Raw genomic sequence first — 40,605 nt, forward strand, 5'->3', positions numbered from 1 at the left:
TTGAATTCGACAGCATTGATTTCACTTACCCTGACGGTCAGCAAAAGGTGCTGAAAGACTTGTCACTCTCACTACCGTTGGGCACTAAAACTGCAATTGTAGGTCAAACAGGTTCAGGTAAATCAACACTGATTCAGCTTCTTTGCCGCTACTGGGATGTTAACCAAGGTGAAGTTCGAATCGGTGGTACAAAACTGCAAGATTGGAGCGAGTCGGACCTGCGAGCAGCAATGACTGTGGTCAGTCAACGCGTAGATGTACTAAACGGGACACTACGTGACAACTTACTCATGGCCGCTCCGGATGCAAGTGATGAGCAACTGTCTACTATTTTACAAAAAGTCGAGCTTGGCGGACTTCTTGAAGAGCCGGGGTTAGACGCTTGGTTAGGCGACGGCGGTCGTCAGTTATCTGGTGGTGAGAAACGCCGAATCGGTATTGCTCGAGCATTGCTACGTGATGCCCCAATCCTACTCTTAGATGAGCCGACTGAAGGCCTCGATAAGCGTACGGAACAAAAAGTGATGGCGCTTTTCAATGAACACTTTGCTAATAAGACAGTAGTATTCATTACACACCGACTGATAGAGTTAGAAAGTATGGATAGCATCTGTTTGATGGAACAAGGTGAGATCATCGAACAAGGCGACCATCCAACGCTACTCGCTCAAAAAGGTCGTTACTACCAGCTATTACAATCTCTATAATTCGATTTTCAGTGACGAGAAGGGCTCATCAAACGATGAGCCCTTTTGTTATTCCTGTATTATTAGTTACCTAATTAAGCACGTATACAGTGCTGATTTACCGACCAGATTTTTTGAGATAAGCCGCCATTTCATCTTTCGGAACCATGCCCCCACCAGTTGCCCAAACAAGATGTGTTGCGTTTTTGAGTTTTTCTTCGTCAAATTTCATTTGAGACTGATAAGCATGGTTATTCGAGACGTGCACTGCCCCAATCATACCGGCTAATGCAGAAGGCTCTAGATTAATACCTTCCAGTTCACTTAACTCACCCAAGTGGTGATACATACGAGCGTCATCAATGGTGTAAAAACCATCAAGTAGCCTTTCCATCGCTCTTCCGACAAATCCCGAGGCACGCCCGACTGCCAAGCCATCAGCGGCGGTGATGTTATCGATACCCAAATCTTGTACCGAAATATCGTCATGCAAGCCTGTATGTACGCCCAACAGCATGCACGGGGAGTGCGTTGGCTCCGCGAAAATACAATGGACATGCTCGCCAAACGCTACCTTCAAGCCAAATGCCACCCCACCAGGCCCGCCGCCAACACCACAAGGAAGATAAACAAACAATGGATGATGCTCATCAACCACGATTCCCAAGTCATCAAACTGCTGCTTAAGACGCTCACCCGCAACAGAGTAACCTAGAAACAGCGTCCGTGAGTTTTCATCATCGATAAAGAAACAGTTGGGATCTTTTTCTGCCTCTTTACGACCTTGCTCGACAGCAATACCATAATCTTCTTGGTGCTCTACGACATTAACACCATGTGACCGGAGCTTATTTTTCTTCCATTCCCGCGCATCCGCAGACATGTGGACTGAAACTGAAAAACCCAGCTTCGCACTCATGATACCAATGGACATACCAAGATTGCCGGTTGAGCCAACTGCAATACTGTACTGCTTAAAAAACTGCCGAAACTCATTGCTGAACAATTTGCTGTAATCATCGCTTTCACAGAGCAAGCCGGCTTCAAACGCCAACTTTTCTGCATGAGTGAGCACTTCATAAATACCACCTCTCGCTTTGATCGAACCAGAAATTGGCAAATGACTGTCTTTTTTGAGCATTAAATGGCCCAATATTGGTGTGTCGTATTGCTGCTCCAAACGCACTTTCATATTGGGAATATCCACCACTGCGGACTCAATAACGCCACGCGACGTTTCCGTTTCGGGAAACGCTTTCATCAAATAAGGCGCAAATCGTGCTAGCCGTTCACTCGCCGCTTGAATATCTTTTTCATCTAACCCGACATGAGGTAAGCCTTCCTCCAAGGAAGTGATATGGGGGTTAAACCAACAAACCTCTTCAAGATCAATAAGTGCTGCCAAGAGTGGGAACTGCTTAGTCAGCGCTTCAATATTTGCCTTGGTCATTTTACCTTCCTGGAATGATGTGAGTTGAGATAAACAAAAGCGCCGCAATAGCGACGCTTTGGAGAACAAATATCAGTTATCAGTTTGAGCTTACGCGTAGTTTTTCTCAAACTCTTGCATGAAGTCTACTAACGCTTGAACGCCTTCAAGCGGCATTGCGTTATAAATGGATGCTCGCATACCACCAACTGCTCGGTGACCTTTTAGCGCTTTCAGCCCTTTAGAGTCTGCTAACTCAAGGAAGGTTGCATCCAGTTCAGGCTTAGCAAGTTGAAATGGAACGTTCATCAAAGAACGGTTCGCTGAGTGCACGCCATTACGGTAGAAATCAGACTGATCGATGTAATCATACAGTAGCGCGGCTTTAGCGCGGTTCACTTGCTCAATCGCTTTTACTCCGCCCTGTGCCTTCAGCCATTTGAAAACAAGACCAGACAGGTACCATGCAAAGGTTGGTGGCGTGTTGAACATTGATTCTTTTTCTGCCAAAACAGTGTAATCCAAGATACTTGGTAGAACCTGCTTCGCCATACCTAATAAATCATCGCGCACGATAGCAATAGCAATGCCGGAAGGACCAATATTTTTCTGAGCGCCCGCGTAAATCACACCGTATTTAGACACATCGATTTCACGAGAAAGAATTGTCGAAGACATGTCAGCAACAATCGGTTTGTCGGTGATAGGAAGATCGTTAATCTCAATACCATCAATGGTCTCATTTGGACAGAAGTGAACGTAAGCCGCTTCTGGAGCAATTTTCCATTCACTTACAGGTAGAACCGCGACTTTCCCGTTGATTTCTGTTTTTGCATCAAACACGTCTGGTTCGCAGTATTTTTTCGCTTCAGCTACCGCGCTTTCAGCCCAATAACCACCATTGATGTAAGTTGCCGTATCGGCATCACCAAGTAAGTTTAGAGGAACAGCAGCAAACTGAGCACGAGCACCACCTTGGCAGAACAGCACTTTATAGTTGTCCGGAATATTCAGAAGGTCACGTAAATCCTGCTCGGCTTCTTCTGCAACTTTGATGAACTCTTTGCTTCGGTGACTGATTTCCATGACCGAAGTGCCAAGACCTTGCCAATCGATTAGTTCCTGTTGTGCTTGCTGCATAACTGCTTTAGGCAGACCTGCTGGCCCTGCACTGAAGTTAAATACGTTGTCCGTATTTTGTTCCATGATGCTCATTGCTCCTGCTATGTAAATATTACGAAATTAATATCACGTTTTCGCAGTGATAAAAACAAGAAAAGAGGTCTTACGACCTCTTTTTAAAGACTAAGCGTTGAATTGGAACAAATTCGCAACAACACGAATTACTGTTGTTGCATCAAAGCAGGCATAAGTAGAGCCACCAATGGGAACTCATGCCCATTTTCGAACTTCAATTTGCCTTCACCAATTTCTGCTTTTAATTGATAACCGCCCTCTACTTTTTCGATCAACTCCATAATAAGGAGCTCATCAATCCCTTCTTGAATAAATGGGTAATGCGTTACTAATTCATCAGAGAAGTAAGTGCTAAGTTCACCAGTAGTGGCCGTCACCAACTTCATTGGATCTTGAGTAATATGCTCAGTACCTTCAGGGATGGATAGTTGCCACTCGTTGTGGAACTTGCCGTCACCGAACGCGAGTGAAAGCTCGTTCACGGATAAATCAAAACCTTTGCTAAACAGCGTATCGACATGTGGCAATAAATTCGCAATTTCCTGCTCATCTAGCATAGGAGAGCCTTGATAGATAGACATAATTTGATCAAAAGACTGGCTATCCACATCTGCAATTGAGAAATCCAACTTAAAGTTATCGACATCCGTCCCATCAGTTAAACGTAGTTTCTTAGCATCTAGGTTTAATTGACTGTTCAGCTTATCACCAGACTCACTCATCGTAGTGTTACCACGGTAGCTCGCATTTTCAATCAAAAAGACAGGCGTCAAGTTCGCATCAACCACATCCAGCTTCTCTAGAGAGAAAGATTGCTCGCCTAACCAGTAGCCTTTTGCTTGCTTTCCTTTACCTTGCCCTGTCAATGCATTCAGATGAAGCTCTTCACCGTTTTCAAAATCCACTTGAACAGAAGGAACGGAAACTTGGTAATTGAGATCACCCAATACCGTCACATCACCTGTTACTTTTGCAGGGCTTGTAGAAACAGAAACACCTTGCGCTTCGTTACGATAATGCCAACTGTCTAGGTCGAGGATAAATGCTGTATTGCCATTTAGTTGAGTCTGGCTATGCATCGTGAGAGGCAAAAAGTCATTGTCCACCAATTTTGAATCAGCTGTTAGGCTTGTTAGACCGTGGCTAACATCACTGGTTACGTCAAACGTCGTTGGCATACCATCACGCTCTAACTGCGTTTTAAGCTCAGGATCAACAACTGAATAACGAGTCAGCACGACTGAAGACAAATAGCCACGCTGATACTCGACCACTTCGCCTTTAATCATTTCATCATTCATATTGGTAATACCATCTTCAATGATGGACTGACCAATTTGTCCGACAGCCAATGGCCAACACAGTGCTAATGAGATAGCACCACCAATGGCGCCGATTTTTTTAAGATTTTGCATAACGTCACTTATTAGATATTTTCGGTCAGTCTACCCCAAACCATCTGCGGAGAAAACATTGAGACAAATCAGACTATTGATGCTTATTCTAGTCCATTAATCAGGAATCATACTTGGCTCCCACTCATCATGTCCTTTTATTGTTAAAGTTTGCGTGGCGAAGTTTTAACCGGAGCTAAAACATCTGTGAATCGTTATGCTGTGTTGTGTCTCGACAACAACCCAATCAGTGCTGAACAGTTTCGATTGGAGCTGTCTGCCTTCTCAAGTAAGTTTGATATTTTTTCTGTCGAATCGATAGAAGAGGCTCAAAGCGCTTTAGAGTATCTAGAAGAAAGAGAACAGACTGTTGCTTTAGTTATAGCGAGCCATCACGCTCATTTTAACGGCGTGGATTTTCTTATTGGTTTAGACCGGATGCCACATACCGAGCAAGCAAGAAAAATTCTTATTAGCTGCTCGTCTGATATAGAGGCAATTCTCACTGCCGTTAATGAGGGCAGGCTCGACCACTGCCTCACTAAACCTTTGCCAGATCACGTCTTATTTAACACAGTGCAAAAAGAGCTGACCCAATTTATCTTGCGAAATGGCAAAGAAGACCTGCTAAGTTACAGTCAGATATTGGATCATCACAGCTTGTTGCGAGCGCACATCAATAACCAGATGAGCCATTATCAAGCCGGATTCTTACACGACTACCACTCGATGTCTGATGCCGAGTTAGCCGAGCAAGTGGTCTCCGCTCTCCAGCAATTTTTCAAAGATAATGACGAAACAAGAGCTTGCCGTACATACTCACCTGAACACTTATTAACCGTGGAAGGCGAGCCAAATTGCTTTTTGTGGTTTATCACCGAAGGTGAAGTGGCTCTGTACAAGCGCGATGAGCAAGGCATGCAGCGAGAGGTTGTACGCCATAACAAAGGGAATATTGTCGGAGGCATGTCGTTTGTTACTGGGGAATGTTCTTTCTCGACAGCTCTAACACTAACCAAAACAGAAGTTATCAAACTCGATCGCAACGTATTCAATAAAGTGATGCAAAGCGACTCAAACTTACTGCCTCTTTTTACAAACTTGCTCTTACGCCACTTCAACCGCCGATTGCAAAGAAGCATCAACACCAAACTGCAACTTCAAAAAACGCTCGAATCTTTAGAATCAGCCCACCAGCAGCTCATTGAAAGAGAAAAAATGGCGATGCTTGGTCAATTGGTTGCGGGAGTGGCCCACGAACTAAACAATCCAGTAGCCGCGATATTAAGAGGCGTAGAGAATTTAACGCATACACTAGAACGATTACTTAACGATGCGCCCAGTTCCGATATACAAACCAAAGGCATTGAATTACTGAACAAAGCGCAAACCTCAAAACCCGCTTCAACCGCCGAGCTCAGATCACGCGTAAAAGCGCTTAGCCATACTCTTCCAGACCGAGCGTTGGCAAAGAAAGTGGTGAGCCTTGGTTTAGAATCCGATCACGAGCTACTTACCCAACTAACGAGAAAGCAGCAAGCGTCTTATCATGCTCTCAATACACTAGAGCAATACCACAAAGCAGGTTCTACACTTCGCTCAATTAATGTCTGTGCAGCACGAATTGCTGATATGGTAAAAAGCCTGAAAGGATATGCTCGGTCAGATGATGAGACCCTGCACTATGCCGATATTCATGAGGGCATTGAAGACACCTTGGTGATTTTCGAGAACAAATTAAAAATGCACCAAGTTTCAACCGACTATGCAAACTTGCCTTCCATCCTTTGTCAACCGATCGCACTCCAACAGGTGTGGACGAACTTGGTCTCTAACGCCATTGACGCATTTCCAGAGAAAGGTGTGTTAAACATACAAACACGCCTTGTAGAAAAAGAGCACACACATTATGCCGTTATCTCATTTGAAGATAATGGATGTGGCATTCCTGAATCGCAAAGAGACGCCATTTTCGAGCTGAACTTCACCACAAAAAAAGAAGGTAATTTTGGCTTAGGCATCGGGCTGTCCATCTGCCAGCAAATCGTAACAGCACACAGAGGGTGGATTGACGTCGAATCAGAGATCGGCCAGTTCACACGAATGACCGTCTGGTTACCAGTCATCGAAGAAGGAGATGAAACATGACCAAGTATCTAATTTTATGTGTCGATGACGAACGAGAAGTCTTGGATAGCGTGCTCCAAGATCTTGCTCCCTTCGAGGAGAACTTTGTCGTCGAAGGAGCGGAATCGGTGACTGAAGCTCGGCAAGTGATTGAGGAGATGGCGGAAGAAGAAGTTCAGCTTGCGCTCATTTTATGTGACCACATTATGCCGGAACAAACTGGGATCAGCTTCTTAATCGAACTCAGTCAAAATGGTGACACAAAAGCAGCGCGCAAAGTTTTACTCACAGGACAAGCTGGTTTGGAAGACACCGTAGAAGCCGTAAATAACGCGAGTCTCGATTATTACATTGCCAAACCTTGGAAAGGTGAAGCATTGAGAAAAGCAATCGTGTCTCAGCTTACCGCGTTTGTGATTGAGAATGATGATAACCTGCTATCCTGGACTCAAATCCTTGATTCTGAGGCAATCCTCAACGCCATGGCAGAAAGAAGAGCAAGCTTTGGCGAGTAATAAAGTGTTTGGTTCTAACTTGAACTCAACGATGCTCATTGCACCACCTAACCTCGCATAGTCGAATGAGGTTAGAAAAACATCGTTACTTGTCCGAGTGAAATTCTCGGACACTACGTATATGGCGTAGTTTTTGCTTAAACCAAGGAACTATTAAGTTAATTGACAAAACATCGACACATTTTTGTTGGTCGTGGACCTTCCTTTTTATTATGATGTCGGACAAATCAGATTACGGTTCAAGTGGTTGCTTGAATCCATGGAAATAATGAACAAGGTTTATCGTTAGTTATGCGTAAAACACTATTAGCCGCTGCCTTACTAGTGGCATCAAGCCATGCCCTAGCTGCAAACGATCGCAATGCGCCAGCAACTATGAGCAACTTTAGCTACGACTATTTCGAAGCACGTATTGGCGCAAGTCCTGTGACATTTGGTGCTGGATTCAGCAAATCAATTCACCCGAACGCGCATGTTATTGCTCGTATTGACTCTGAGTTTGAAAGTGATTTTGACTCAGCTGCAGGCTTTGGCTTCCATTCTCCGCTAAACAACTGGGCAGATCTTACTGGTGAAATGCTAATGCGCGTTGTGCAACCTTCGAATGAGAGCAGCACAGATGTTGGTATGGAGCTTAACTTAGGTGTTCGTCAATGGTTGGGCCCTCAATTAGAAGTAGGCGGCAAAGTCGGCTACGTTTCTATCGATAACGATGACGATTGGACTGGCTCTGCCTACGCTCGATTCCACTCAACAGAGCTTTTCTCTTTGGGTGCTGAAGCACGTATCAACGATTTTTACGGTGATCAGGTAATGTTCACTACGCGTTTTAAGTTTTAAGATTTGTGCTGTAAGAAAAGAGCAAATTAAAAAAACAAAAACCGAGGTCTCTGCCTCGGTTTTTTTGTCTAATTTAATGACTAACTCAATGAAGTGGTAAAAACTTCAACGTCCTTTTTCCGCTTTTCACACTTGCCTTTACGACCCGCTAACTCCATCGAAACGAGTCAATCATTGTGCGATCAGCTTCGCTTAGTCACACAGTGCCAATAACTGTTTTTTACGCGGCTCTTGGATCAGTTTCCAATGTACGCCATCAGTTGCACCAGCAAATTTCCACAGTAGCTTTACATCAACATCATTACCGTAAGCCGTTTTAACTTTGTTGAAGACTTTTACAGGTCCAAGTTCTAAAAAGGTTTCTACGTCATCAACACCGGCTTTCTTGACCATACGTTCAAGGGTTAGTTGCATGTTGGGTAAGTCTCTTAAGCGTCTACTGGCAGAGGACTTTTGATATTTCCGTTCCTTAATTGAGTATTCAATTGATTTCTGTACCAGTTCATCAAGCCCTACATATCCGGATTCGAATAAATCGGTTACATCATAATAATTTACGGTTGCCGTCGTCTGTTTTTTGACGTGCTTATACTTCTCACAGCTCAGTTGAGTAAACACTTCATCTAGCCCATTACCACCACGTAAGTAGCAGCAATCATTGCTGACAAGCGCAAACATAGCATCATCGGTGAATAAACCAATACCACCGAACATAGAACGTTTTTGGTACTCACTGAAGGTGCGTACATATTTAAAAAAAGCTTGGTCTGTCATGTCCATTGACCTCTTTAATCTGAATAAATTACCCCGATTAGCGATGTCACCAGATAAACAGCAGCTTATAGCGAATTATAAATGTCGATTTGTTGGCGATATTTTTGTGAGTTGTGCTCACCAACTTGCTTAATCATACTTAACGTTGAAAAATAAGTTAGGACATAGGTCACATATAAAAAAGTATAAATTCTGCATACGTGATTAGTTTCACACTTATTGTTCGTGTGGTGATATTTTTTTGACGCATAGCATGCCTAAAACGCGCCATCATTATGATCTCGCTGGCAATTACGGGCACATAATACGCATTTAATTGATAAAGAATACGCTGTAAGGGTACACTGTACGAAAGATCTCAAGTACAGCGTCACAATGGAACATTTATCATTTTTTTGGCTGCCAAATAATAAAGATAAGCTTATAAACGCACTGGAATCCGAGTTTGCTCAGCTGGTAGAACAGTCCATCTCCACGGGTAAGATTTCGTTACCTCCTATTCCTGATGTCGTGCTTAAAATTCAGCAGTTATGTGTCGAAGAACACACCACGATTGCCGATGTTGCTAACTGTTTATTGGAAGATCCCGGATTAGCAGCGGTCGTTTTACGAGTCGCTAACTCTGTGATTTTCAATCGCAGAAATATCACCTGCAACGACTTAACTACAGCGGTATCTCGTCTCGGAATACTTCGTGTACGTGATATTGTTACCGCACAAGCGATCGAGCAACTTAAACACTCAGTTAATCTCACTAAAGAATGCAATGCCATCTTGGTGAAGAGTGCGGCGATATCTCGTGAGCTCGGTGCCGTCATGGTGATGTTGGTTCAATCGTTTCGTAGCCACGAGCCAGGCACTTATGGTCATCTAGAGCAAGAAAAGGCGTTATTGGTCGGTCTATTAGCCGATATAGGATTATTTTGTCTAATTAATGAGTACCACTTGTACTTAGATAGGGGCAATTACTTAGACCCAGATATTGCATTGCAGATCTTCCAAACACGTTGTTCTGCCACAAGTAAACTGGTGCTTGAGCGTTGGGGGTTTGACAACGACTTCAGAGAAGTATCCTCAAACGAAAAATACGAATTAACGCGACCAGAAGTGAGTTATCTCGACATCGCTAGAATTGCGCATCATTTATTGATGTTCCGCAATCACGATGAACGCATTGACGAACACGAAGTTGAATTCAACTTAACTGGTGCAGAAGTCTTGTATGAACTTAGTAACATGAGTGATACTGACTTCAATGATCAAATCCGTGCTGTACTCAATGCTAGCGGTTTGTAATTTATCGCTTTCTGATAATACCTTATCCGTGATAAAACGATTCGCTCAAGGCTGAGCTGTGTGTGGTGAAATGTCTTTAATTTCAACCGATAGATAATTTGATTTATGCGTGTTGATGTTATCTCAAAAAGGAATCATTGAGCTTTATGTTTTCAGGGATGCTATTTATTTTCGCTCCGCTTGTGGTGGGGTATCTAATTCCTATATCTCGATCTTCGTTATTGGAGAAGATCAATCAGTCAACGTCCTACCTTATTTACGTCATTTTGTCGTTGATGGGTCTTAGTTTGGCGGCGCTCGATAATTTAAGCAGCAACTTACAAAGTATTCTCCTCTATGCGAGTACGTTTTTTTTGTGTCTAAGTGCCTGCAACCTGTTGGCTCTGCCTATTATTGATAAAATTATTCCACTCCAGACCAATCAGAATCAAAAGAAGCTACCGTTATCTTCGATGGCTTTAGAGTCTGTTAAGCTTATCGTGGTCGTTGGCGGAGGGTTAGTGGTTGGCCTGCTGTTACCCATTGATTTGAGTTGGGTAGATACAGCAAGCGAATGGATACTCTTTCTACTTCTATTTTTTATTGGTATTCAGCTGCGCAATAGTGGGCTTACTCTGCGTCAAATCCTATTAAATAAACAAGGAATGGCCATTGCAGCCGTGGTCATCGCAACGTGTATGCTTGGTGGCGTTCTTGCAGCGGTGTTTTTGGATCTTCCTCTTTATCAAGCACTCGCAATGGCTTCAGGTTTTGGCTGGTATTCACTCGCAGGTATTTTAATGGGTGACGCTTTTGGTCCGGTATTTGGTGGCGCGTCGTTCTTGATTGAATTGATGAGAGAGTTAGTCGCACTGGTTGCCATTCCTCTCTTTATTCGTAGCTATCCGTGCACCGCAATTGGTTATGCCGGTGCAACAGCAATGGACTTCACCCTACCCGTTATTCAAACTACCGGTGGTGTGCGTTGTGTTCCTGTTGCTATCGTTAGCGGCTTTATTTTGAGTTTATTGGTACCAGTTATGATGCTTTTCTTTGTATCACTTGCTAGCTAGATCTCAGGTTTTCGCTTTAACATCCATTACAATACGGCAAAAATTTAAATACCCAGTTAACGTCAAAGTGGTCAATATTTTTTGGCAAGACCCCTCTTTCTTTTCGTCATTCAGCCCAACGATTTGTCACGACCAAATAGAAAGAAGGGAGAAACATCAACTGATGTGCATTGCGTTAATAAAGGGATAACAACCAGAAGGAAGAAGAATGAAACGCTTTGTCGTTGCAGCGCTCCTCGCTACAAGCTCAACTTTTACGCTTGCCGCAGATCAACAATGTCTTGCTAGCAAATACGATGGCTACGTCGATGCCTCACTACAGTGGTATCAAGATCTTGTTGATTTGACGGTTACCCAATATCCAGATCTGAAAGAAGTTAGTCAATGGTTCTTGGATGGACGTAAACATCACTTTGAATTAAACCGCGAAGCGGTTCACTACTTTCTAGAGAACGACCCTAGCCGCGTTGCGACGGAACAGCCAATCGAAGCATGGTTAAAACTAGAGCAACATGACGTTAAGCAGTTAGCGACCCGAAGCGATAAGTTAGGTGAAGTTGCAAAACAGACATTTAGCGACCGTCAATCAACTAACCACCCAAAAAACTACGAGCTTCGTTCAGCATTCGCTGATCTGCTTAGTCATCCCCAACAAATTGATACCGCACTTAATAAGTACAATCAGTCAATAGAAAAGATTGAAAAGCAGAAATGTGACTAAGATTGCTCGCATTAGTCGTTGATTAGCATTCGAAAACACTAGAATGTTTTAACGTACTCAATCTAGAATTTTTTAATGTGAATATCGTAACCTTCACCTAAAATTTTCATTTCTACAACTTGGGTTTCAACAATTAAAACGGGACTTTGCGCCCGTTTTAGTTTAGATTGTGCCGCTCGCATTACCAAAATAACTACAAAGATTCTTTGCTATGGTTAAGGAACAAAAAACCGCTGATGTTAGCTTTGAGAGCTTGCTAAAGATCTTCACTGTCCCAGAAGGTCCGGACTCAACGTTAACTAAAATTGACGAGAGCCTCTCGCGAAATCTAAATCAATTTCTTCGTGAACACATCGTGGCAGAAGAAAAGCCTTTACGCGAAATCGAAAAAGACTTTTCTTCTGCTCAGATTCCTGAGCAGCCAGAGTTCGTGTCAGATCATACAGAGCACTTACTCGACACTTTGGTGTCGCACTCAGTTCACACATCTTCACCAAGCTTCATTGGTCATATGACATCGGCACTGCCTTATTTCTTGATGCCACTGTCAAAGATCATGATCGCCTTAAACCAAAACCTGGTAAAAATAGAGACTTCCAAAGCCTTTACGCCACTTGAGCGTCAAGTTTTGGGTATGCTGCATCGCTTGATATATGGTCAGAATGATACTTTTTACAATCAGTGGATGCACAGTGCAAACCACTCATTAGGCGCATTTTGTTCCGGCGGCACCATTGCCAATATCACTGCGCTTTGGGTAGCACGTAACAAAGCGTTAAGAGCCAATGGCTCATTTAAAGGCGTTGAGAAGGAAGGCCTTTTTAAAGCCATGAAGCACTATGGCTATGATGGCTTAGCGGTGCTAGTGTCTGAGCGTGGTCACTACTCCCTTAAGAAAGCAGCCGATGTATTAGGGCTAGGCCAAGAGGGCTTGGTTACGGTTAAAACCGATGCCAACAACCGTATTATTGTCAACGACCTGAAAGCGAAAATTGTTGAGCTCGAAAAACAAAATATCAAGCCTATTGCTGTTATTGGTGTGGCAGGCACAACAGAGACAGGTAATGTTGATCCATTGCCTGAAATCGCTGAAGTCTGCCAAGCTCATGGCTGTCACTTCCATGTAGATGCCGCATGGGGTGGCGCAACACTTATGTCTAACCATCACCGTCACCTTCTTAAAGGTGTGGAAATGGCAGACTCAGTAACTATTGATGCGCACAAGCAGCTCTACATCCCGATGGGCGCTGGTATGGTTCTGTTCAAAGACCCTGACGCAATGAAATCCATAGAACATCACGCTCAATATATATTGCGCAAAGGTTCAAAAGACCTAGGCAGCCATACATTAGAAGGTTCACGTTCGGGTATGGCGATGTTGGTCTACGCCGCAATGCACATCATAAGTCGCCCAGGTTATGAGCTTCTTATTGACCAAAGCATTGAAAAAGCTCGCTACTTTGCGGATTTAATCAAACAGCAAGATGATTTCGAATTAGTTTCTGAACCAGAGCTTTGTCTGCTCACATACCGTTATTTGCCGCCATTCATCCGTGAAGCATTAGCACAAGCAGAAGGCTCACAAAAAGAACAACTGAATGAGCTGATCAATGAGTTAACACAGTTTATTCAAAAGCGTCAGCGCGAAACGGGCAAATCGTTCGTTTCACGTACAAGACTGAACCCAGACCAATGGCAACGGATGAATACGATAGTGTTTAGAGTGGTTTTGGCAAATCCACTGACCACAAAAGAAATTTTGAGCTCAGTGCTTGATGAACAACGCGAAATCGCCAAGCAAGCACCAAATTTGATGAAAAGAATTCAGCAGCTGGTTGTTGATATTCAATCGTCTTAACGGCCAGATCAAGTTACATCAATTTGAAATTTTTTTTCGTTTTGATGTAACTCAAACATCATTATCGTGCGACTAGCGCAACAAAACTTCGTTTACACATCCAATTCTGTAGTTTTTACAACATTTTGTTTGAGGCCTGTCAAATTCTCACTAAATAGTACCCGTTATTGGTTTAGACTGATTGAAGATCAGGTTTATACTGATTCTATGGCGCTGGTTGTTTTCGTTAACGCCCCACTCTACTCCGGAATCTTCGTGTTTCCTTTCGTTAGCAGAGCCAGCGAGTTGTTCTCTATACCCTCGTGAACACTATGAATACATTAGAAAAAATTCAAAAAAACCTGGAGAATTTCAGTAAGTCAGAGCGCAAAGTTGCGGAAGTAATTATGGCGTCTCCACAAACTGCAATTCATTCAAGCATTGCAACGCTGGCTAAAATGGCTGACGTTAGTGAGCCCACTGTAAACCGCTTCTGTCGTCGTCTGGACACCAAGGGCTTTCCAGATTTTAAGCTTCACTTGGCACAGAGCCTAGCAAACGGCACCCCTTACGTTAACCGTAATGTGGAAGAAGACGATGGCCCAGACGCGTACACCCATAAGATTTTCGAATCGACGATGGCCTGTTTAGATGTCGCGAAAAATAGCCTAGATCCAATGCAAGTGAACCGTGCGGTCGATTTGCTAACGCAAGCGAAGCGCATTTCATTCTTTGGCCTTGGTGCATCATCTTCTGTTGCCCGAGACGCACAAAACAAGTTTATTCGCTTTAATATTCCAATTACTTGTTTTGAAGATATTGTTATGCAGCGCATGAGTTGTATCAACTGCAGTGATAATGATGTTGTGGTTCTTATTTCTCATACCGGTCGAACAAAGAGTCAGGTAGAAATAGCGAACCTTGCTCGTGAAAATGGCGCAACGGTTATTGCGATTACAGCGAAGGATTCTCCTCTAGAAAAGGCAAGCTCGCTGGCCATCACGCTCGATATTCCAGAAGATACCGACGTTTACATGCCAATGGCAAGCCGGGTTGTACAAATGACAGTGATTGATGTGCTAGCAACTGGCTTCACTCTTCGCCGTGGTACAGGTTTCCGTGAGAACCTAAAACGCGTAAAAGATGCGTTGAAAGACAGTCGCTATGACAAACTAAGCCAGTACTAAGCACTAAAGCTTAGTCAATACTTTATCTAGGGGAGCTCAAGGCTCCCCTTTTGTTTTAATGCTGCTAAGGGAGCAATCACCCTAAGTCGTTGACACTCGATAAGTCCGTTCTTGATTCCAGTACTTCAACAGAACTGACATGTTGTGCACTCTCTGCTACACACTCTCCACTACAATCACAGACTTGCTGCAATATGTGTATCAAACGTTCCTGATTAAGAGGTAAAGGATTCCCTTTGATTGCCATTGATTTAAGCGCATCATTCGCCACTTGCTCAAAAGAGGTTTGGCATACTCCAAATTGAGCCAGTAGCGGTAACGCTAACTTATCTAGCACCATATTTACCCAAAGAATTCCATCGTGTTCGTTAGCATTTACTCGCTCAGTGACTAATTGGGCCAGCTTACGATAACGACTTATCACATCATTCCTACCCGCGAGTTTAGCAGCGTTAATGTTCTCCTGCATCACGTGCGGAGCTAGGCGAGCCGTAATAACGCTATGGGGGGCGTCTAACTTGCCTCCTAACGCCGATGCTAACCCATGAGCAGCACCTAATTTGGCATTAGTAATCGCCATACCACCAAGCAATGCAGCGAACGATAAATCAGAGCGCGCCTTATGATTATCTTGCTTACAAGCGGCAATCACTGAACGGCTTAAACGGCGTAGCCCCTCTTCGCAGACCATATCAGTAAGAGGGTTTGGCTCACCACACACATACGCTTCCATTAAATGAGTGAACGCATCCATTGCGCCACGTCCAGATGTGTATTGGTCGGTCCCGTAAGTAAGTGTCGGGTCTACAATGGCAACGTCTGCGAGCATATCAGGGCTTCGAAGACTCACTTTCACTTTATCTTGTCCAGATTTCAGCACAGCATTTCTGGTCACTTCTGAACCGGTGCTTGCTGTCGTAGGAATTGCAATAAAATGAAGAGGCTTTGCTTTTAAAGGGACGCTTCTTCCTACCACTTCTACGTAATCGTAAACATTGCCTTGATTGGGAATAATGGCAGCTAAGGCTTTGCCCATATCGATGACGCTGCCACCACCTATCGCAACCACCATATCAGGTTGGAATTTTCTACCGAGCACTGCGGTCTCTTCTACCATCGTGATGTATGGTTCACCAACGATAGCTACGTGCTGGTAACGCATATTTTGAGCTTTAAGATATTGGATAATGGGGGCGGCTCGTTGGGTATCCTGCCCAGTAACCAGCAAAACACTGTAGCCAAATTGGTTAATAACGGACAATGAAGATTGAAGTGCACCTTCACCAAATATAATCCTTGTTGCAGTCATAAACTGAAACATACACACCCTCCCAAAAGAATATACCCAAATAACCTCTCGCCCTCTGATTTAACACTTATGTAAGAGTTGAAGTTATTTGCGTATAGCCAAAATAGATTGCTATTTTTTTAAACAAAAAAAATTGACCAATTCCACCTTGCCATCATTAACCCTTTAGAATGTATGTTTTTTATGCGTCACTTCACATACTTCAGAGCCGTAAAATAAGCACGCGCGTTTAGTTTTTATTCGATAGATTTCACCTATAGAACCAAGAGGTAATTGCCGCTTTATTTCCGTATCTGGATCGGGCATAGTTACTCCAACAAAAGAAAGCGCACTCAGCCGCTATGTTTTGTACGCTTTCAAAAAAGAATAGATTTAGGAGAAATAAGATTATGTTCGTTGTTATCTTTGGTCGCCCTGCATGTCCTTTCTGTGTTCGTGCAAAAGAGCACGCAGAAACGCTAAAAGCAAAACGTGATGACTTCAACTACCGTTACGTTGATATTCACGCTGAGGGTATTTCTAAAGCAGATCTTGAGAAAACAGTTGGTAAACCAGTTGAAACCGTTCCCCAGATCTTTATCGACCAAGAGCACATCGGTGGCTGCGACGAATTCGAAGCATACGCGAAAGAGCACCTAGGTCTATTTGACGAATAATAAAGACTGTTTTCAAAAAAGCCGCTTCATGCGGCTTTTTTATTATTTTTCAGCTGGTTATTACGTTAAGTCAACTAATGGTAAAACCTAAAAAAATTCACTTATCTTTTTGCTATATTTAGTTACAATTCACAGTTCTTAATCTTTTTTGGCACACACTCTACCGAGCCACACAGTGAACATAGACGTCGTATACCTTCTTGAGCAAAACCCTATCCTTCTAATCTTCGTCGTATTAGCCATTGGCCTTGCCATCGGAAAAATTCGATTTGGCAAATTACAATTAGGCAACTCTATTGGCGTTCTTATTACCTCTTTGGTAATGGGCCACCTTGGTTTCTCATTTAATGCAGAAGCTTTAACCATTGGCTTTATGCTGTTTATCTACTGCGTTGGCATTGAAGCTGGACCAAACTTTTTTGGTATATTCTTCAGAGATGGTAAGCATTATTTTATTTTAAGCATGACTGTTCTCGTGTCTGCGGTCAGCTTAACGTATGGTTTGAGTCACTATTTCGGCCTCGATTTTGGCTTATCCGCCGGTATGATGGCAGGCGCATTGACCGCAACGCCAGTACTGGTTGGTGCACAAGATGCTCTTAACTCTGGCCTTGCGACTATACCGCGGAATATGGAATTTTCTCTGGTATTAGAAAATCTATCCGTAGGCTACGCGATGGCTTATCTGGTCGGCTTAATTAGCATGATCATGTTTGCTAAATTGTTGCCAAAACTGCAAAAACAAAACCTTTCTGATTCCGCGCAGCAAATCGCACAAGAGCGTGGCCTTGGAAATTCAAGCCAGAGAAAAGTGTATTTACCCATTATTCGAGCTTACCGAGTGGGCCCAGAGCTAATTGACTGGACTGATGGTAAAAACTTGCGAGAACTGGGTATTTATCGTCAAACTGGCTGTTACATTGAACGAATCCGTCGCAATGGTATTCTCGCCCACCCAGATGGTGATGCTATCTTGCAAGAGGGAGATGAAATTGCACTGGTTGGCTTCCCTGACAGCCATGCTCGCTTAGACCCTAGCTTCCGTAATGGTAAAGAAGTATTCGACCGTAACTTGCTTGATTTGCGCATCGTTGAAGAAGAAATCGTCGTAAAAAGTGACGCTATCGCTGGTAAGCGTTTATCGGATTTGAATTTGTCTGAGTTTGGCTGTTTCTTAAACCGCGTAGTTCGCGCTCAGATTGAAATGCCTATGGACTTAGACATTGTGCTCGCTAAAGGGGACGTCCTTCAAGTGAGCGGCGAGAAAAGCCGAGTACATGGACTGGCGGAAAAAATCGGTTTCATCTCGATCCACAGTCAAATGGCCGATTTGCTCGCTTTTTGTAGCTTCTTTATTTTGGGTATTCTGTTTGGCCTCATCACAATGACGTTCGGTCAGGTGTCTTTCAGTTTGGGTAATGCGGTGGGTCTTCTGTTGTCCGGTATTACGCTTGGTTTCTTACGAGCAAATCACCCTACTTTCGGTTATGTCCCACAAGGGGCGCTGAATATGGTCAAAGATCTAGGGTTAATGTTCTTTATGGTGGGAATTGGTCTAAGTGCAGGTGGAAAGATGTTCGAGCACCTAACGCAAGTAGGACCAAAAGTCATTGGTTTGGCATTTATTGTCAGTGTTGTGCCTGTAGTTCTGGCTTACTTAGTTGGCGCACACGTACTCAAGATGAACCGTGCTCTGCTCTTCGGTGCCATTATTGGCGCCCGTACTTGCGCTCCAGCTATGGATGTCGTTAACGACTACGCTAAGTCCACCATCCCTGCCCTTGGTTATGCGGGTACCTATGCGATTGCGAATATTTTAATGACGCTAGCTGGTACGATTCTGATAATACTAAGTTAATACTCACTTTGACTATGAAATACAAAAAGGCGCTCAATGAGCGCCTTTTGTTTATTGGTTATCTAGTCTGTGATTCGATTAGATTTGAATGAAGTCTGCTTCAACTGCTGGATTCACATCCGCTTCGTAATCTACGCCTTCAACGCCGAAACCAAATAGTTTCAAGAACTCTTCTTTGTACTCAACGTAGTCAGTCAGCTCTTTTAGGTTCTCAGTCGTAATTTGAGGCCATAGCTCACGACAGTGCTGCTGAATGTCGTCACGAAGTTCCCAGTCATCCAGACGTAGGCGGTTCATCTCATCAACTTCTGCCGCGCTACCGTCTTCTTTGTATAGACGTTGGCTGAACATACGGTAGATTTGTTCCATACAGCCTTCGTGTACACCTTCTTCGCGCATTTTCTTGAATACCATTGCGATGTACAGTGGCATAACAGGAATTGCAGAACTCGCCTGAGTTACAACAGATTTAAGTACCGCAACATTGGCACTACCACCTGTTGCTGCTAACTTGTCGTTTAGCGCTTTCGCTGCACGGTCTAGGTCCATTTTTGCTTTACCTAGTGCACCATCCCAATAAATTGGCCAAGTTAGCTCAGTACCAATGTAGCTGTACGCGACGGTCTTACAACCTTCAGCAACAACACCAGCATCAGACAACGCATTGATCCAAAGTTCCCAATCTTCACCGCCCATTACAGTGACAGTGTCTTTGATTTCTTCTTCTGTTGCAGGCTCAACGCTAGCTTCGATGATCACATCTTTGTTGGTATCAACAGCCGTTGATGTGTAAGTTTCACCGATAGGTTTAAGAGATGAACGAACTAATTCACCAGTTTCTGGCATTTTACGTACTGGAGATGCCAGTGAGTAAACCACCATATCGATTTGACCTAAGTCTTCTTTGATCAGCTCGATAGTTTTCTGTTTCGCTTCATTTGAGAAAGCGTCGCCGTTTAAGCTTTTTGCGTACAGACCTTCTTCACGCGCTAGCTTTTCAAAAGCAGCGGCATTGTAAAAACCTGCTGTACCTGGCTTCTTCTCAGTACCTTCTTTTTCGAAGAAAACACCGATAGTTGATGCACCGCCACCAAATGCCGCAGCGATACGAGAAGATAGACCGTAGCCACTTGATGCACCAACAACAAGAACACGCTTAGGTGCGTTTTTGATTGGACCTTGCGCTTTGGTGTACGCAATTTGTTCTTTTACGTTAGCTTCACAACCAACAGGGTGCGTTGTAGTACAGATAAATCCACGAATTCTAGGTTTGATGATCATATTCAACTTCCTTTAAAAAACCTTGTTAGGATAAAAGTTTCGTTGGGATTTCGCATCTAATTTCTGTAAAAATGCTCTTAAAAGGCAAGTGGTTGGAGCACTATCCCACCATCCACTCCCCAAGAATACAAAAAAGCACCTCATTGAGGTGCTTTTCTTAACATTAGTTGTCTATTATGCCGCCGGATTCAACTGCGACTTTTTTGGGCTATGAGTTCGCACTTCAGAAAAGTCATGACTAAAGTGGTCAACTTGAATCGCCTTGTAGCGCAATTTATCTGCAGCCATGATTTGATCAATTTCTTGTTCAGTTAACACGCCTGCTTCAAATGCTTGCTGCAAACGATCATGTAGCAGACCTTTACGAGCCACTTTACCATCCTTCGCAGCCTTCATAAGTTTACGCTCCAAAGGTTTAATGTCGTACATTGCAAGGAATGCATTCTCCATTAAGCCTACGCTGTCATCCTCTGATTTTCCGATGTAGCACAGATGCGTGAGGCGATCACGTTGCGCGCCTGGCGTCATCATCGCTTCAGCCAAATTCACACACAGCTCATCACTTGGCTTATTGAAATGATTACCAAGCGGGAACAATAGCCCCTTAAGCACACCGCCAACGTATTTCACAGGGAAGTTGGTGTAAGCCTCATTTAATGACTTAGAAGCGTTATACAAACAGTGTTGAACAGCGTAATGAACGAAGTCTAGATCGCCTTGTTGACGGCCTTCATCTTCATACTTTTTCAAGGCAGCAGATGCCATGTATAGATAGCTTAATCCATCACCCAAACGTGCGGAGATCATTTCTTTACGCTTCAAGTCTCCACCTAAGGTTAACATCGCAAAGTCTGCACTTACTGCAAGTGCACGACTGAGACGAGTAATGTCTTTGTAGTATTGCTGCGTTGGGCCACTCATGTGCGCGTTAACAAATCGAGAACCAGTTAGTGCTGCACCAAATGCACCGAATGTATTACCGAGCGCGTGCTTGATGTGTTTAAAGATCAAGTTGTCAAATTCTTTCGCACCTTGTTCAGAATCTGGATTCGCCGCTGCTTCCATTTCTTTTAGAACATATGGGTGACATCGAGTCGCACCTTGACCAAAAATCATCAGGTTACGAGTCAGAATATTCGCGCCTTCAACGGTGATAGCAACCGGGATACCAAGGTAATGTTTAGCAAGATAGTTCATTGGGCCATCTTGAATCGCACGACCCGCATGGATATCAAACGAATCATTTAGAATGGTACGCGCGATTTCCGTCATGTGGTACTTGGCAATCGCGGTTACAATCCCAGGTTTTTCTTTCATATCGAGAGAAGTCGTCGTTAGCGTACGCGTCGCTTCTAGTAGGTAAGTAAGACCACCAATGCGCCCCATTGCTTCTGCAACACCTTCAAACTTACCGATGGACATTCCAAACTGTTTACGCACGTAAGCATAAGCACCTGTTGTACGTGTAGTAAGGTGACCAATCGCTGTGCCAAGCGCTGGAAGAGAGATACCACGACCAGCAGAAAGACACTCAACCAGCATACGCCAACCTTTACCTGCGTAATCAGCGCCACCGATCAACCAGTCCATAGGGATGAAGACATCTTCACCACGAGTTGGGCCATTCATGAACGCAGACCCCAGAGGATCATGGCGCTCGCCTATCTCGACACCTTCATGGTCAGCGGGAATCAACGCACATGTAATGCCAACCTCTTTCTTGTCTCCAAGTAGCCCTTCAGGATCCTGCAGTTTAAATGCTAACCCGAGCACTGTCGCAACTGGCGCAAGCGTGATGTAGCGTTTATTCCAACTAACTCGCACGCCAAGCACTTCTTTGCCTTCATGGGTGCCGTAACAAACCACGCCTTGATCAGGTATGCCACCTGCATCAGAACCCGCTTCAGGGCCAGTTAGGGCGAAACAAGGGATGTCTGTACCATCAGCTAAACGAGGCAACCAGTAATCTTTTTGCTCTTGCGTACCATAGTGCGATAGCAGCTCACCAGGGCCAAGAGAGTTCGGTACCATTACCGATACCGCGGTACTGATACTTCGAGTCGCAATACGAGAAACAATGGTTGAGTTCGCCAAAGCGGAAAATTCACGACCACCATATGCTTTCGAGATGATCAAAGAGAAAAATCGCTCTTTACGTAGGTACTCCCATACTTCAGGCGGTAAATCCCTGTCTTCTTTGACAATCTTCTGGTCATCAAGCATTTCTAGCAGGGTTTCAAGCTCATTATCCATAAATGACTGCTCTTCTGCCGTCAGTGTAGGCGTTGGATAATGATGCAATGTTGTGAAGTTTGGCTTGCCTGAGAATAGTTCGGCATCCCACCATACACTACCCGCTTCCATCGCCTCTTTCTCGGTGCTAGACAGAGGTGGCAATACTTTTTTGAACACTTTAAAAGCCGGGTCACTAATCCATTTTCTTCGTAGAGAGCTCATAGTTCAGATCCTTTTGTTCACGTAACCGCTCGGGGTATAATCTTATTATTGGTTTAACTTTCTTATTTGTCTTATGCCAACTGCTTTGCTGACATTCCTGCTGACAAATATGGAATCAGTAAATCGACGACAGATTTCACATCGACTTCCTTTTCAAACTTACTTTCTGCCAGCTCCGAAAGAGCTTGGCTTGAAGCCATCGTAAATACACAGGTCCCTAACGTGAAGTGCAGTCGCCAAAACAACTGTTCTTCACATAGTTCCGGGTTCGCCTTCATTATCGAGAAAGTGAAAAGGTTTAGTACCTCTTCGTATCTGGTGGTAATGAACCAGCGTAGATGACCTTGAACGTCTGTATAACCGCGGCCAATTAACAACATAAATAGCGCAGTACCATTTGGGCGTACATCATTTAATGTACGTAAAGGTAATCGCAATGACTCAAAGACATCGTCCATGTTGTAGCTATCGCGCGTGTTTAGCTCAATTAATGAAGTCTTAATGCTCGGCATTAGTGCTTCTAAATACCTATCTAAAACCGCTCTAACCAGCGTTTTTTTATCGCCAAAGTGATAGTTTACCGATGCTAAGTTAACGTTAGCTTTACCTGTTATCGTTCTTAGCGAAGTATCATTAAAGCCATGTTCAGCAAAGAGTCCTTCTGCGACATCGAGTATTTTTTCTTTTGTTGATGTTCTCGGGGCCATTTTAATCACTCGTATTAAACAACTGTTTGAAAATATACTCCCGAAACTTAAGATTAACAAATGATTAACATCACACTTTAACCAATTGGTCTGACCAGACAGTAAAAGGTGTGATCTAATCTTTTGAAATTCAATCGAATACTCCAGTGAAGCTTGTCAGAAGAAAACGATCAAATTTCTCAGTCCAGCGCAATTGAAACGCTAACAATAGCCTTGGCGGCTCGGAGTGAGCGACGAGAGTATGAAATACATCTTCGGTTCTAGGGGAGATAAAATGAGAAACACAGAAGTTAGTAACTTCGCCAAGTTGGTAATCCATCTCGATTTTTCTATTACTTTCGGATGTGTAAGAAGCTAGAAAGCATTAAGTAGAAATTTTTTGAAAAAAAATGGAACTGTTTGGAAAAGGCTCGGTCTGAATATACGTAACAGTTAGGGCATTTGAAGTTTCACTGGCCGTCAAACTTGTTTCCATCTAATTGTTACGTTGCTGCTTTTTTCTTATTAACTCCTATGTTTGTATCCGCCCAGTCAAATTTTCGGCTGGGCTTTTTTTCGCCTATAGATTTACCAAGCGCCTCTTTCGATGATTTGCCCTAACTCCATCAGCTAGACCTTAGTTGGTCACAAAAGTAACCACCCTGAAGTGGTTGATGTGCCGATCTGCAAGACATAAAAAAGCCTCCCGAATGGGAGGCTTTACTAAACAGTGTGTATCTTACGCTTGCGCTTTCTTAGGCAAAGAAAAGTGCAGTAACGCGTAGCCAAGTAACGCGGCTGTCGTCGAGCCCATTAAGATACCTAGTCGAGCATAGGTATCAAACTCAGGGCTTACATTTCCAAACGCTAAAGAGGAAATGAATATAGACATTGTAAAACCGATACCACACAACACAGAGACCGCAAAGATATGCTTGAAGTTAATGCCTTCCGGTAACTTAGCTACACCCATTTTCACAGCTGCCCAACTAAAGGTGAAGATACCTAGAGGCTTACCAACCAGTAGTCCCAAAGCAATACCTAATGGCAGCATTGAAGTTAGGCCTGACATCGATACGCCTTCTAGCGAAATCCCCGCATTTGCAAATGCGAATAGAGGTAATATACCAAATGCCACGTATGGATGAAGTGCGTGCTCCATGTGCTTAAGTGGGGAATGTTCGCCCTGTTTACCCTTAAGAGGAATAGCAAAGCCGATCACTACGCCTGCAAGTGTTGCGTGAACACCAGATTTAAGTACCGCAAACCATAAGATCGCGCCGACTATCATGTATGGTGTCAGTTTCGTTACTTCCTTCGCATTCAACATGAACAGGACACCAGTCATGATGAAGCCAACAAGCAGCGCCATGCTAGAAAGATCACCTGTGTAAAACAGTGCAATAATAACAACCACGCCTAAATCGTCGATAATAGCGAGAGCTAACAAGAACACTTTAAGGCTTACTGGTACGCGCTTACCTAGTAGCGCCATGATACCTAGAGCAAATGCAATATCCGTCGCAGCTGGAATTGCCCAGCCAGAAACCGCCTCTGGGTCGTTAGCATTAAACGCAACGTAAATAAGAGCAGGCGCTAACATACCACCAACCGCTGCAATCGCAGGGAAAATTGCGGTTTCTTTTGATTTTAGCGCTCCTTCAAGTAGCTCTCGCTTCACTTCAAGGCCAATAAGTAAGAAGAAAACAGCCATTAGGCCGTCATTAATCCAGTGAGAAACTGACATACCGAATACATAAGTATGCAGTACAGATTGATAAGTTTCGCCCAGCGGTGAGTTAGCAATGGTCATCGCAATTGCCGCTGCAATTACGAGAAGAATACCACCTGCTGATTCCATTTTGAAAAAGTCACGAATGACATCGTTCATGGTTTCGTCCTTATATTTATTATCTTAATAAACGATTAACAAAGAGTGATAAGAGTGTATAGCTGTCGAAAACTTTAGAATAATCGCTTCTTCAGAGTATAAACTTCGGTTTTTTCGATGTTAAGTTTACTATACATCGTATTTTCCAACATAACACTCAATTTTGATCGGAGATCGTATTTGTTTTTGTCGCACCAAATATTTATCAAGATGATGAGAAAATCAGCATAACACGGCTTGTACCATCATGATAACCCCGTACTTTTGAGAAAAAGCCAGGAAGCTTCGCGCACTAAAAAACCACCCGTAGGGGGTGGTTTTCTTCACAACTCAATAGCCTGTCAGCTGCATAAAGCCCCAAGCTTCATTGGAGCCGGAAGCTAAAGTAGGCCCTTCCCAGTAAGGTATTACAAAGGGTAGCCACATATCTGACTTGATAATGCGGGTAGTCAAGTTAATTTGATGCTTCGGAATATTGATAATCCACTGCAAAGGTAACCTTCTTCCATTGGATAAACTGGTCACTTGCATTGGTTTAATACTGATATCATCGTCTGAGAGGTTGATGACTTTACCTGAGCGTGTCGACAACGTGCCAAATACGTGCGGTGTTTGCCCATGGTGACGATAACGGCTAACAGTTAATGCTCGACCATCATCTAAATTGAAAACAAACCAATCCCAGCCTTGTTGCCCCTCACCAATTAAGCCGCTGCCCCACTCTTTTTGCGCCCAAGCAGAACCCGTCACTGAGAATCGCTTACCATTTAAGCTTAAGCTGCCTTTTACTTTTAAAAATGGAGCACTGAAGCTGAAAGAAGCAACAGATTGCAACGCATGTTTAACTTGGAAGCCTTTGTCTCCATTCACCACAAAGGGGCCGTTTGTCATGGTATTGAGCTCAAGTCCAAACGTATCAGTATTCACATTCAAGTTGCCCGGGAAAGGCGTCGCACCGAGTGATCGCCAAGTCCAATTATCAATCCATAACCTGAAAGGACGATTGATCATACCAGCTTGGCCTATCCCACCTCTAGCTACCCGTTGCTCTTTCCATACATGCGAGCCATGACTGACGACAACATGTGAAATGTACAATTGAGGGTTCTGCCAACCGCTGGTTTCTCGCTCGTCCGTCGCAACCCTGAAATAGCTCCATTGAACATTGTAGATCTTGCCTTGCTCATCTTTTAGTTTCGCAAAGTAGTGCCACCATTCATGCTGATACTCGGGATGAAAGCGAAAATCTGAGGGTAAAGAGACATGCTCATTAGGTAGTACAGGCTCGAAAATCGTTTGATTTTCACGCGTTAAGATAGAATCAAGTTCGCTTTCTCGTGTTGTTGTCGCCTCTAACCAAAAAGTTGAGTAAAAAGCAGCCCCAGTCAGAAAAGCGAACGTAACAACAATGAGCGTTGAAACCAACAAGCGTTTTTTAGAGCCCATTTTTTTCATTACAACGCGTCCCTTAATGACTTCATCGGTGTACTTTTGATCATTCTAATAACTGGCAATGCGCCAGCAACCATGATGGCAAGCATCGCCCAAGCAATGGTTTGAGCATACTCCCATGGAATCGTTTGAAGCTCTAGAGACCAGCCAAATGATTGCTTAATGATAATATCAACGATCAAATGTGCGAGCGCCAAGCCGAGCGGCACTGCAATAATCGCAGAAATGGCTCCGAAGACGAATAGCTGCAAACCACCTAATACGACAAGTTCTTTTCCGGACACACCCATGCACCTTAATAAGGAAAAATGCCGCTGCCGTGAAAGTTCTCCTGCCAACGTCGCAAAGAATAAACCAAACACGGCAATAATCAGCGTGATATTGCCCAAGGTTCCTGCTATCGCAAAGGTATGATCAAACACTCTCATTGCTTGGCTATAAATATTACCGTTATCAAACACACGATCTTGCGGGAGACGGAATACATTCTCTAAGCGATTTTTCAGCCCTTCTCCATTGACGTTATCTTTTAATACTACGCCAAGACCAACATTACCCCTACCTGCAAATGCATACAGCCAATTCCGGTGCGACATCATCACCTGGTTATATGGGTTTCCATAATCGTAGTAAACGCCTACGACTTGCCAATCACCACCAAGCGGTTCTTGTAAGTTAATGAAATCGCCAGGGCGGATATCCAGCTTCAAGGCCATCGACTCACTGACCATTAAGCTCTTGGTAGCGTGCAGTTGATACCAGTAATTTGGGACACCTAACTTGACGGTAAGTGAGTCTAACTCACCTTCAGAAGAGCCCGTACTTACAACTTGTAGAGCACCGTGCTCGGTCGGCATATCTTTTTCCCAGCGCCACCAAACCGAGTTCACCTCTGGCTGATTCTGGAGCCATGCGCTCATCCTAGCGGCTGAATTGTTGGTCGGATAGATGTACACATCAGCGGCTAATCGCTGATTTAGCCACTTATCGGTTGTATCTCGAAAGCTTCCGACCATTGTTTCTACACCAATGTTTGCCGCCAGCGCTAACATAAACGCCATCGTAGCCACACCGCGATAGCTCATGCTGGCTGCTGCATCAGCAAAAAACCAACGGACACGAACCCATCGCATGGTATAAGAAAAACTTTGGAACATATGCCACATAATAAATGGCATAAACAACGCCACACTAACCAACATCAGCGCAATAATTGCAAAGCCGGTTTCTTGTGTTTTCGGCGCCTGATATACCGCTATTGCAGCGACACAAAACACACATGCCGCAAGCGCCTGCCAAGAGAACTCTCTTCCAGCAAATCGCATTAGCGACAGTCGAGAAGAAAGGCGGATTGGTTGTGACTTCAGCAAACGGATTAATGGCCACAGACACGATATCAACGCACCCATCGCTGCCATGATTAGGCTATATAAGCTAGATTGCCATGACCATCCTATGGTTAAACCTACGTTGGCATCATACAAATCACTCAGGCTCGAAGACACTGCTGGGATAAGTTCATTCGCTAAGATCAAGCCAAAAAAGTTACCACACGCCCACGCAATAAAGACGAGCAAAGACAACTCTAGCAATAAGGCTTGCGCTAACTGTGTTCCGTTAACACCAGTCTGTCTCAAAATACCTACCAAACGTTGTCGCTGGATGAAAGACAGAGACATCGCTTGATAAAAAATAAACAACCCGACCAAAAACGACAGCATTCCCATCGCGGTGAGATTCATATGGAATGCGTTAGTTAGCGACTCAAGCTCAGTACGCGTATTCCTAACGAGCGTCATTCCGTTTGGCAACATGTTTTTCAGTGCTATCAGCTTTTCCTCTGGCATTTCGCCACAAGAAATCGCAGACAAACCTGAGCTCCGCTTGAGCATACGCAACAACGATATATCAGTAACCAGCCGAGTACCCGAAAGCATCTTGTCCTTATCTACTTGAATAGGCCCAAGACGGCTTCCGTCATTCATCTCAATGAAGTCCCCATCCTGCCAACTCATGTAAGCGGCCAAATCTTGACTAACGAGAATAGGATAAGGAGGCTTCATTAGTGATAAAACAGGCATCTCACCTAGCGATTTTCCTTGTTGTAGTGGGATCATCGCGACAGGATCTATCCCCACCAACATCAGGCTCATATCGGTCTTGGCATCTAGATGCAGCACGTCAAACGGTGCACATTGGTTGAACCCAGCTCGACGTAACTGAATATAGAAACCTTGAGGAATTTTATTGGCAGAGTGCTTCGTTCGGATTCGGTATGGCAAAGGATTGGAGAAAAGCTTTTCCCCAGTAGCATAACTTTGTTTTGCATGCTGGTTGATAGAAGTAACACCAACAAGGAGGGACACGCCTAAAGTTAATCCCAGCCAGACAAGAATAATTTGTAGAGGGTAACGACGGTAATGACCGAGTAGTGCCTTAACTACGGGCCATAACATGTAGCTGCCCTCCTTGAAGTCGAATCTTTCCTTCCATATGGGCGGCCACTTTTTCACTGTGCGTCACTAACAGCAAAGTACACTCCAGTTGGCGAGCGAGACTCGTTAATAAGCGCATTACTGCTTCTGCGTTTCGCTCATCTAGACTACCAGTTGGCTCATCAGCAAGCAGGATTTTGGGTTCCATATAGAGTGCACGAGCAATCGCCGCACGTTGTTGCTGACCACCAGACGCCTCTTCCGGATAACGTCCTAGCAATGGCATTAAGTCCAAAGCAGAAAGAATTTGACGCCACAACTCTTTATCTTCCGGCAGACCTTTTAACTGACGACAAAAACGAATATTGTCGGCAATATTAAGTGTAGGAAGCAGGTTGAATTGTTGGAAGATATTCCCAATATTGTTGCGGCGATAAAGGGTTCTTAAATGCTCCGGTGCTTCATGCATAGCAAAATTTGGAAACTGCACTTCACCAGAGTCAGCAGTATCCAATCCGGCGATTAAATTCAGTAGAGTACTTTTACCCGAACCACTTTCTCCCATCAGAGCAACTTGGTCGCCTTGCTGCAATGTTAATTCTGCCCCTTGTAATACAGGGTGAAACTCTCCCCCGTCTACATAGCCTTTACATAGGTCTGACAGTTTTAACATTGATTATGCCGCTCGGATGGTGTTTAAAAATTGGGATCAGAATCTACACTAAAATCCTGTTAGTAGAAAGTATTTTGAATGCTTGATCACACTATGGAAGTACAAATGCAACTCGATTCACTTTCTGTTGCTAATTTTGTTGACGTTTTGAGCAGATTTTTGCAGCCAAAATAAACTCTGTTCCTCCTTACTGGCCAATCAGGTTTTTCATCCATTTTCGGCTAACCATTCTTGGCAAGCAAATCGCCCACTTCACAACTTCTTCCGTCAAAAAGAGTAAGTAAACCCATTGTGGGTCCCAATTGAGATAAATCGCTGCAAATGCTGCGAGTGGAATCCCGATCACCCACTGCGCCAAGATGTCTTGATACAAACAAAACTTAACATCACCGCCCGCACGTAATACACCAACAATAGCCATCATCGGCACCGAGCGTAGCACGACACCCAACGCAAGAATCACCATAAACTGTTCAGCTAGCTCGCGAGTGTCCGTTGTCAGTGCACTAAACGCATTAAGGATCCATTGATTTGACACTATCAACAAGACGGCGACCACAAATGCGATAAGCACATTCAAAATGACCGTAGCCCATGCTTGATAATAAACGGGTTCAAAATTACGAGCGCCGAGCTGGTTCCCTACTAGAACTGCGGCCGCATTCGATAAACCAATCATCATCGCCAATGCGATCGACTCAACAGGTGTCATTACGGAAAGCGCCGCCAAACCTTGCACGCCTGCTTGCCCCATGATGGCGTGATAAGCAAACAACCCACCAGCCCACGCCAAGAAGTTAAATGTGGTTGGCAAAGAGAGGCTCAAGAAACGCGTAATTTTATCTAAGACCAATCCTGCGCGTATATCATCCCAGCCAAATGCGATTATGTGTTTTTTCAACCATAGATAACCAAACAAGCAACCTACTTCGATCGCGCCACTGATTACCGTTGCGATCGCTGCTCCCGTAATACCCAAAGCAGGAAAGCCTAATTGACCAAAAATTAAAACCCAGTTAAGAAAAACATTAGATAAAATGCCTATACCACTAAAAAAAGTGCTTAAGCCTGGTTGGTGCATCGCCCTTAGGCCCACCGACATACTGGCCACACATGCAACAGCAAACATGCTAACCGACGAAATAATGAGATAGCTGGCCCCTAGCTCAATCACTTCTTGTGAATCGGTAGTCAAACTCATGATGGGCTGTGGAAAAACAACAAACAAAGCAACAGCAATCGCAGCAAACATCATTGCGATCATCCATGTTAAAGCGGTACTGCGACGCACCCCAACTTTATCGCCAGCCCCCCAATATTGAGCGGTTAACAACGCACCGCCCGTTGTCACCCCAACTAACATGATGGTGGTGACGAAAGTCGCGCGCGCAGCAACTCCAACAGCGGCAATTTCAGCTTCACCAAGTTGACCAAGCATAAGAACATCGACGAGGCTTCTGCTAGAAAACATCATGCTTTGCAGTGTAATTGGTAACGCGATTGCAAATAAACGACGTAAGAATGCTTTATCTGCGTGTATTGAGAGTTGAGAAAGAAAAGTCACAAGCGCTCCAACGACAACTTATTGATAGAATGGGGAAAGTGTCTCATGATTATACTCTGTGGTGTTTATTCCACCAACGATAAAAGGACAGATAATGAAAAAGGTGTTGGTGCTAGGCGCCTCGGGTTACATTGGCTCTCAACTTCTTCCGTTACTTTTAGATAAAGGTTACGCCGTCACAGCAGCGGCGCGACATATTGATTATTTAGAGTCAAGAACTCAGCCTCACCCTAATTTAACGTTAAGGTATCTCGACTTGGCTGACGCAGAGACCACGAAGGCTGTAGTGAACGATTTTGATTTAGTATTTTTTCTCGTGCACGGGATGGCTCAAGGTGATGACTTTGTTGAGTACGAACTAAACCTTGCTTTGAACTTCAAATATGCGTTGGAACAAAGCTCCGTCGAGCATGTTATCTATTTGAGTGCCATTCAACCTCAAACCGGAAACTCTCGCCATTTAGCCGCTCGTAAAGCCACGGGAAAAATAATTCGACAGTCTGGTGTTCCAGTAACTGAATTGCGTGCTGGCGTTATCATCGGCCCCGGCTCTGCCGCTTTCGAAATCATGCGTGACTTTGTCTACAACTTACCTATTTTGATCGCGCCTAAATGGGTCGACTCAAAAGCGAACCCTATTGCCTTGCCCAATCTCAACCACTATTTATTGAAGTTAGCAGAAGCCCCCTCTCCAGAAGAAAGTCACATTTATGAAGTTGGTGGGCCAGATACACTTAGCTACCGCGAACAGTTCAAAGTCATTTGCCGAATCACGAACAAGCCGTATCGGCTGTGGTCGACCCCGCTACTTACTCCGAAAATGGCATCGTACTGGCTAGGTTTAGTTACCTCAGTGCCAACTAGTATCGGTAAAGCATTACTTGCGGGCTTAGAGCACGACTACATTGCAGACTCCAAAGCGATTGAAGAACGATTTCCTCAAACGCTGATCAGCTACGAGCAAGCGGTAACTGATACCATTCAAGATGAAGGCACATTTGTACGCAGTAATGTCTGGGGGTTTGAACCCGCAGCGCTTCGTCGATGGCAACCAGGATATGGCTATTACCCAAAACAAGCTGGAGCGAGCATTAAAACTCATGCCTCCGCTGCGGCATTATGGAAAGTGGCGCAAAAGATCGGGAGTCGCGAAAAAGGCTATTACTTTGCCAACATCTTGTGGCGTACACGTGAATGGCTCGATATCTTTTTTGGTGGCGGAAAACCGATTCGCGTTTCTCCTCCTGGACCAGAGCTTAAAGTCGGTGATTTTATTGACTCTTGGAAAGTGATTCGCTGCGATAATAATCAGTTTCTTTCACTGTTTTTTGGTATGAAAGGCCCAGGCCTTGGGCGTTTAGAAATTACCATCAAAGATCTCGGTGACGAACGAGAGCTGGATATTACCGCCTGGTGGCACCCGCAAGGGTTTCTTGGGCTGCTTTATTGGTTTGCAATGATGCCAGCCCATCTCTTCATATTTAAAGGCATGGTCAAAGCCATCGCGAAAGAAGCAAACCGTTTAGTAAACAAAAAGCCCCAATAACAGGGGCTTCTAAACACTCAAAATGTCACTTTAGTCAGCTTTGAACGAGAGTGGAATTTCGGCTAACTGGTTGCCTTCGTTTGCTGGAAAAATAAGGTACTCGCCATGGTATTTCACCATCGATTTGTAGTCTGTTACCTTATGAACCATAAAGCCCGCTTGCGCTGCTTTCTCAACAAACTCAGCATGATTGCCACGCACAAACCAACTCATTGGCTTTACGAGCAACTCGCCATCAAAACAGCTTTCGCATTGGTCTGCACATAACGCTAAAGAGTTTTGACCTTCAGTGAAGATTTGTACTTTGCCGCACCCAATCAGTTGCTCAGACGTCGAGACTTCCCAGCCTGCTTGCTCCATCAAATCAAGAAAAGACTCAATATCTGAATCTTTGAACACTTTGGAGTCTTCACCTTCAGGGAAGAATTGCGCATAAAAAGCAGAAATACGTTTAAAGATAAACAACAAACCAGCATCGTTCCCCTTTGAGCGACCTGCTTTTTGCCAACGCGTTAAGTCATCGCCTACCGTACGTCCGAAACGTTGTGATTTTAGCGCCTTTGTTACCCAACGCACTAAATAATGGTTATTCGCAACAGGGGCATTGGCTAACTTACCTGAGCGATGCTCTTGATCTAACTCTTCAAGTGCTGAGTTAACCAAGTTTTGAATTTCTTTGGTGTAATTCGACATTACGCCTTTCTTCCTAAAGTCCAATAAAACAGTGCTGAAAGCACAGAACAAGCAAACATCACGATGATCATCGGCCAAGCAACATTCCCGGGCAGTGATGCCACCAGCGCACCAACCAATGAACCGATACCGAATCTTAATGTCCCCGCTAGAGACGACGCCGTACCCGCCATTGATGGGTAACCACTTAAAAGCAGCGCCATCGCGTTACTACCTATCGTCGACAATGTACCGATAAACAGCACAACAAAAGGTACAATGCCCCATAATCCGAAGTCCATTAACCAACTTACGAATAAACCAATCCCCGCCAAAAGTTGCACGAACAACCCAAAACGAAGCATGGCATGGGAACCAACTTTCTTCACCAAGCGACCATTAATACTGGTCATGATGATCATCGCCACAATGTTCAAACCAAATAGGTAACCAAAGTGGTCTGGTCGAACACCATATAAATCAATATAAACAAACGAACCCGCCGTCAAAAATGCAAACATTCCGGAAAATGAAAACGCACCTGAGAGCATCAAACCGATCGCTTCAGGATTGGAGCATAATCTGGCGTAGTTTCTCAGCGTCGTGCGGAAACGAAGAGGCTGACGATTTTCAAGCTGTAACGTTTCAGGGATTTTCCAAAGTACGAGAAAAATCACGACTACAGCGAAAATAGCTAATACCCAAAAAATGGAACGCCAACCAAACCAAATCGCGAGATGGCCACCGATCATCGGTGCCACCAACGGCGCAATAGTAATGACCAGAGTAACGAAGGACATTGCGCGTGCAAAGTCTTCACGGTCAAACATGTCACGCACGACAGCTTGGATAATGACCGCCGCTGCCGCGCCAGCAAAACCTTGTGCCGTACGTACATAGGTCAGCGCATCAATGCCATTTGTTGTCGCACTCACAACAGCAGCCAAGCCGAAGAAAAGTACGCCTAAAATCAACACAGGTCTGCGACCAAAGCTATCGGCAAGCGGCCCGTGAATTAACTGGCCGATCGCAAAACCCGCGGTATAAGCCGTCAACGTAATCTGAACCGCGCCAGGCGCGACCCCCAAATCTTTCGCTATTGTCGGCATCGCAGGCAAATACATATCGATCGCCAAAGGCGTCAAAGCACCAATCGCTCCTAGTACCAGAAACAATAGAAAACTGATTTGGGATTGCGGAGCACTTTGAGCTTTTTCTGTCATTCTTTTACCTCTTGTTGGAGCCCTACCGTCAATACTTGCAGAACAAAGTGAAAATAACGGAAGTTCTCATATCGCTGAATGTAGAAGCCAAAAACCTGTTCTATCCAACGTTCGAGAATCATAAGGGCAAATATGTACCAAGGTGTGACCTTGACGAACTCGACATAGAAAAGCATGTGAAAGCGAAATGTGTTTATGGGAAACAAACACAATGCAGTAAAAATGATGGCGTTGACACCATCATTCCATTCACCGTAGCCGAAGGCTTTGCAATAAGAGTATGCATGCATCAGCTAAATGCAAAGGCATATCACTGAGATGAGTAAGCACACCGGAATTGTCTAGGCACTAATTTTGGTAGGAAAATTTATTTTGAGCCAATTCCTACCAAAAGACTAGTTCCTATTAGGAACTAAAGAATTTCCCATGCCGACAATTAATTCCAAATAGAATCAATTTCTTCTTGCGTGAGGTGGCGATAATCACCTGGTTCTAGTGCCTCATCAAGTTCGATAGAACCAATACGCTCACGATGTAAGTACTCAACTTTATTTCCTAACGCCGCGAACATACGTTTCACTTGGTGATACTTACCTTCCACGATAGTTAACAATACTTCATTCTCAGCCTCGTTCACGATTTCCAAACGAGCAGGCAATGTTGCTTCTGATTCATTGCGCAAAATGATGCCTTGTTCGAGCTTTTCCGCGTAATCTGGCTGAATAGCATCGACGAGCCAAACACGGTACGTTTTCTCACACTTATGCTTAGGTGAGGTAATACGATGAGACCACTTACCATCATCCGTAATCAATACTAAACCAGTTGTGTCGACATCTAATCGGCCCGCAAAGTGAAGGTTTTCAATTTTAGGCTCATCAAGCAATGCGAATGCAGTTTGGTTGTAGCCATCTTCATGTGAACAAACAAAGTCAGCAGGCTTATACAACATAATGTAACGAGGACCAGGAGCACCAATAACACGGTCTTCCCACATCACTTCCGCACCTTTAGGTACTTTAAATGCACCACTTTTTTGAACCTCACCGTCAACGGTGATGTCTCCACTTTTGATGATCTTTGTTGCCTGTTTGCGTGTTGCACCCAGAGCGTCACACAAATATTTATCTAAACGCATGAATACCTCATTGAATTATACCCAAGTGATCTCTAAATCTTGGTTTAAAGGTCACTTGGGTATAAAAGTCAGGTATTATAGCGTTCCTCGTTCGAATAGTTGAGCAATTTCACATATTTTCATGTACACACTTCGTCCTTATCAAGCCGACTCGGTTAAAGCCGTTATTCATTACTTTCGTAAACACTCGACACCAGCAGTGATCGTGCTGCCAACCGGTGCAGGAAAAAGCTTGGTGATCGCAGAACTTGCTCGCCTTGCGAAAGGACGAGTGTTAGTCCTCGCCCACGTAAAAGAACTGGTCGAGCAAAACCACGCGAAGTATGAAGGTTATGGTTTAAAAGGTTCTATCTTCTCAGCAGGATTGGGACGAAAAGAAACTGACCAGCAAGTCGTGTTTGCTTCGGTTCAATCGGTCGTACGTAACTTAGATTCGTTCAAAAACCAGTTTTCTCTGCTCGTTATTGATGAGTGCCATCGTGTGCCAGATGACAAAAACAGCAGCTACCAAAAAGTTATTACTCACTTACGAGAACTGAACCCTGGCATTAAGGTGCTGGGACTAACTGCAACGCCCTATCGTTTAGGAATGGGCTGGATTTATCAGTATCACACCCGAGGTCAAGTGCGAACCGAAGAGCCTCGATTCTTCCGCGATTGTATTTTCGAACTGCCGATCCGTTACTTGCTCGACGAAAACTTCCTCACTCCAGCCCGCATGATGGATGCGCCCGTTTTGTCTTACGACTTCTCTCAGCTGAAGCCCGCTAACACCGGACGCTACAAAGAAACAGAAATGGACATGGTGATCGATAAAGCCAAACGTGCGACTCCACAAATTGTTGAGCAAATCATGCAATATGCGAAAGAGCGTCAAGGTGTCATGATCTTCGCTGCAACTGTTCGACACGCACAGGAGATACACAGTTTATTGCCAGAAGGCGAAACTGAAATCGTCATTGGTGATACACCTACGCCGGAGCGCGATGCGATCATCCAAGCGTTCAAGAATCGTCAAATAAAATACTTAGTCAATGTTTCGGTACTGACAACCGGGTTTGATGCGCCGCATGTCGATTTAATCGCGATTTTGCGACCAACAGAGTCAGTCAGTCTGTACCAACAGATAGTAGGACGAGGATTACGCTTATCAGACGGAAAATCAGAATGTTTAGTGCTTGATTACGCAGGCAACAGCTACGATTTATACCAACCTGAAGTCGGTGATCCCAAACCAGACTCTGACAGTGAAATTATCACGATTCCTTGCCCGGCTTGCGGATTCAATAACAACTTCTGGGGTAAGTTGGATAGTAACGGTTTCTTGGTTGAACATTTTGGCAGACGTTGCCAAGGTTACTTTGAAGATGAAGACACAGGCGAACGTGAACACTGTGGCTACCGTTTTCGTGCCAAATACTGCGGTGAATGTGGTGCGGACAACGATATCGCTGCACGAATTTGTCATGAGTGTGATGCGACGCTCGTAGACCCAGATAAAAAGCTAAAAGAAGCCCTTAATCTCAAAGATGCATTAATCTTTGAATGCACAGAAATGGACCTATCTGTATTTAAGTCCAGTGATGGTAAATCTCAGCTAAAGGTGACGTATTCTGGTGAACCATACCAAGGCGAAGGCAATGCGTTAGTTCATGAGTTTTGGACATTGAGTACCAAAAAACAAAAACAAACGTTTAAAGATCAGTTCGTACGCCCCCACTTAGCAGACAAGCATCGCCCTTTTGAAGAGGCTTCACCGACACGCGTTGTCGCTAATCAACATCGTTTCCGTTTGCCTCAGTTTGTTATTGCTAGAAAATCTGGTCGCTTTTGGAAGCTGCGAGATAAAATTTTTGAAGATGAGTTGAAATAACATCGACAACACATGGCAAAACTTAATTAGCTGATTCACTCTCTGTTCATCTATCTCCGATATACTGCGGCTAACGCTCCAGAAAAGGTTTGACTATGTATAAAGCAACGACTTCTCTACATTCTGCGTTACTTTTCGGCCTTATCACGACATTCATGTGTGCACCAAGTTTTGCCAAGCATGGCAACGAGTACACATCACAAAATGGCCACGCCATCGTGCAAGATGTCGAAAAGCCAGGAACACGCATCGAATTCGATGAAGATCAAGATGAGGTCTACCGCGCGGTTCAACAAGGATATATACGACCATTTTCGGAACTTTACGCCGCAGTAGAAAACGACCTATACGGCCGCATCATCAAGGTCGAGCTTGAAGAAGATGATGATGCTTGGGTGTATGAATTGAAAATTCTGTACAACAACAGCGTCCTGAAAGTTGAGTACGACGCCGCCACGCTAGAAATGCTTGAGATCAAAGGTCGCAGCTTTAACAAAGCGTTAAAGCCGCAAAACAACTAAACTTGTCTAATGCGTAATCCAGACGCGATGCGTAGCTTACTTCGATAAAAATCCAAACATAATAAGAATCATCAATATGAAAATACTTGTTGTTGAAGATGATCCTCGTTTAGGCGAGCAAATCATCGAAACATTAGAAAGTACCGGCTGGGTACCAGAATTGTCCCAAGATGGCATAGACGCTCTGTATCGCGCGACTTCGGAAGAATGGGACGCCATTGTTCTCGACCTCGGCTTGCCAAAACTGGATGGTCTTACCGTCCTAAAAGGCATCCGAGATGAAAACATTAATACTCCTGTCGTGATTCTAAGCGCTCGCGACACCCTAACGCAGCGAGTTGAAGGCTTAAACGCAGGTGCAGACGATTACCTAACTAAACCATTTGAAATGGTTGAGCTTATCGCTCGTATTCGTGCACAGCTGCGAAGAGCCTCTGGTAATGCCTCTCCTGTGATGCAAATTGGCGACTTGAGCTTGGATACACGCACTTCTAAAGTCATGTGGCAAGGGCAAGCGGTAAGCTTGACGGCGCTAGAGTATAAAGTGGTCGCTTACTTTATGCATAACCCGGAAAAAGTGATTTCTCGAACCGAACTCGTCGAGCACATTTACAAACAAGACTTTGATCGTGACTCCAACACAATCGAAGTTTTTATCGGCCGAATTCGCAAAAAAATCGCGCCAAAGATCATCAAAACTGTCCGAGGGTTGGGATACCAATTAAATGCCGAATAGAAACAGGCTACCGTTGAACGCAATAAAACGACTGAGTATCAAAAGTCGCCTCGTTTTAGCGGCGATCGTTTGGTTAACGGCAATGATCCTCGCCGCTGGTGTGACGATACCGACGCAGGTCTACAACTATATGGTTGATGACACTCGCTCACAGCTCAGCATTTTTATGGATGAAGTCGCAGCACAGTTAGAAGTCGATAACACCGGGCATCTTTCACTCGCAGCTCAGCTATCAGACCCTCGATTTAATCGACCTTACAGTGGTTTGTATTGGAGTGCCTCTACAGAGGCAAGCCTCGAACGTTCTCGTTCGTTGTGGGACAAAAAAATCGAATACAAAGGTTTGGATAAAGATGCGTATGGAGCAAGAGGCGAAAAACTAATTACGCTAGAAAAAGCACTGTATCTTCCTGATTACGATGGTCCTATTCACATTATTATTGGTATTGACGAAGAGCCCATTAAAAATACCCTTCAGACGTTAATCGGCCAACTTTGGCTTATTTTGGGTTTATTATTCGCGGGCGTACTTACCGTCATTTTACTGCAAATTGCTTGGTCATTGAGTCCGCTTACAAAGCTACAAAAAGAATTAGCCGAGCTGAAGTCTGGTAATAAAAAGAGTCTAGAAGAAACCTACCCAAAAGAGATTTCTCCTCTAATCTTCGACCTCAACGCTCTGCTGTTCCATTACCAAGAATTACTAGAGAGAGCTCGCAATCATGCAGGTAACCTATCTCATGCACTTAAAACGCCACTTTCTGTTCTAAAAAATGAAGTTCAGACGTTAGAACCTGAGGCACAATCCCGTCTCCGAGCTCCAATCAATCAGATACAAGACCATATCGATTACCATTTGGGTCGTGCCCGTATGGCCGGGTCGATGAACATATTATCAGTGAAGTCGAACCCAGCAGATCGTGTGGATGCTATCTCAATGGCGTTTGATAAAGTGTATGCGAGCCGAAGCATTACCTTAATTAATGAACTTGATTCAGAGCTGAATGTAGCAGTAGAGCAGACCGATCTCGATGAAATGCTAGGTAACTTGCTAGAAAATGGCTATAAGTGGGCCAACAGCATGATTCGTGTGCACTCCTCTCAGGATAAGGAAAATATACACATCATTATTGAAGATGATGGGCCAGGCATCCCTAAAGAGAAACTGAGTCAAGTAATCAAGAGAGGAGTTAGATTGGATGAAACAACCCCTGGCTCAGGTCTTGGTCTAAACATAGTCAGTGAAATGGCACACAGTTACCGAGGTCAATTAACATTGGATACAAGCGCTTTAGGTGGATTAAAAGCATCTTTAGTGTTACATCTCAGCCGAACATAAAGCATATAACACATAAACTTTGTTTTTCGGACCATGATCAGTAAACCGATGAAAATGAAGTCGATGTGAACAAAATCCAAGCAAAGCATTAAAAGGGATAGCCTTCCACCCCGCTAAATCATACCTTTTTGTTGATTTGGATACGATTTGGGTTGCCCATTTATAAGTGGAATGATAGTATCCGCGCTCGCTTGAACAGTTCCTGTTTCAAGCTTTACCACGAACAACAAGGTCGCATTG

32 protein-coding genes (1 of these 32 cut by a window edge) are annotated in these 40,605 nt (G+C 44.2%); 16 read left to right on the top strand and 16 right to left on the bottom strand.

Annotation, left to right across the window (positions count from 1 at the left end; translation table 11 throughout):
- Positions 1 to 707 carry the final stretch of a heme ABC transporter ATP-binding protein/permease CydC gene (cydC, locus tag R8269_RS14270; protein ID WP_318222570.1) on the top strand. 1,015 nt of this gene lie to the left of the window's left edge, so 707 of the gene's 1,722 nt are visible here — the last part of the coding sequence; the start codon falls outside the window, past its left edge; it ends in the stop codon at positions 705 to 707.
- A gap of 97 nt (positions 708 to 804) precedes the next feature.
- Here cydC and R8269_RS14275 read toward each other — a convergent pair whose 3' ends face one another.
- The 3 genes from R8269_RS14275 to R8269_RS14285 form a co-directional block, all read right to left on the bottom strand.
- A complete protein-coding gene (locus R8269_RS14275) occupies positions 805 to 2,136 on the bottom strand; it encodes a D-serine ammonia-lyase (protein WP_064368077.1) in 1,332 nt (443 codons plus the stop codon).
- Between the two features lie 90 nt (positions 2,137 to 2,226).
- Positions 2,227 to 3,321 (bottom strand): 3-phosphoserine/phosphohydroxythreonine transaminase, encoded by a 1,095-nt coding sequence (gene serC / locus R8269_RS14280; protein WP_064368076.1) that lies wholly within the window; start codon positions 3,319 to 3,321, stop codon positions 2,227 to 2,229.
- Between the two features lie 137 nt (positions 3,322 to 3,458).
- The gene (locus R8269_RS14285; RefSeq protein ID WP_064368075.1) at positions 3,459 to 4,727 is read right to left on the bottom strand and encodes a DUF945 family protein; all 1,269 of its coding nucleotides are present in this window, start codon (positions 4,725 to 4,727) and stop codon (positions 3,459 to 3,461) included.
- Positions 4,728 to 4,913: 186 nt separating this feature from the next.
- Between R8269_RS14285 and R8269_RS14290 the strand changes: the two genes are divergently transcribed.
- From R8269_RS14290 to R8269_RS14300, 3 genes are all read left to right on the top strand, one after another.
- Positions 4,914 to 6,854, top strand: coding sequence for an ATP-binding protein (locus R8269_RS14290; protein ID WP_258482051.1), 1,941 nt, complete (start codon positions 4,914 to 4,916; stop codon positions 6,852 to 6,854).
- Positions 6,851 to 7,348: a response regulator gene (locus R8269_RS14295; RefSeq protein WP_005378005.1), complete on the top strand. Its 498-nt coding sequence runs from the start codon at positions 6,851 to 6,853 to the stop codon at positions 7,346 to 7,348. The genes R8269_RS14290 and R8269_RS14295 overlap by 4 nt, the downstream gene beginning before the upstream one ends.
- A gap of 291 nt (positions 7,349 to 7,639) precedes the next feature.
- A complete protein-coding gene (locus R8269_RS14300) occupies positions 7,640 to 8,188 on the top strand; it encodes a hypothetical protein (RefSeq protein WP_005378006.1) in 549 nt (182 codons plus the stop codon).
- 192 nt (positions 8,189 to 8,380) lie between these two features.
- Here the strand turns inward: R8269_RS14300 and R8269_RS14305 are convergent, their stop codons facing one another.
- Positions 8,381 to 8,968, bottom strand: a complete 588-nt coding sequence (locus R8269_RS14305) for a TfoX/Sxy family DNA transformation protein (protein WP_005378007.1) — start codon at positions 8,966 to 8,968, stop codon at positions 8,381 to 8,383.
- 369 nt (positions 8,969 to 9,337) lie between these two features.
- On the opposite strand from R8269_RS14305, the gene R8269_RS14310 reads away from it, so the two are divergent.
- The 5 genes from R8269_RS14310 (at position 9,338) to R8269_RS14330 (ending at position 15,055) form a co-directional block, all read left to right on the top strand.
- The gene (locus R8269_RS14310; RefSeq protein ID WP_025766846.1) at positions 9,338 to 10,258 is read left to right on the top strand and encodes an HDOD domain-containing protein; all 921 of its coding nucleotides are present in this window, start codon (positions 9,338 to 9,340) and stop codon (positions 10,256 to 10,258) included.
- Positions 10,259 to 10,404: 146 nt separating this feature from the next.
- Positions 10,405 to 11,310 (top strand): lysine exporter LysO family protein, encoded by a 906-nt coding sequence (locus R8269_RS14315; protein ID WP_025766847.1) that lies wholly within the window; start codon positions 10,405 to 10,407, stop codon positions 11,308 to 11,310.
- Between the two features lie 208 nt (positions 11,311 to 11,518).
- Positions 11,519 to 12,031, top strand: a complete 513-nt coding sequence (locus R8269_RS14320) for a hypothetical protein (protein ID WP_017634875.1) — start codon at positions 11,519 to 11,521, stop codon at positions 12,029 to 12,031.
- A gap of 211 nt (positions 12,032 to 12,242) precedes the next feature.
- On the top strand, positions 12,243 to 13,889 hold the full coding sequence (gene panP, locus R8269_RS14325) for a pyridoxal-dependent aspartate 1-decarboxylase PanP (RefSeq protein WP_318222571.1): 1,647 nt from the start codon (positions 12,243 to 12,245) through the stop codon (positions 13,887 to 13,889).
- A 311-nt stretch (positions 13,890 to 14,200) separates the two neighbouring features.
- The gene (locus tag R8269_RS14330; RefSeq protein ID WP_005378021.1) at positions 14,201 to 15,055 is read left to right on the top strand and encodes a MurR/RpiR family transcriptional regulator; all 855 of its coding nucleotides are present in this window, start codon (positions 14,201 to 14,203) and stop codon (positions 15,053 to 15,055) included.
- 76 nt (positions 15,056 to 15,131) lie between these two features.
- Here R8269_RS14330 and R8269_RS14335 read toward each other — a convergent pair whose 3' ends face one another.
- Entirely contained in the window at positions 15,132 to 16,376 is a 1,245-nt protein-coding gene (locus R8269_RS14335; RefSeq protein ID WP_054576427.1) for an iron-containing alcohol dehydrogenase, read from the bottom strand.
- Positions 16,377 to 16,753: 377 nt separating this feature from the next.
- On the opposite strand from R8269_RS14335, the gene R8269_RS14340 reads away from it, so the two are divergent.
- Both R8269_RS14340 and R8269_RS14345 read left to right on the top strand, forming a co-directional pair.
- Positions 16,754 to 17,020, top strand: coding sequence for a GrxA family glutaredoxin (locus R8269_RS14340; RefSeq protein WP_005378026.1), 267 nt, complete (start codon positions 16,754 to 16,756; stop codon positions 17,018 to 17,020).
- Positions 17,021 to 17,195: 175 nt separating this feature from the next.
- On the top strand, positions 17,196 to 18,878 hold the full coding sequence (locus R8269_RS14345; RefSeq protein WP_005378028.1) for an aspartate:alanine antiporter: 1,683 nt from the start codon (positions 17,196 to 17,198) through the stop codon (positions 18,876 to 18,878).
- Positions 18,879 to 18,956: 78 nt separating this feature from the next.
- Here R8269_RS14345 and fabV read toward each other — a convergent pair whose 3' ends face one another.
- The 8 genes from fabV to R8269_RS14385 all read right to left on the bottom strand — a co-directional run bounded on the left by fabV (position 18,957) and on the right by R8269_RS14385 (position 31,317).
- Complete coding sequence (gene fabV, locus R8269_RS14350; protein WP_258476559.1) at positions 18,957 to 20,159, bottom strand: enoyl-ACP reductase FabV; 1,203 nt, start codon at positions 20,157 to 20,159, stop codon at positions 18,957 to 18,959.
- A 174-nt stretch (positions 20,160 to 20,333) separates the two neighbouring features.
- Complete coding sequence (locus R8269_RS14355) at positions 20,334 to 22,616, bottom strand: acyl-CoA dehydrogenase (RefSeq protein WP_085569573.1); 2,283 nt, start codon at positions 22,614 to 22,616, stop codon at positions 20,334 to 20,336.
- 71 nt (positions 22,617 to 22,687) lie between these two features.
- On the bottom strand, positions 22,688 to 23,323 hold the full coding sequence (locus R8269_RS14360; protein WP_005378033.1) for a TetR/AcrR family transcriptional regulator: 636 nt from the start codon (positions 23,321 to 23,323) through the stop codon (positions 22,688 to 22,690).
- Positions 23,324 to 24,041: 718 nt separating this feature from the next.
- Positions 24,042 to 25,193 carry a Na+/H+ antiporter NhaA gene (gene nhaA, locus R8269_RS14365; protein WP_005378034.1) on the bottom strand — a complete coding sequence of 384 codons (1,152 nt, stop codon included), beginning with the start codon at positions 25,191 to 25,193 and terminating at the stop codon, positions 24,042 to 24,044.
- 330 nt (positions 25,194 to 25,523) lie between these two features.
- Positions 25,524 to 26,648, bottom strand: a complete 1,125-nt coding sequence (locus R8269_RS14370; RefSeq protein ID WP_005378036.1) for a lipocalin-like domain-containing protein — start codon at positions 26,646 to 26,648, stop codon at positions 25,524 to 25,526.
- The gene (locus R8269_RS14375) at positions 26,648 to 29,101 is read right to left on the bottom strand and encodes an ABC transporter permease (RefSeq protein ID WP_258476560.1); all 2,454 of its coding nucleotides are present in this window, start codon (positions 29,099 to 29,101) and stop codon (positions 26,648 to 26,650) included. The genes R8269_RS14370 and R8269_RS14375 overlap by 1 nt, the downstream gene beginning before the upstream one ends.
- On the bottom strand, positions 29,082 to 29,753 hold the full coding sequence (locus R8269_RS14380; RefSeq protein ID WP_005378040.1) for an ABC transporter ATP-binding protein: 672 nt from the start codon (positions 29,751 to 29,753) through the stop codon (positions 29,082 to 29,084). Before R8269_RS14380 ends, R8269_RS14375 begins: the two co-directional genes overlap by 20 nt.
- 187 nt (positions 29,754 to 29,940) lie before the next feature.
- Positions 29,941 to 31,317, bottom strand: a complete 1,377-nt coding sequence (locus tag R8269_RS14385) for an MATE family efflux transporter (RefSeq protein WP_005378048.1) — start codon at positions 31,315 to 31,317, stop codon at positions 29,941 to 29,943.
- 94 nt (positions 31,318 to 31,411) lie between these two features.
- On the opposite strand from R8269_RS14385, the gene R8269_RS14390 reads away from it, so the two are divergent.
- Positions 31,412 to 32,863 (top strand): DUF2867 domain-containing protein, encoded by a 1,452-nt coding sequence (locus R8269_RS14390; protein ID WP_005378051.1) that lies wholly within the window; start codon positions 31,412 to 31,414, stop codon positions 32,861 to 32,863.
- 30 nt (positions 32,864 to 32,893) lie between these two features.
- Here R8269_RS14390 and R8269_RS14395 read toward each other — a convergent pair whose 3' ends face one another.
- The 3 genes from R8269_RS14395 to rsuA all read right to left on the bottom strand — a co-directional run bounded on the left by R8269_RS14395 (position 32,894) and on the right by rsuA (position 35,896).
- Entirely contained in the window at positions 32,894 to 33,556 is a 663-nt protein-coding gene (locus tag R8269_RS14395; protein WP_005378053.1) for a DUF2913 family protein, read from the bottom strand.
- Positions 33,556 to 34,758 (bottom strand): Bcr/CflA family multidrug efflux MFS transporter, encoded by a 1,203-nt coding sequence (locus R8269_RS14400; RefSeq protein WP_005378055.1) that lies wholly within the window; start codon positions 34,756 to 34,758, stop codon positions 33,556 to 33,558. The genes R8269_RS14395 and R8269_RS14400 overlap by 1 nt, the downstream gene beginning before the upstream one ends.
- A 436-nt stretch (positions 34,759 to 35,194) precedes the next feature.
- Positions 35,195 to 35,896 carry a 16S rRNA pseudouridine(516) synthase RsuA gene (gene rsuA / locus R8269_RS14405; RefSeq protein ID WP_005378059.1) on the bottom strand — a complete coding sequence of 234 codons (702 nt, stop codon included), beginning with the start codon at positions 35,894 to 35,896 and terminating at the stop codon, positions 35,195 to 35,197.
- A gap of 121 nt (positions 35,897 to 36,017) precedes the next feature.
- Here rsuA and R8269_RS14410 point away from each other — a divergent pair, with 121 nt between their 5' ends.
- From R8269_RS14410 to R8269_RS14425, 4 genes are all read left to right on the top strand, one after another.
- A complete protein-coding gene (locus tag R8269_RS14410) occupies positions 36,018 to 37,769 on the top strand; it encodes a DEAD/DEAH box helicase (RefSeq protein ID WP_186584329.1) in 1,752 nt (583 codons plus the stop codon).
- Positions 37,770 to 37,924: 155 nt separating this feature from the next.
- Entirely contained in the window at positions 37,925 to 38,290 is a 366-nt protein-coding gene (locus R8269_RS14415; RefSeq protein WP_372008595.1) for a PepSY domain-containing protein, read from the top strand.
- Between the two features lie 76 nt (positions 38,291 to 38,366).
- The gene (locus tag R8269_RS14420; protein ID WP_005378073.1) at positions 38,367 to 39,026 is read left to right on the top strand and encodes a response regulator transcription factor; all 660 of its coding nucleotides are present in this window, start codon (positions 38,367 to 38,369) and stop codon (positions 39,024 to 39,026) included.
- On the top strand, positions 39,016 to 40,365 hold the full coding sequence (locus R8269_RS14425) for an ATP-binding protein (protein WP_005378071.1): 1,350 nt from the start codon (positions 39,016 to 39,018) through the stop codon (positions 40,363 to 40,365). The genes R8269_RS14420 and R8269_RS14425 overlap by 11 nt, the downstream gene beginning before the upstream one ends.
- Positions 40,366 to 40,605 lie beyond the last annotated feature (240 nt).

The organism is Vibrio sp. Vb0667, from assembly GCF_033391095.1.

What these genes read in the sequence shown, in the direction of transcription:
- R8269_RS14335 (WP_054576427.1), bottom strand. Translation starts at nt 16,376, where the DNA reads ATGTTTCAGTTTATGACTGCAACAAGGATTATATTTGGTGAAGGTGCA.
- R8269_RS14395 (WP_005378053.1), bottom strand. Translation starts at nt 33,556, where the DNA reads ATGTCGAATTACACCAAAGAAATTCAAAACTTGGTTAACTCAGCACTT.
- rsuA (WP_005378059.1), bottom strand. Translation starts at nt 35,896, where the DNA reads ATGCGTTTAGATAAATATTTGTGTGACGCTCTGGGTGCAACACGCAAA.
- R8269_RS14410 (WP_186584329.1), top strand. Translation starts at nt 36,018, where the DNA reads ATGTACACACTTCGTCCTTATCAAGCCGACTCGGTTAAAGCCGTTATT.
- R8269_RS14375 (WP_258476560.1), bottom strand. Translation starts at nt 29,101, where the DNA reads ATGTTATGGCCCGTAGTTAAGGCACTACTCGGTCATTACCGTCGTTAC.
- R8269_RS14300 (WP_005378006.1), top strand. Translation starts at nt 7,640, where the DNA reads ATGCGTAAAACACTATTAGCCGCTGCCTTACTAGTGGCATCAAGCCAT.
- R8269_RS14415 (WP_372008595.1), top strand. Translation starts at nt 37,925, where the DNA reads ATGTGTGCACCAAGTTTTGCCAAGCATGGCAACGAGTACACATCACAA.
- R8269_RS14315 (WP_025766847.1), top strand. Translation starts at nt 10,405, where the DNA reads ATGTTTTCAGGGATGCTATTTATTTTCGCTCCGCTTGTGGTGGGGTAT.
- nhaA (WP_005378034.1), bottom strand. Translation starts at nt 25,193, where the DNA reads ATGAACGATGTCATTCGTGACTTTTTCAAAATGGAATCAGCAGGTGGT.
- R8269_RS14285 (WP_064368075.1), bottom strand. Translation starts at nt 4,727, where the DNA reads ATGCAAAATCTTAAAAAAATCGGCGCCATTGGTGGTGCTATCTCATTA.
- R8269_RS14420 (WP_005378073.1), top strand. Translation starts at nt 38,367, where the DNA reads ATGAAAATACTTGTTGTTGAAGATGATCCTCGTTTAGGCGAGCAAATC.
- R8269_RS14305 (WP_005378007.1), bottom strand. Translation starts at nt 8,968, where the DNA reads ATGGACATGACAGACCAAGCTTTTTTTAAATATGTACGCACCTTCAGT.
- serC (WP_064368076.1), bottom strand. Translation starts at nt 3,321, where the DNA reads ATGGAACAAAATACGGACAACGTATTTAACTTCAGTGCAGGGCCAGCA.
- R8269_RS14380 (WP_005378040.1), bottom strand. Translation starts at nt 29,753, where the DNA reads ATGTTAAAACTGTCAGACCTATGTAAAGGCTATGTAGACGGGGGAGAG.
- R8269_RS14340 (WP_005378026.1), top strand. Translation starts at nt 16,754, where the DNA reads ATGTTCGTTGTTATCTTTGGTCGCCCTGCATGTCCTTTCTGTGTTCGT.
- R8269_RS14330 (WP_005378021.1), top strand. Translation starts at nt 14,201, where the DNA reads ATGAATACATTAGAAAAAATTCAAAAAAACCTGGAGAATTTCAGTAAG.
- R8269_RS14360 (WP_005378033.1), bottom strand. Translation starts at nt 23,323, where the DNA reads ATGGCCCCGAGAACATCAACAAAAGAAAAAATACTCGATGTCGCAGAA.
- fabV (WP_258476559.1), bottom strand. Translation starts at nt 20,159, where the DNA reads ATGATCATCAAACCTAGAATTCGTGGATTTATCTGTACTACAACGCAC.
- R8269_RS14320 (WP_017634875.1), top strand. Translation starts at nt 11,519, where the DNA reads ATGAAACGCTTTGTCGTTGCAGCGCTCCTCGCTACAAGCTCAACTTTT.
- R8269_RS14275 (WP_064368077.1), bottom strand. Translation starts at nt 2,136, where the DNA reads ATGACCAAGGCAAATATTGAAGCGCTGACTAAGCAGTTCCCACTCTTG.
- R8269_RS14400 (WP_005378055.1), bottom strand. Translation starts at nt 34,758, where the DNA reads ATGACAGAAAAAGCTCAAAGTGCTCCGCAATCCCAAATCAGTTTTCTA.
- panP (WP_318222571.1), top strand. Translation starts at nt 12,243, where the DNA reads ATGGTTAAGGAACAAAAAACCGCTGATGTTAGCTTTGAGAGCTTGCTA.
- R8269_RS14390 (WP_005378051.1), top strand. Translation starts at nt 31,412, where the DNA reads ATGAAAAAGGTGTTGGTGCTAGGCGCCTCGGGTTACATTGGCTCTCAA.
- R8269_RS14295 (WP_005378005.1), top strand. Translation starts at nt 6,851, where the DNA reads ATGACCAAGTATCTAATTTTATGTGTCGATGACGAACGAGAAGTCTTG.
- R8269_RS14355 (WP_085569573.1), bottom strand. Translation starts at nt 22,616, where the DNA reads ATGAGCTCTCTACGAAGAAAATGGATTAGTGACCCGGCTTTTAAAGTG.
- R8269_RS14370 (WP_005378036.1), bottom strand. Translation starts at nt 26,648, where the DNA reads ATGAAAAAAATGGGCTCTAAAAAACGCTTGTTGGTTTCAACGCTCATT.
- R8269_RS14425 (WP_005378071.1), top strand. Translation starts at nt 39,016, where the DNA reads ATGCCGAATAGAAACAGGCTACCGTTGAACGCAATAAAACGACTGAGT.
- R8269_RS14310 (WP_025766846.1), top strand. Translation starts at nt 9,338, where the DNA reads ATGGAACATTTATCATTTTTTTGGCTGCCAAATAATAAAGATAAGCTT.